The organism is Streptomyces sp. RLA131 (assembly GCF_056270125.1).
Genome location: NZ_JBWDOQ010000002.1, coordinates 6,421,000 through 6,478,670 on the forward strand (window position 1 = coordinate 6,421,000; position 57,671 = coordinate 6,478,670).

Annotated in this window: 48 protein-coding genes (2 of these 48 only partly in view); 30 read left to right on the forward strand and 18 right to left on the reverse strand. The window is 72.1% G+C overall.

All coding sequences use genetic code 11. The features are described 5' to 3' along the window. Window positions 1-1,024 carry the end of a bifunctional salicylyl-CoA 5-hydroxylase/oxidoreductase gene (locus RWE79_RS29995; RefSeq protein ID WP_475943196.1) on the forward strand. It extends 1,253 nt beyond the left edge of the window, so 1,024 of the gene's 2,277 nt are visible here — the last part of the coding sequence; its start codon lies beyond the left edge, outside the window; its stop codon occupies window positions 1,022-1,024. 12 nt (window positions 1,025-1,036) lie between these two features. Here RWE79_RS29995 and RWE79_RS30000 read toward each other — a convergent pair whose 3' ends face one another. Continuing rightward, window positions 1,037-1,858 (reverse strand): PaaX family transcriptional regulator, encoded by an 822-nt coding sequence (locus RWE79_RS30000; RefSeq protein ID WP_475943197.1) that lies wholly within the window; start codon window positions 1,856-1,858, stop codon window positions 1,037-1,039. Window positions 1,859-1,862: 4 nt separating this feature from the next. Next, complete coding sequence (locus RWE79_RS30005; RefSeq protein ID WP_475943198.1) at window positions 1,863-3,479, reverse strand: AMP-binding protein; 1,617 nt, start codon at window positions 3,477-3,479, stop codon at window positions 1,863-1,865. Window positions 3,480-3,620: 141 nt separating this feature from the next. On the opposite strand from RWE79_RS30005, the gene RWE79_RS30010 reads away from it, so the two are divergent. Then, window positions 3,621-4,772: an acyl-CoA dehydrogenase family protein gene (locus tag RWE79_RS30010; RefSeq protein ID WP_475943199.1), complete on the forward strand. Its 1,152-nt coding sequence runs from the start codon at window positions 3,621-3,623 to the stop codon at window positions 4,770-4,772. Then, on the forward strand, window positions 4,769-5,167 hold the full coding sequence (locus tag RWE79_RS30015) for a RidA family protein (protein ID WP_475943200.1): 399 nt from the start codon (window positions 4,769-4,771) through the stop codon (window positions 5,165-5,167). Before RWE79_RS30010 ends, RWE79_RS30015 begins: the two co-directional genes overlap by 4 nt. A gap of 37 nt (window positions 5,168-5,204) precedes the next feature. On the opposite strand, the gene RWE79_RS30020 is transcribed toward RWE79_RS30015, so the two are convergent. Further along, window positions 5,205-6,062: an SDR family NAD(P)-dependent oxidoreductase gene (locus RWE79_RS30020; RefSeq protein ID WP_475943201.1), complete on the reverse strand. Its 858-nt coding sequence runs from the start codon at window positions 6,060-6,062 to the stop codon at window positions 5,205-5,207. Window positions 6,063-6,280: 218 nt separating this feature from the next. On the opposite strand from RWE79_RS30020, the gene RWE79_RS30025 reads away from it, so the two are divergent. Further along, window positions 6,281-7,135, forward strand: a complete 855-nt coding sequence (locus RWE79_RS30025) for a helix-turn-helix transcriptional regulator (protein ID WP_475943202.1) — start codon at window positions 6,281-6,283, stop codon at window positions 7,133-7,135. A 37-nt stretch (window positions 7,136-7,172) separates the two neighbouring features. Here RWE79_RS30025 and RWE79_RS30030 read toward each other — a convergent pair whose 3' ends face one another. From RWE79_RS30030 to RWE79_RS30040, 3 genes are all read right to left on the reverse strand, one after another. Continuing rightward, entirely contained in the window at window positions 7,173-8,702 is a 1,530-nt protein-coding gene (locus RWE79_RS30030) for a helix-turn-helix domain-containing protein (protein ID WP_475943203.1), read from the reverse strand. 156 nt (window positions 8,703-8,858) lie between these two features. After that, window positions 8,859-9,347 carry a methylated-DNA--[protein]-cysteine S-methyltransferase gene (locus tag RWE79_RS30035; RefSeq protein ID WP_475943204.1) on the reverse strand — a complete coding sequence of 163 codons (489 nt, stop codon included), beginning with the start codon at window positions 9,345-9,347 and terminating at the stop codon, window positions 8,859-8,861. A 1-nt stretch (window position 9,348) separates the two neighbouring features. Further along, entirely contained in the window at window positions 9,349-10,842 is a 1,494-nt protein-coding gene (locus RWE79_RS30040; protein ID WP_475943205.1) for a DNA-3-methyladenine glycosylase 2 family protein, read from the reverse strand. Between the two features lie 122 nt (window positions 10,843-10,964). Between RWE79_RS30040 and RWE79_RS30045 the strand changes: the two genes are divergently transcribed. After that, window positions 10,965-11,921 (forward strand): isocitrate lyase/PEP mutase family protein, encoded by a 957-nt coding sequence (locus tag RWE79_RS30045; RefSeq protein ID WP_475943206.1) that lies wholly within the window; start codon window positions 10,965-10,967, stop codon window positions 11,919-11,921. 11 nt (window positions 11,922-11,932) lie between these two features. Then, window positions 11,933-12,304, forward strand: coding sequence for a hypothetical protein (locus RWE79_RS30050; protein WP_475943207.1), 372 nt, complete (start codon window positions 11,933-11,935; stop codon window positions 12,302-12,304). A 55-nt stretch (window positions 12,305-12,359) separates the two neighbouring features. Here RWE79_RS30050 and RWE79_RS30055 read toward each other — a convergent pair whose 3' ends face one another. Beyond that, window positions 12,360-12,974 (reverse strand): DinB family protein, encoded by a 615-nt coding sequence (locus RWE79_RS30055; protein ID WP_475943208.1) that lies wholly within the window; start codon window positions 12,972-12,974, stop codon window positions 12,360-12,362. A 110-nt stretch (window positions 12,975-13,084) separates the two neighbouring features. On the opposite strand from RWE79_RS30055, the gene RWE79_RS30060 reads away from it, so the two are divergent. The 3 genes from RWE79_RS30060 (at window position 13,085) to RWE79_RS30070 (ending at window position 15,439) form a co-directional block, all read left to right on the forward strand. Further along, window positions 13,085-14,122, forward strand: a complete 1,038-nt coding sequence (locus tag RWE79_RS30060) for a helix-turn-helix transcriptional regulator (RefSeq protein WP_475943209.1) — start codon at window positions 13,085-13,087, stop codon at window positions 14,120-14,122. A gap of 295 nt (window positions 14,123-14,417) precedes the next feature. Continuing rightward, complete coding sequence (locus RWE79_RS30065; RefSeq protein WP_475943210.1) at window positions 14,418-14,939, forward strand: SigE family RNA polymerase sigma factor; 522 nt, start codon at window positions 14,418-14,420, stop codon at window positions 14,937-14,939. A gap of 62 nt (window positions 14,940-15,001) precedes the next feature. Continuing rightward, window positions 15,002-15,439 carry a hypothetical protein gene (locus RWE79_RS30070; RefSeq protein ID WP_475943211.1) on the forward strand — a complete coding sequence of 146 codons (438 nt, stop codon included), beginning with the start codon at window positions 15,002-15,004 and terminating at the stop codon, window positions 15,437-15,439. A gap of 298 nt (window positions 15,440-15,737) precedes the next feature. Here the strand turns inward: RWE79_RS30070 and RWE79_RS30075 are convergent, their stop codons facing one another. Then, window positions 15,738-15,932 carry a hypothetical protein gene (locus RWE79_RS30075; RefSeq protein WP_475943212.1) on the reverse strand — a complete coding sequence of 65 codons (195 nt, stop codon included), beginning with the start codon at window positions 15,930-15,932 and terminating at the stop codon, window positions 15,738-15,740. 688 nt (window positions 15,933-16,620) lie between these two features. Here RWE79_RS30075 and acnA point away from each other — a divergent pair. The 11 genes from acnA to RWE79_RS30130 all read left to right on the forward strand — a co-directional run bounded on the left by acnA (window position 16,621) and on the right by RWE79_RS30130 (window position 33,216). Further along, the gene (gene acnA / locus RWE79_RS30080; protein ID WP_475943213.1) at window positions 16,621-19,335 is read left to right on the forward strand and encodes an aconitate hydratase AcnA; all 2,715 of its coding nucleotides are present in this window, start codon (window positions 16,621-16,623) and stop codon (window positions 19,333-19,335) included. 189 nt (window positions 19,336-19,524) lie between these two features. Beyond that, window positions 19,525-20,949: an N-acetylglucosamine/diacetylchitobiose ABC transporter substrate-binding protein gene (gene ngcE / locus RWE79_RS30085; RefSeq protein WP_475943214.1), complete on the forward strand. Its 1,425-nt coding sequence runs from the start codon at window positions 19,525-19,527 to the stop codon at window positions 20,947-20,949. A 15-nt stretch (window positions 20,950-20,964) separates the two neighbouring features. Then, window positions 20,965-21,906, forward strand: a complete 942-nt coding sequence (locus RWE79_RS30090; RefSeq protein ID WP_475943215.1) for a carbohydrate ABC transporter permease — start codon at window positions 20,965-20,967, stop codon at window positions 21,904-21,906. Window positions 21,907-21,916: 10 nt separating this feature from the next. Next, on the forward strand, window positions 21,917-22,828 hold the full coding sequence (locus RWE79_RS30095) for a carbohydrate ABC transporter permease (protein WP_475943216.1): 912 nt from the start codon (window positions 21,917-21,919) through the stop codon (window positions 22,826-22,828). A 227-nt stretch (window positions 22,829-23,055) separates the two neighbouring features. Further along, complete coding sequence (locus RWE79_RS30100; protein ID WP_475943217.1) at window positions 23,056-24,258, forward strand: ROK family transcriptional regulator; 1,203 nt, start codon at window positions 23,056-23,058, stop codon at window positions 24,256-24,258. A 138-nt stretch (window positions 24,259-24,396) separates the two neighbouring features. Next, window positions 24,397-25,485, forward strand: a complete 1,089-nt coding sequence (locus tag RWE79_RS30105; RefSeq protein ID WP_475943218.1) for a sugar ABC transporter substrate-binding protein — start codon at window positions 24,397-24,399, stop codon at window positions 25,483-25,485. 216 nt (window positions 25,486-25,701) lie between these two features. After that, window positions 25,702-26,493, forward strand: a complete 792-nt coding sequence (locus tag RWE79_RS30110; RefSeq protein WP_475943219.1) for an ATP-binding cassette domain-containing protein — start codon at window positions 25,702-25,704, stop codon at window positions 26,491-26,493. Next, a complete protein-coding gene (locus RWE79_RS30115; RefSeq protein ID WP_475943220.1) occupies window positions 26,490-27,809 on the forward strand; it encodes a sugar ABC transporter permease in 1,320 nt (439 codons plus the stop codon). Before RWE79_RS30110 ends, RWE79_RS30115 begins: the two co-directional genes overlap by 4 nt. Before the next feature lie 136 nt (window positions 27,810-27,945). Continuing rightward, window positions 27,946-29,928: a 1-deoxy-D-xylulose-5-phosphate synthase gene (dxs, locus tag RWE79_RS30120; protein ID WP_475943221.1), complete on the forward strand. Its 1,983-nt coding sequence runs from the start codon at window positions 27,946-27,948 to the stop codon at window positions 29,926-29,928. A 240-nt stretch (window positions 29,929-30,168) separates the two neighbouring features. After that, complete coding sequence (locus tag RWE79_RS30125; RefSeq protein WP_475946191.1) at window positions 30,169-31,620, forward strand: amino acid permease; 1,452 nt, start codon at window positions 30,169-30,171, stop codon at window positions 31,618-31,620. A gap of 15 nt (window positions 31,621-31,635) precedes the next feature. Continuing rightward, a complete protein-coding gene (locus RWE79_RS30130) occupies window positions 31,636-33,216 on the forward strand; it encodes an ArnT family glycosyltransferase (protein ID WP_475943222.1) in 1,581 nt (526 codons plus the stop codon). Between the two features lie 26 nt (window positions 33,217-33,242). Here the strand turns inward: RWE79_RS30130 and RWE79_RS30135 are convergent, their stop codons facing one another. Next, the gene (locus tag RWE79_RS30135) at window positions 33,243-33,674 is read right to left on the reverse strand and encodes an NTP pyrophosphohydrolase (protein ID WP_475943223.1); all 432 of its coding nucleotides are present in this window, start codon (window positions 33,672-33,674) and stop codon (window positions 33,243-33,245) included. 86 nt (window positions 33,675-33,760) lie between these two features. Between RWE79_RS30135 and RWE79_RS30140 the strand changes: the two genes are divergently transcribed. From RWE79_RS30140 to RWE79_RS30170, 7 genes are all read left to right on the forward strand, one after another. Continuing rightward, on the forward strand, window positions 33,761-34,525 hold the full coding sequence (locus RWE79_RS30140; protein ID WP_475943224.1) for a DsbA family protein: 765 nt from the start codon (window positions 33,761-33,763) through the stop codon (window positions 34,523-34,525). A 166-nt stretch (window positions 34,526-34,691) separates the two neighbouring features. Continuing rightward, window positions 34,692-35,906 carry a peptidoglycan-binding protein gene (locus tag RWE79_RS30145; RefSeq protein WP_475943225.1) on the forward strand — a complete coding sequence of 405 codons (1,215 nt, stop codon included), beginning with the start codon at window positions 34,692-34,694 and terminating at the stop codon, window positions 35,904-35,906. Beyond that, entirely contained in the window at window positions 35,903-36,919 is a 1,017-nt protein-coding gene (locus RWE79_RS30150; RefSeq protein ID WP_475943226.1) for an SPFH domain-containing protein, read from the forward strand. The genes RWE79_RS30145 and RWE79_RS30150 overlap by 4 nt, the downstream gene beginning before the upstream one ends. Before the next feature lie 110 nt (window positions 36,920-37,029). After that, complete coding sequence (locus RWE79_RS30155) at window positions 37,030-37,782, forward strand: ABC transporter substrate-binding protein (RefSeq protein WP_475943227.1); 753 nt, start codon at window positions 37,030-37,032, stop codon at window positions 37,780-37,782. Beyond that, window positions 37,767-38,417 (forward strand): type 2 periplasmic-binding domain-containing protein, encoded by a 651-nt coding sequence (locus RWE79_RS30160; protein ID WP_475943228.1) that lies wholly within the window; start codon window positions 37,767-37,769, stop codon window positions 38,415-38,417. The genes RWE79_RS30155 and RWE79_RS30160 overlap by 16 nt, the downstream gene beginning before the upstream one ends. Next, complete coding sequence (locus RWE79_RS30165; protein WP_475943229.1) at window positions 38,414-40,702, forward strand: nitrate- and nitrite sensing domain-containing protein; 2,289 nt, start codon at window positions 38,414-38,416, stop codon at window positions 40,700-40,702. The genes RWE79_RS30160 and RWE79_RS30165 overlap by 4 nt, the downstream gene beginning before the upstream one ends. Window positions 40,703-41,037: 335 nt before the next feature. Continuing rightward, window positions 41,038-41,709, forward strand: a complete 672-nt coding sequence (locus RWE79_RS30170; protein WP_475943230.1) for a response regulator — start codon at window positions 41,038-41,040, stop codon at window positions 41,707-41,709. 89 nt (window positions 41,710-41,798) lie between these two features. Here the strand turns inward: RWE79_RS30170 and RWE79_RS30175 are convergent, their stop codons facing one another. From RWE79_RS30175 to RWE79_RS30200, 6 genes are all read right to left on the reverse strand, one after another. Beyond that, window positions 41,799-43,925: a 3-hydroxyacyl-CoA dehydrogenase NAD-binding domain-containing protein gene (locus RWE79_RS30175; protein WP_475943231.1), complete on the reverse strand. Its 2,127-nt coding sequence runs from the start codon at window positions 43,923-43,925 to the stop codon at window positions 41,799-41,801. Beyond that, window positions 43,922-45,142, reverse strand: a complete 1,221-nt coding sequence (locus tag RWE79_RS30180) for a thiolase family protein (protein ID WP_475943232.1) — start codon at window positions 45,140-45,142, stop codon at window positions 43,922-43,924. The genes RWE79_RS30175 and RWE79_RS30180 overlap by 4 nt, the downstream gene beginning before the upstream one ends. 134 nt (window positions 45,143-45,276) lie before the next feature. Beyond that, window positions 45,277-48,093, reverse strand: coding sequence for a glycoside hydrolase family 35 protein (locus RWE79_RS30185; protein WP_475943233.1), 2,817 nt, complete (start codon window positions 48,091-48,093; stop codon window positions 45,277-45,279). Window positions 48,094-48,184: 91 nt separating this feature from the next. Beyond that, the gene (locus RWE79_RS30190) at window positions 48,185-49,429 is read right to left on the reverse strand and encodes an HRDC domain-containing protein (protein ID WP_475943234.1); all 1,245 of its coding nucleotides are present in this window, start codon (window positions 49,427-49,429) and stop codon (window positions 48,185-48,187) included. 124 nt (window positions 49,430-49,553) lie between these two features. Beyond that, a complete protein-coding gene (locus tag RWE79_RS30195; RefSeq protein ID WP_127361452.1) occupies window positions 49,554-50,216 on the reverse strand; it encodes a response regulator transcription factor in 663 nt (220 codons plus the stop codon). Window positions 50,217-50,606: 390 nt separating this feature from the next. Then, the gene (locus RWE79_RS30200) at window positions 50,607-51,260 is read right to left on the reverse strand and encodes a DUF3000 domain-containing protein (RefSeq protein ID WP_475943235.1); all 654 of its coding nucleotides are present in this window, start codon (window positions 51,258-51,260) and stop codon (window positions 50,607-50,609) included. Between the two features lie 89 nt (window positions 51,261-51,349). On the opposite strand from RWE79_RS30200, the gene hemE reads away from it, so the two are divergent. Then, window positions 51,350-52,390, forward strand: a complete 1,041-nt coding sequence (hemE, locus tag RWE79_RS30205; RefSeq protein ID WP_475943236.1) for a uroporphyrinogen decarboxylase — start codon at window positions 51,350-51,352, stop codon at window positions 52,388-52,390. Window positions 52,391-52,407: 17 nt separating this feature from the next. Here hemE and RWE79_RS30210 read toward each other — a convergent pair whose 3' ends face one another. Continuing rightward, window positions 52,408-53,442 (reverse strand): DUF4349 domain-containing protein, encoded by a 1,035-nt coding sequence (locus RWE79_RS30210; RefSeq protein WP_475943237.1) that lies wholly within the window; start codon window positions 53,440-53,442, stop codon window positions 52,408-52,410. A gap of 145 nt (window positions 53,443-53,587) precedes the next feature. On the opposite strand from RWE79_RS30210, the gene hemG reads away from it, so the two are divergent. Together hemG and hemQ are read left to right on the forward strand one after the other, a co-directional pair. After that, window positions 53,588-55,018, forward strand: coding sequence for a protoporphyrinogen oxidase (gene hemG, locus RWE79_RS30215; RefSeq protein ID WP_475943238.1), 1,431 nt, complete (start codon window positions 53,588-53,590; stop codon window positions 55,016-55,018). Further along, window positions 55,015-55,746, forward strand: a complete 732-nt coding sequence (gene hemQ / locus RWE79_RS30220; protein ID WP_475943239.1) for a hydrogen peroxide-dependent heme synthase — start codon at window positions 55,015-55,017, stop codon at window positions 55,744-55,746. Before hemG ends, hemQ begins: the two co-directional genes overlap by 4 nt. A 138-nt stretch (window positions 55,747-55,884) precedes the next feature. Here the strand turns inward: hemQ and RWE79_RS30225 are convergent, their stop codons facing one another. Further along, window positions 55,885-57,063 carry a DUF1996 domain-containing protein gene (locus RWE79_RS30225; RefSeq protein ID WP_475943240.1) on the reverse strand — a complete coding sequence of 393 codons (1,179 nt, stop codon included), beginning with the start codon at window positions 57,061-57,063 and terminating at the stop codon, window positions 55,885-55,887. A gap of 16 nt (window positions 57,064-57,079) precedes the next feature. Next, on the reverse strand, window positions 57,080-57,671 hold the 3' portion of the coding sequence (locus RWE79_RS30230) for a DUF4142 domain-containing protein (protein WP_475943241.1). The gene runs 152 nt beyond the window's last position; 592 of the gene's 744 nt are visible here — the last part of the coding sequence; the start codon falls outside the window, past its right edge — the gene reads right to left on this strand; it ends in the stop codon at window positions 57,080-57,082.

The following is a 57,671-nucleotide window of genomic DNA, read 5'->3' on the forward strand; positions in this document are numbered from 1 at the left end:
CGTCCACCTCGGCGCGCGGGCCCTGGGCGGCGCCGGCCTGGTCATGACCGAGATGGTCTGCGTCAGCCCGCAGGGCCGCATCACCCCCGGCTGCGCCGGCCTGTACACCGACGAGCACGAGGCCGCCTGGCGACGCGTCACCGACTTCGTCCACACACAGCCCGGCGCCGCCATCGGCCTCCAGCTCGGCCACAGCGGCCGCAAGGGCTCCACCCGCCTGATGTGGGACGGCATCGACCAGCCCCTCCCCGACGGCAACTGGACACCGGCGGCGCCCTCCCCGCTCCCGTACCGTCCCGGCGTCAGCCAGGTGCCGCACGCCCTGGACGCGGCCGGACTCGCCACCGTCCGCGAGCAGTTCGCCGCCGCCGCCCGCCGAGGCGCGCGCTGCGGCTTCGACCTGCTGGAACTGCACTGCGCGCACGGCTACCTGCTGTCGAGCTTCCTGTCCCCGCTCACCAACCACCGCACCGACGCCTACGGGGGCTCACCGCGGGGCCGGCTGCGCTTCCCCCTCGAAGTCCTCGACGCGGTACGGGAGGCCTGGCCCGCCGACCGCCCCGTCACCGTCCGGATCTCCGCCACCGACTGGGCCCCCGGCGGCACCACGGCCGACGACGCCGTCGCCATCGCCCGCGCCCTCACCGCCCACGGCGCCGACGCCATCGACGTCTCCACCGGCCAGGTCGTCCCCGACGAACGCCCCGCTTACGGCCGCTCGTACCAGACGCCCTTCGCCGACCGCATCCGCAACGAGCTGGGCGTTCCCGTCATCGCCGTCGGCGCGATCTCCTCGTGGGACGACATCAACTCCCTGATCCTGGCCGGACGGGCCGACCTGTGCGCCCTGGCCCGGCCGCATCTGTACGACCCGCACTGGACGCTCCACGCCGCCGCCGAACAGGGCTACGCGGGACCGGGAGCGCCCTGGCCGCTGCCCTACCGGGCCGGCAGCCGCCCCCCGCCGACGGGACGCACGGACGCGGTCGGACCGAGGCCGGCGCCGGGGCGCGGGGCTCGCTGACGACGCCGTACGCTACGCCCCGGTGCGGCGCACCAGCTCCGCCCCGGCCTCCCGCAGCCGCTCGTGGAGCAGGCGGAAGACCTGCTCCGCCCGCTCGCCGGGCCAGCCGGCCGGCAGGAGGGCGGGCGGCAGCCGGGGGTCGGCGTACGGGAGGCGGCGCCAGGCGTCCAGGGTGCGCAGATAGTCGCGGAACGCCTCGTCGGCCGGGGTGTCCGAGCGGGTGGACCACGACGTCCACAGCGGCTCGTACACCTCCAGGAACTCCTCGTACAGCGCGGCGACGCCGTCCAGGTCCCACCAGCGGCGTACGGCGGCGGCCGTCGGCTCGAAGCCCAGATGCGCGCCGCCGAACAGGTCGACGTACGGATCGAGGCCGAGCCGGCGCAGCGCGTGGCGGGCCTCGTCCTCCAGATGGGCCGGGGCGATCCAGACGCCGGGGGCGGCGGTGCCGAAGCCGAGCCGGCCGAGCCGGGAGCGCAGCAGGTGCCGCTTGTGGCGCTCGCTCTCGGGGACGGAGAAGACCGCGAGCACCCAGTCACCCCCCGGGGAGTGGCGGGGCAGCCCGTAGATGCGCCGGTCACCGTCCTCCAGTACCTGCCGGGCGTCCGGCGAGAGGGCGTAGGCCGCCGCACCGGCGACGCGTTCGGGCACCAGCAGCCCGCGCCGCTTCAGCCGGGAGACCGCGGAGCGGACGGACGGCGGGTCGACGTCCAGGGCGCCCATCAGCCGGACGAGTTCGGCGACCGGGACACAGCCCTCCCACACGGGCCGTCCATAGGCGCCGTAGAAGGTCACGATCAGCGAGCTCGGGGCATGGGATGGCTGCTCGGTCACGCGGTCACTCTAGATCGCGGAGCCGGAAACGCTGCAGCTTGCCCGTCGGGGTGCGCGGAAGGGCGTCGAGGAGGACGATCTCGCGCGGGCACTTGTAGGGGGCGATCTCCTCCTTGACGAAGGCCCGCAGCGCGGCCACCGCCCCCTCGTCCCGCGCGGCGCCCTCGCGCAGGACGACGAAGGCCCGCACCTGCTGGCCGCGTTGGGGGTCCGCGACGCCGATCACGGCCGCCTCGCGCACATCGGGATGGCGCAGCAGGGCCTCCTCGACCTCGGGTCCGGCGATGTTGTAGCCCGCCGAGATGATCATGTCGTCGGCGCGTGCGACATACCGGAAGTAGCCGTCGGGCTCCCGGACATAGATGTCGCCGGTCAGATTCCAGCCGTCCCGTACGTACTCGCGCTGCCGCTCGTCCGCCAGATACCGGCAGCCGGTGGGCCCGCGCACCGCGAGCAGTCCGGGCTCGCCGTCGGGGACCGGCCGCAGCGAGACCGCGTCCACCACCCGGGCCTGGAAGCCGGGCACCGGAAGGCCGGTGGTCCCGGGGCGTATCGCCTCGTCGGCCGCCGATATGAAGATGTGCAGCAGCTCGGTCGCGCCGATGCCGTTGATGATCCCCAGGCCGGTCGCGGCCTGCCAGGCCCGCCAGGTGTCGGCGGGCAGGTTCTCGCCGGCCGACACGCAGCGCCGCAGCGAGGAGACGTCATAGGCGACCGCCCCCAGCCGCAGCAGCCCCAGCATCGCCCGGTAGGCGGTGGGCGCGGTGAACAGCACGCTCACCCGGTGCCGCCCCACCGCCGCCAGCAGCTGCTCGGGACCGGACTGCTCCAGCAGCAGGGCCGAGGCGCCGGCCCGCAGCGGGAAGATCACCAGGCCGCCGAGGCCGAAGGTGAAGCCCAGGGGCGGGCTGCCGGCGAAGATGTCGTCGGCGTGCGGCCTCAGGACCGCGGCCGAGAAGGTGTCGGCGACGGCCAGCACATCGCGGTGGAAGTGCATACAGCCCTTGGGCCGCCCGGTGGTCCCCGAGGTGAAGGCGATCAGGGCGACGTCATCGGCGGAGGTCGGCACGGCCTCGAAGCCGTCCGGCCGGTCGGCGGCCATCCGCAGCAGGTCGTCCGGCGTGTCGCCGCCGTAGGTGGTGATGCGCAGCCCGGGAACCTCGGCCTTGACGAGGTCGTCGACCGATCGTATATCGCACATTGCATACCGTATGGAGGCGATCCCGCATACTGTCGCCAGTTCCTGCGCGCGCTGGGCGGCCAGTACGGTCACCGCGACCGCCCCCGCTTTCAGTACGGCGCACCAGCAGGCCACCAGCCAGGGCGTATTCGGCCCGCGCAGCAGCACCCGATTGCCCGGCACCACCCCGAGGTCGTCCACCAGGACATGCGCCAGCCGGTCGGTGGCGGAGCGCAGCCGCTCGTAGGACCAGACCTCGCCGTCGGGCGTGCGCAGACAGGGCGCCGCCGGCGGGCCGCCGGAGAGCAGCTCCGCCGCGCAGTTGAGCCGGTCGGGGTAGGCCGGTACGGGTGGACCGGTGAGCAGGCCGGGCCACTGGTCGCGCGGCGGGAGGTGGTCGCGCGCGAAGGTGTCCACGTGTGCGGATGGCAGCAGGTCCATGGCGGGTTCGCCCCTCGTCGGCACCTGGTGGCGAGCGGATTTCAGCGTAACGTGTTCGTGACGGCAGTCAACGGCCCGCGATATGGTCACCGAAAGGCCGCCGGGAGGCGGCCGGTTGGCTGCCGACAGGGAGGCGCCGGGGTGAGTTCGTTCGCGCTCGAACCCGAACAGGCGGCATGGTGCGCCCAGGTGCGCACCTGGGCCGCGGAACGGCTCCGGCCGCTCGCCGCCCGGGGCGAACCGGGGCGGGTCAACCGCCGGCTCCTCGCCGGCCTCGGTGAACTCGGCCTGCTGGCACGGCTCTTCGAGGCTCCGGGCACCAGGGCCCTCGACCTGTGCCTGCTGCGCGAGTCCCTGGCCCGCGAGTGCACCGAGGCCGAGACCGCCCTCGCCCTCCAGGGCCTCGGCGCCCATCCGCTGACCGGCTCACCGGAGTTGGCCGCCCGCTGGATCCCGCGCGTGGTGTCCGGCGAGGCCGTCGTCGCCTTCGCGCTCAGCGAGCCGGCGGCCGGCTCCGACGCGGCCGCCCTGCGCCTGGCCGCCGACCCGGACGGCACGCACGGCACGCACGACCCGGACGGCACGCACGGCTGGCGCCTCACCGGCGAGAAGTGCTGGATCTCCAACGCCCCCGACGCCGACCTCTACACCGTCTTCGCCCGTACCGGCCCCGGGCCCGGCGCGCGTGGCGTCACCGCCTTCGCCGTCCCCGCCGACCGCCCCGGACTGACCGGTGAGCGGCTCGACATGCTCTCCCCGCACCCCATCGGCCGGCTGCGCTTCGACGCCGTTCCGGTCACCGCGCGGGACCTGATCGGCGAACCCGGCCACGGCTTCCGGATCGCCATGCGGACGCTGAACCTGTTCCGCCCCAGCGTCGGCGCCTTCGCCGTCGGCATGGCCCAGGCCGCCGTCGACGCCGCCGTCGCCCACGCGATGTCGCGTACCGCCTTCGGCGGACCGCTGGCCGCCCTGCAGGCCGTCTCCCATCCGCTCGCCGAGGCGGCCACCCGCACCGAGGCCGCGCGGCTGCTGGTCTACGCGGCCGCCGCGGCGTACGACCGCGACAGCGAGGCTCCGGACATCGCCAGGCGCTCCGCCATGGCCAAGCTCTACGCCACCGAGACCGCCCAGTTCGCCGTCGACACCGCCGTGCAGATCCACGGCGCCCGCGCCCTGCAGCGGGGCCATCTCCTGGAACACCTCTACCGCGAGGTCCGCGCGCCCCGCATCTACGAGGGTGCCACCGAGGTCCAGCGCACCATCATCGCCAAGGAGCTGTTCGCCCCATGACCCTGACGCGCCTGAACCCGCCCGGACTCTCCCCGCCCACGGGCTTCTCCCACGCCGTGACGGCCACCGGCCGCACCCTGGTCCTGCTCGCCGGGCAGACCGCGCTCGACGCGTCCGGCGCGGTCGTCGGTGACACCCTCACCGCCCAGTTCGAGCACGCCCTCATCAATCTGCTCACCGCCCTGCAGGCCGCCGGCGGCGGTCCCGCCGACCTCGCCCGGGTGACCGTCCACACCACCGATGTCGCCGCCTACCGCGAGCACGCGCCCGAACTCGGCCGTCTGTGGCGGGCGTTGGCCGGACGCGACTACCCCGCGATGGCGGTCGTCGGCGTCGTACGGCTCTGGGACGATCAGGCCCTGGTCGAACTGGACGGGATCGCCGTGCTGCCGTGACGGCGGCCGGCCGGCCTCGCCGTCGCTTCCGGGTGGTTCAGCGGCCGGTTCCCGTCAGCGCGACGGTCGCCAGCCACAGGTCGCGGGCCTTCGTCCCGTCCAGGCCGGCCTTGCCCGGCTTGCGCACGGCGGGGTGGCCCTTGACACCGCCGAGGCCGTCCGGGCCGACGTAGGCGTTTGCGGGCACGTCCTGTGTCGCGGCGTACAGGGTGGGCAGTGCCCCGTGTGCGGGGTCGTTGAGCAGGAAGCTGAAGCGGTTGACGACGTTCGCCGACGAGTGCGCGGCCAGGGACGTCGTGGCGATGCCGGGGTGGGCGAGTACCGACCGGACCGGGCTGCCCGACGCCGTCAGCCGCCGCTGCAGTTCCAGGGAGAACAGCACGACCGCGAGCTTGGAGTCCCGGTAGGCGTTCATCCTGTGGTATCCCCGCGACCGCCAGTCGAAGTCGTGCGGATTCAGCTTGGACTGCCGGTGCAGCTGGCTGGTCACGCCGACGACGCGGTCGGCCAGGTGCGGCAGGAGCAGATTGGTCAGGACGAACGGACCGGTGTAGTTCGTCGCGGTCTGTACGTCGAAACCGTCCGCGGTCCGCGCCGCCGGGATGTCCATGACACCCGCGTTGTTGATGAGGATGTCCAGGTCGCCGGTCCACGACTGTGCGAAGTTCCGTACCGATCCCAGGTCGGCGACGTCCAGGCGCCGGACGTCGAAGTCGCCGGGCATCCCCGCGATCGCCCGGCGGCCCTTCTCCGTGTCGCGCACCCCCAGCACGACTCGGGCGCCGACGCGCCCGAACTCGCGGGCGGTGACCAGACCGATGCCGCTGCCGGCTCCGGTGATGAGCACGGTTTTGCCGGTCATGCCCGGCAGGTCGGCAGCTGTCCACTTGGCCATGGGGCCCCTCTCGTCCCGGTCGTCGAGGAACAACGCGCGCCGAAGCGCCTCGCGTTGTTCCTCGACGACCAGTGGACGGCACCCGGCGGCGCGGATGAAGGACCCGCTCAGCCACTGACTCGCAGTCCGTGGCTGAGACCGCTCGCGGCTGCGACGATGGTGGAGGCGCGGCGGCCTCGGCCGGCGTCCGAACCGCACGCGACCCCTGGGGGAAGTCCATGGAGCAGACGGTGGACCGCGCGTCGCTGGGTGCCTTCCTGCGTGCCCGGCGGGAGGCGCTGCAACCGGAGGACGTGGGACTGCGCCGCGGATCGCGCCGGCGCGCCCGCGGGCTGCGACGGGAGGAGGTGGCCGAACTGTGCGACATGTCCGCCGACTACTTCGCCCGCCTGGAACGTGGCAGCGGGCCGCGGCCCTCGCAGCGGATGGCGGCGGCCATCGCCCGTGGGCTGCGCCTCACCCCCGACGAGCGCGATCACCTGTTTCTGCTGTGCGGGCACCGCACACCGCGCTGGCGGCTGCGCGGCGAGCACGTCAACCCGGGACTGATGCGCATCCTGGACCGGCTGCGGGACACCCCGGCACAGGTCATGGGTCCCCTCGGCGAGACGTTGCTGCAGACACCTCCTGCCGTGGCCCTGCTCGGAGAGCAGACGCACTACACCGGGGAGGCCCGCAGCGCCCCCTACCGCTGGTTCACCGAGCCGGCCGCCCGCGGCCGGTACCTCCCCGACGACCACGGCCTCAACAGCCGTGTGAACGTCGCGCTCCTGCGGGCGGCGTCCACGCGGGAAGGGCCCCGGTCGCAGGCCGCCCGTCTGGTGGCGGGCCTGCGGCACCGGAGCCCGGAGTTCGCGTCCCTGTGGGACCGGCAGGAGGTCGGCCCGCGCTGGAGCGACGCCAAACGCTTCGTCCACCCGCAGGTCGGGCGCATCGACCTGTTCTGCCAGAGCCTGCGGGATCCCGACCAGTCGCAGTCCCTGCTCGTCTTCACCGCGACGCCCGGCACGGACAGCCACGACAAGCTGGCCCTGCTGAACGTCCTCGGCGCGGACAGCTTCCCCGTCGGCTGACGCCCGCGGCGCCCGCGTCTCGCCGCCCGCGCGCCGGTCAGATGTCGCGGAAGGTCTCGATGCGCGCGCCGATCGAGTTGAGCCGGTCGGCCAGATCCTCGTAACCCCGGTTGATGACATAGACGTTGCGCAGCACCGAGGTGCCCTCCGCCGCCAGCATCGCCAGCAGTACGACCACCGCGGGCCGCAGCGCCGGCGGGCACATCATCTCCGCCGACCGCCAGCGCGTCGGGCCCTCGACCAGCACCCGGTGCGGGTCGAGCAGCTTGACGTCGGCGCCGAGCCGGGTCAGTTCGGTGAGGTAGATCGCGCGGTTGTCGTAGACCCAGTCGTGGATGAGGGTGGAGCCCTGCGCCATGGCGGCGATGGCCGCGAAGAAGGGCACGTTGTCGATGTTGAGGCCCGGGAAGGGCATCGGGTGGATCTTGTCGATGGGGGAGCGGAGCTTGGACGGGCGGACGGTCAGATCGGTGAGCCGCGTACGGCCGTTGTCGGCCCGGTACTCCGGTGAGCGCTCGTGGTCCAGGCCCATCTCCTCCAGGACCGCCAGCTCGATCTCCAGGAACTCGATCGGCACCCGCCGGATCGTCAGCTCCGACTCGGTGACGACCGCCGCCGCCATCAGGCTCATCGCCTCGACCGGATCCTCCGACGGCGCGTAGTCCACGTCCCGGTCGATGCGCGGCACGCCGTGGACGGTGAGCGTGGTGGTGCCGATCCCCTCGACCTTCACGCCGAGCTGCTCCAGGTAGAAGCACAGGTCCTGGACCATGTAGTTGGAGCTGGCGTTGCGGATGACCGTGACCCCGTCGTGCCGGGCGGCGGCCAGCAGCGCGTTCTCGGTGACGGTGTCCCCGCGCTCGGTCAGCACGATCGGCCGGGTGGGGGAGGTGTTCCGGTGGACCTGGGCGTGGTAGACGCCGGTGGTGGCGGTGACTTCGAGACCGAAGTGCCGAAGCGCCGTCATATGCGGCTGGACGGTACGCGTACCGAGGTCGCAGCCGCCCGCGTACGGCAGCCGGAACCGGTCGGTCAGGTGCATCAGCGGACCCAGGAACATGATGACGCTGCGGGTGCGGCGGGCCGCCTCGGTGTCCATCGCCTCCAGGTCCAGCCGGGCCGGCGGCACGATCTCCAGGTCGTTGCCGTCGTTGATCCAGCGGGCCCGCACACCGATGCTGGCCAGCACTTCGAGGATCCGGTAGACCTCCTCGATCCTGGCGACCCGGCGCAGCGTCGTGCGCCCCGCGTTGAGCAGCGAGGCGCACAGCAGGGCGACGCAGGCGTTCTTGCTGGTCTTCACATCGATGCTGCCGGACAGCCGCCGGCCGCCGACGACCCGCAGATGCATGGGGCCCGCGTAGCCGAGGGAGACGATCTCGCTGTCGAGGGCCTCGCCGATCCGCGCGATCATCTCAAGGCTGATGTTCTGGTTGCCGCGTTCGATGCGGTTCACCGCGCTCTGGCTGGTGCCCAGTGCCTCGGCGAGTTGTGCCTGTGTCCAGCCCCGGTGCTGGCGGGCGTCACGGATGAGCCTGCCGATACGTGCGAGGTAGTCGTCTCCCATGGGGCGAGGCTATCTCACATATGAGATGCCGGCCCGCCAAGCCCCGCCAAGCCCCGCCGAGCCCCGCCGAGCCCCGCCGAGCCCCGCCGAGCCCCGCCGAGCCCCGCCGAGCCCCGCCGAGCCCCGCCGAGCCAAGGCAGCCAGGCAGCAGGCCCGCTAGGAATCCGGCAGCCCGCGCTCGAAGTCCAGCAGCTGCCGCTTGCGGGCCAGTCCGCCGCCGTAGCCCGTGAGGCTGCCGTCGGCGCCGACCACCCGGTGGCACGGCACGATGATGCCCACCGGGTTGCGCCCGTTGGCCAGCCCCACGGCCCGGGACGCGGCCGGCTGCCCCAGCACTGCGGCGAGCTGCCCGTACGAGACCACCGAGCCGTACGGGATCGCCCGCAGCGCCTCCCAGACGCGTTGCCGGAAGGGGGTGCCGCGCAGCGCCAGCGGGACGTCGAAGGTGGTCAGCCCGCCCGCGAAGTACGCCCCCAGCTGCTCGATGACGGCACCGAAGCCACGGCCCGCCGGGTCGCGCTCGCCGAAGCTCTCCTGCGGCGGGCGGTGGCGCTGCTCGGTCATGTAGAGCCCGGCCAGCGCGCCGTCCTCGGCGACCAGCGTCAGCGGGCCGACCGGGCTGTCGGTCACGGTGTACGTACGCATGTCAGATGTCCTTCGTCGGGAGGCGGTTGACGGGGTGGTCGCCGGTGGCCCACAGGTACTGGACGGCGTACGCGCGCCACGGGCGCCACGCGGCGGAGTGCCGGGTCAGCGCCGCCGGGGTGGCGGGCAGGCCCAGCGCGCGGGCGGCGTGCCGGACGCCGAGGTCGGTCGGCAGGAAGGCGTCGGGGTCGCCGAGCGCCCGCATGGCGACGGCCTCGACGGACCAGGGGCCCAGTCCGGGGAGCGCGGCGAGCTGCTGCCGGGCCCGGTCCCAGTCGGCGCCGACCCCGAGGTCGATACCGCCCGCCGCCAGCTCCGCGACCAGGCCGGTGAGGGTGGCGCGACGGGTGCCCGGCATGGCCAGTGCGGCCGGGTCGAGCGCGGCCAGGGCCTCCGGCGAGGGGAAGAGCCGGCTCAGCCCGCCCCCGCTGCCGGCCTCGGGGTCGTCCACCGGCTCACCGTGCGCCGCCACCAGCCGCCCGGCCAGGGTGCGTGCCGCCGCCGTCGACACCTGCTGCCCCAGCACCACCCGCACCGCGAACTCCGCCCCGTCCACCGTGCGCGGCACCCGCCGGCCCGGGGTCTTGTCCACGTAGGGGGCGAGCAGCGGGTCCTGCCGCAGCAGCTCGTCCACCGCCACCGGGTCGGCGTCCAGGTCCAGCAGCCACCGGCAGCGGCTGATCGCCAGCGACAGGTCCCGCCAGTCGGTGAGGGACAGCCGGCACGCGATGTGGTCCGCCGCGGGCCGCAGGCTCACCACGCCGTGCCCGCGCGGCAGCCGCAGCGTGCGGCGGTAGGCGCCGTCCCGCCACTCCTCCACCCCGGGCACCCCGGTCGCGGCCAGGTGCCCGAAGAGGTTGTCCGGGCAGAGCGGCGCCCGGTACGGCAGCCGCAGCGACAGCGACCCGGTGGCCGCCTGCCCGTCCGGGCGGATCCGGGACCGGGTCCGCAGCTCGCTCGGGGTCAGCGCGAAGACCTCGCGCACGGTGTCGTTGAAGGTCCTGATGCTGGTGAAACCGGCGGCGAAGGCCACGTCGGACATCGGCAGGGTGCTCGTCTCGATCAGCAGCCGCGCCGTCTGGGCCCGCTGCGCCCTCGCCAGGGCCAGCGGTCCGGCCCCCAGCTCCGCCAGCAGCTGCCGTTCGATCTGGCGGGTGCTGTAGCCCAGCCGGGCGGCCAGGCCCGGCACCCCCTCCCGGTCCACCACCCCGTCGGCGATCAGCCGCATGGCGCGCGCCACCAGGTCCGCCCGCTCGTTCCACTGCGGGGAGCCCGGGCTCGCGTCGGGCCGGCAGCGCTTGCAGGCCCGGAATCCGGCCTGCTGGGCGGCGGCCGCGCTCGGGTGGAAGGTCATGTTCTCGGGCTTGGGCGGCACGGCCGGGCAGCCGGGCCGGCAGTAGATCCGGGTCGTCAGCACAGCCGTGAAGAACCACCCGTCGAAGCGGGTGTCCTTGGCCTGTACGGCACGTACGCAGCGCTCGAAGTCTTCGTGCATGTCTTCCAGCATTGGCCCTGCGGGCGGTTGCGGCTAGCGAAAATCCGACATGGAGCTGACCGGCGACGTACGCGTCGGAAAACCGCGAGACCGTACCCGTCGCCACCTGATGGACTGTCGCCATGCCGACGACCCCCGCCACCCCGACGACCCCCGCCACCCCGACGACCCCCGCCACCCCGACGAACCCCCTCGGCCCGACGGCCCGGGCGGACCTCAGGGCCAGGGCCGAGCTCTTCCACTCCCTCCACACCGCGGGCCGCCCGCTGGTCCTGCCCAACGCCTGGGACGCCGCCGGCGCCCGGGTCGTCGAGGAGGCCGGGGCCGCCGCGATCGCCACCACCAGCTCCGGTGTCGCCTGGGCCCTGGGCGCCGCCGACGGCGGCCACGCCGACCGTGACGAGGTCCTGCGCGCCGTCGCCCGGATCACCGCCGCCGTCTCGGTCCCGGTCAGCGCCGACATCGAGGGCGGTTACGCCGACGACCCGGCCGGCGTCGCCGACACCGTCCGGGGCGTACTGGCCGCCGGCGCCGTCGGCGTCAACATCGAGGACTCCACCGGCCCGGCCCTGCGCACCCCCGCCGACGCCGCCGCCCGCATCGCGGCCGCCCGCGCCGCCGCCGACGCCGAGGGCGTGCCGCTGTTCGTCCACGCCCGGGTGGACACCTTCCTGCGGGGCCTCGGCGGTTTCGACGACACCGTGGCCCGCGCCACCGCCTACCTCGCCGCGGGGGCCTCCGGGATCTTCGTCCCCGGCGTCACCGACCCGGCGCTGATCGCCCGGCTCGCCGAGGCCGTGGACGCCCCGCTCGGCGTCCTCGCCGGCCCCGGCGCCCCGCCGGTCGCCGAACTGGCCGCCGCCGGCGCCGCCCGCGTCAGCGTCGGCGGCGCCCTCGCCGAGTCCGCCTACGCCCTGGTCCGGCGCGGCGCGCGCGAGTTGCTGGAGCAGGGGACGTACGACTCCTTCGGCGAGGCCATCGACTACGCCGAGTTCAACGACCTGATGCGCGGGGGCTCGGGCCCCGCCCGCCGGGGCGACCGGGCCGCAGCCGTGGGCGGGGACTCCCCGGCTGGGTAGAATCGGGTCTCATGCCGAACCCTGATGATCTGCTTGTCGACGTGGCCGCCCTGGTGGAGTCCGAGCAAAGCAATCAGATGTCCCTCACCGTGGTCGCCGACGGCACCGTCATCACCGGGCGCCTGGCGCCCGAGTCCGTGTGGCGGCAGCGGGTGGCCGAGGTCCTCAAGGACTCGGACCGGCTGGGCCGGTTCGCGGCCGTCTTCGCCGGCGACGGCGCGGCGTCCGGGCGCCCCACGCATCTGCACTTCCACGTCGCGAGAATCCTCCAGGGCAGTGTGGGGATCCCCGAGACCGGCGGGATGTACCGGGTCGCCATCGCGGACGTGAGCGCCTGGACCGTCGGGGACTTCAGCTACTCCGACAGCTACTCCGGCCGCTGAACCACGTCCGGCCGGTCCGGCGGGTCCGGCCGGTCCGGCGGGGCCCCGGCACCGCTCAGGTCGACTTCCGGCCGTCGAGCGTCTCGCGCAGGATGTCGGCGTGCCCGGCGTGCTGGGCGGTCTCGGCGATGACGTGCGTCAGCACCCGGCGCACGCTGCGCACCGCTCCCGGCTCGTTCCAGGGCGCCTCCGGCAGCGGGTGCGTCGCCGACAGGTCGGGTACGGAGGCGATGACCTCCTCGCTGCGGGCGGCGACCCGCTCGTAACGCGCGACGATCCCGGCCAGGGTCTCGCCGGGCAGCATCCGGAAGCCGTTGCGGTGGTCGATCGCCCACTGCGGGAACTCGCGTGCGGTGCCCGCCGCGAGGTCGTCCCAGGTGACACCGTCGGGCAGGTCGTGCCGCATGGCCGACGGGCCCTCGACGACGAAGCGCAGCCAGCTCTCCTCGATCGACGCGACATGCTTGATCAGCCCGCCCAGGCACAGGGCGCTGACCGTCGGATGCTCGCCGACCTGCTCGTCGCCGAGCCCGCGCACCGTGTCGGTCAGGGCGGATCGCGCGGTCGCGAGCGCGGCGAGCAGGTCGGCCCGCTCGGCGTCGGGAGTGGAGCGGGGAGCGGCCGTGCCCGCCTTCGTGCTCGCGGTCGTGGTCGTGGACGTGGACGTCATGGTGATCGGGCCCTTCCGGTTGTTCCCGTTGTCCGGCGTTGTCCGGCACGCAACGAAGGTCGCAGGGGAAGCGGTCAGGATGTGGCCGCTTCCGCGGGCAGCATGGAGTCATGCCGAAGACCTCAGCGCGCCTGCTCGCACTGCTCTCGTTGCTCCAGGCGCGCCGGGACTGGCCGGGGGCGCTGCTGGCCGAGCGGCTGGACATCAGCCCGCGCACCGTGCGCCGCGATGTCGACCGCCTGCGCGAGCTGGGCTATCCCGTAGTGGCCTTCAAGGGGCCCGACGGCGGGTACCGGCTCGACGCCGGCACGGAGCTGCCCCCGTTGCTGTTCGACGACGAGCAGGCCGTCGCTCTGGCCGTCGCACTCCGGATCGCCACCACCATCGGCGCCGGTATCGAGGAGGCCGCGGCCCGCGCGCTGACCACCGTCCGGCAGGTCATGCCCGCCCGGCTGCGGCACCGAATCGACACCCTGCGGGTCACCGCCGTCGAGCGGCCCGCGATCCGGCCGGAACCGCAGGTCGGCAGCGGCGTGCTCATGGCGCTCAGCGACGCCGTCCACGCCCGCGAGGTGCTGCGCTTCGACTACGCCCCCGCGTTCGCACCGGGAGCCACCGGCGACGACCGCGCCGCGCCCCCTCCGCGCCGGGTGCAGCCGCACCACCTCGTCACCTGGGGCGGGCGCTGGTACCTCGTCGCCTGGGACCTCGACCGTGAGGACTGGCGTACGTTCCGCGCGGACCGGATCACCCCGCGTATCCCTGCCGGGCCCCGTTTCACCCCGCGCGAACTGCCCGGCGGCGAGGTGGACGCCTTCGTGGCCGGCAGGTTCCGGGGCTCCGACGGCTCGGGCGACTGGCCCCGCCGCGGCGAGGTGATCCTCGATCTGCCCGCCGCCGTCGTGGCCGGCCACACCCGCGACGCAGTCGTCGAGGAACTCGGCCCCAACCGCTGCCGGCTGGTCCTGGGCTCGTGGTCGTGGCCCGCCCTGGCCGCCGCCATCGCGGGGTTCGACGCCGGTATCGAGGTCGTCGGGCCGGCCGAACTCAGGGACGCCTTCGGGCGGCTGGCCCGTCGCTGTGCCGCCGCCGTCGGGCACACGAGGGCGCAGGAGCGCGGACAAGGGCAGCTGTCCAGTCTCATCTGACCGTGGGCATTCTTTGCGATTCAGGTGGGGCTGAGAAGCCCGTCCGAGGTGCCGGTTTGGTGCCGGTGCCGGTGCCGGTGCGGGTGTAAGTGACGGCATGTCAGGTGGGTGTGTCGGGGCTGGTGGTGGTGTGTTCGGGGGTCAGGTCGCTGACGTGGGGTGGTGTGTGCGGGGGATGCCGTCCTTCCGGTTGGCACCGGACGGCATCGACGCCTGTGACCCAGGTCTCAGCGCGGCGGTGCAGCAGATGGGGCGGTGTTCACGTCGAGGAGGGGTGACAGGAAGGGAGGAGCGTATGGAGACGGATTTTCAGGCTTTCGTTGCCGCGAGGTCGACCGCGCTGTTCCGGGGTGCCTTCGTCCTGACGGGCAGCCGTGAGGCGGCGGAGGATCTGGTCCAGGAGACCTTGGAGCGGGCCTGCCGCAAGTGGCGCACGATCTCCGCCAAGGACGCCCCGGAGGCCTATGTGCGGCGGATCATGGTGAACCTGGCCAATGACCGCTGGCGCAGGTTCCGCCGTCTGGTCACGATCTCCGATCCGGAAAGCGGTGACAAAGCCGCCCCGGGGGACGATTTCGGGCAGGTCGACAGCAGGGACCAGTTGGTGCGCGCGCTGCAGCAACTGCCCATGCGGATGCGGACGGTCGTGGTGCTGCGGTACTTCCACGACCTCTCCGACATCGAGATAGCGGCCGACCTGGACATATCGCCGAGCACGGTGCGCTCCCAGCTCGCTCGCGGGATCGAGAAGCTCAGAGGCCAGATGCCCGTACTCTCCGCCCCTTCACCACGGCAGCACACGGAAGGAATCCGATGACCTCGTACGGCGACGCACGGGCTTCCGGCTGCACACCCTTCGAAGAGGAACTGATGAACGCCATGAACCGATTCGCGAACTCCGCCGAGGCCCCCGACTTCGACGCGCCCCGGATCCTGCGCCGCACCCGGCGCAGGCGCACCATCGGCATCGCCGCAGTGGCCGCCGCCCTCATCGCGGCGGGCGGGGGAACCGCCCTGGCCACCTCGGGCGCCGGCGGCAGCAGCAACTCGACCCCGGCGGCTACCAGCGCGGCCACCACCAGCGACGCCACCACCCTGCTGTTCGACGACCACGGCGTGACCATCCCGATCGACTTCGCGAACCTGGACCTGGTGCTCGCCAAGCAGGCGCTCCTGAAGACGCAGACGAAGCTCGGCACCGTCACCAAGAAGGCCGACAAGGGCTGCAAGCCCGGTGCGGTGGTGGGTGTGGACCCGCACACCCCGAAGATCGTCAAGTCCGGCGACACGGTCAACCTGACCCTGTGCGCCGGCTGACCAGGCCCTGAGCTGATACGACGCCCGCCCCTGCGTCAATCAGGGGCGGGCGCCCGTCACAGCATCACACCGGACCAGACCCCCGCACCGGAAATGGCTGGAGAGGGCCGGCCGGTGGGCACACGCTCTCAGGCGCGATCAGGTCCGGACATCACCCCGCTGCCCAGACGGTTCTTGCCGGCGAGTCCTCCGGCTCCTTCGTCAGTCACTGTCACCCGTGTGATCACGGACCGGTATCTGCTGGGGACGCGGCTGCGTCTGAGGCGGGCCGAGCTCCCGGACGTCGGTGGTCGTGAACTCAAGCCGCGGACGCGTCAGCATCCCCGTCCCCCTCCCGCTCGATCCGGCCCGGCGTCACCCAGGACGTCGGCGACAGCACCGCCGCTTGCGGATCCACCACGAGGTGCTGACACCACAGCAGGTGATAGGGCACCGGCAGCACCGGCACCGGATCTCCCACGGCCCGGGAACCGTTCAGGAGAACCTGCTCCACCCGCGAACACCCCATGCGGAGCCGCAGCCGTCTCCTCACGCGTTACCCGCGCGTGCCGGAACCCGGCCGGCCGGCGGGGATTCGCCGCGAACACCGCTTCCAGGGCGCCCACGCGCTCGTAGCCCCAGCCGGCCGACTCGCACGGTCGACCGGTCGGCCACCTGTCCAGCCCGTGAAGTCGCGCCGGCCGCGACAGGCAGGAAAGGACCGACGGGCGACCCATCTCGAACCGCTCCGGTCACATCACACTCGGCGGACCCTGCCCACGGGCACCATCCGGCCCGATCACCGTCACCCAGAAGTCCGCCGCCTCCATCCCGGTCTGCGCAGCCAAGTACCGACGCGGTACAGCTAAGCCACGAAAGGCCGGACGGCGGCGCCCGCGCAAGACTGAGACACGACAGCGTTTGCCCGGAGAAGAGTGAGACGTGGGCCCATTTGCCCGGTGAAGACCGAGACTGCCCAGCCTTCACGGAGACAGGACGGCAGCCCGGAGCATGACCGGGCGGCGGTGATGTACTAGAGTTATCTCGACATCGAGATATCTGCCGAGGCGTACCGCTGCCGCTCGCATCCCAGGTCCGGGTAAGGCTTACCTAACTTAGTCTGACCTCAGCGGATCGGCAAGGCCGCCGAAGCGGCAGCATTGCGGTGGTACGCGCGAATTCATGCAATGAAGGAGACTGTCGTGTCGGCGAACAGCTTCGACGCCCGCAGCACGCTGCAGGTGGGCGACGAGTCGTACGAGATCTTCCGGCTGGACAAGGTCGAGGGCTCCGAGCGCCTCCCTTACAGCCTGAAGGTGCTGCTGGAGAACCTGCTGCGCACCGAGGACGGCGCGAACATCACCGCCGACCACATCCGGGCGATCGGCGGCTGGGACTCGCAGGCGCAGCCGAGCCAGGAGATCCAGTTCACGCCGGCCCGCGTGATCATGCAGGACTTCACGGGTGTGCCCTGCGTCGTGGACCTCGCCACCATGCGCGAGGCCGTCAAGGAGCTGGGCGGCGACGCGTCGCGCATCAACCCGCTGGCCCCGGCCGAGCTGGTCATCGACCACTCGGTGATCGCCGACAAGTTCGGCACCGCGGACGCCTTCGCGCAGAACGTGGAGCTGGAGTACGGCCGCAACCGGGAGCGTTACCAGTTCCTGCGCTGGGGCCAGACCGCCTTCGACGAGTTCAAGGTCGTCCCGCCCGGCACCGGCATCGTCCACCAGGTCAACATCGAGCACCTGGCCCGCACCGTCATGGTCCGCAACGGCCAGGCGTACCCCGACACCCTCGTCGGCACCGACTCGCACACCACGATGGTCAACGGCCTGGGCGTGCTGGGCTGGGGCGTCGGCGGCATCGAGGCGGAGTCCGCGCTGCTGGGCCAGCCGGTGTCGATGCTGATCCCGCGCGTGGTCGGCTTCAAGCTGACCGGTGAGCTGCCGACCGGCACCACCGCCACCGACCTGGTCCTCACGATCACCGAGATGCTGCGCAAGCACGGCGTCGTCGGCAAGTTCGTCGAGTTCTACGGTGAGGGCGTCTCGGCGACCTCGCTGGCCAACCGCGCCACCATCGGCAACATGTCGCCGGAGTTCGGCTCGACCGCCGCGATCTTCCCGATCGACGCCGAGACGATCAAGTACCTGAAGCTCACCGGCCGTCCCGAGCAGCAGCTCGCGCTCGTCGAGGCGTACGCCAAGGAGCAGGGTCTGTGGCTGGACCCGGCCGCCGAGCCGGACTTCTCCGAGAAGCTGGAGCTCGACCTGTCCACGGTCGTCCCCTCCATCGCCGGCCCCAAGCGCCCGCAGGACCGTATCGTCCTGGCCAACGCCGCCGAGCAGTTCGCGGCCGACGTGCGCAACTACGTCGAGGACGACGACGAGGCCGGCAAGGAGTCCTTCCCCGCCTCCGATGCCCCCGCCGCCACCGACGGGGTGCCGACCCGCCCGACGCTGGTCACCGCCCCCGACGGGTCGACGTACGAGATCGACCACGGCGCCGTCACCGTCGCCGCGATCACCTCCTGCACCAACACCTCGAACCCGTACGTCATGGTGGCGGCCGCCCTGGTCGCCAAGAAGGCGGTCGAGAAGGGCCTGACCCGCAAGCCGTGGGTCAAGACCACCCTGGCCCCGGGCTCCAAGGTCGTCACCGACTACTTCGACAAGGCGGGCCTGACCCCGTACCTCGACAAGGTCGGCTTCAACCTGGTCGGTTACGGCTGCACCACCTGCATCGGCAACTCCGGCCCGCTGCCGGAGGAGGTCTCCAAGGCGGTCAACGAGCACGACCTGGCGGTCGCCGCGGTGCTGTCCGGCAACCGCAACTTCGAGGGCCGGATCAACCCCGACGTCAAGATGAACTACCTGGCGTCGCCGCCGCTGGTCGTCGCGTACGCCCTCGCGGGCTCGATGAAGGTGGACATCACCAAGGACGCCCTGGGCACCGACCAGGACGGCAAGCCGGTCTACCTCCAGGACCTCTGGCCGACCGAGGCCGAGGTCAACGACGTCGTGGCCAACGCCATCGGCGAGGACATGTTCAACAAGTCCTACCAGGACGTCTTCGCGGGTGACGCGCAGTGGCAGTCGCTGCCGATCCCGACCGGCGACACCTTCGAGTGGGACCCGCAGTCCACCTACGTGCGCAAGCCCCCCTACTTCGAGGGCATGCAGGCCGAGCCGTCCCCCGTCACCGACATCTCCGGTGCCCGGGTGCTGGCCAAGCTGGGCGACTCGGTCACCACCGACCACATCTCCCCGGCCGGCGCCATCAAGGCCGACACCCCGGCCGGCCAGTACCTCACCGAGCACGGCGTCGAGCGCCGTGACTTCAACAGCTACGGCTCCCGCCGCGGCAACCACGAGGTCATGATCCGCGGCACCTTCGCCAACATCCGGCTGCGCAACCAGGTCGCGCCCGGCACCGAGGGCGGCTTCACCCGCGACTTCACGCAGGAGGGGGCGCCGGTCTCCTTCATCTACGACGCCTCGCAGAACTACCAGGCCGCCGGCATCCCGCTGGTGATCCTGGCCGGCAAGGAGTACGGCTCCGGCTCGTCCCGCGACTGGGCGGCCAAGGGCACCTCGCTGCTCGGCGTCAAGGCCGTCATCGCCGAGTCCTACGAGCGCATCCACCGCTCGAACCTGATCGGCATGGGCGTGCTGCCCCTGCAGTTCCCCGAGGGCGCTTCGGCGCAGAGCCTCGGGCTGACGGGCGAGGAGACCTTCTCCTTCACCGGCGTCACCGTCCTGAACGACGGCACCACCCCCGGCACCGTCAAGGTCACCACCGACACCGGCGTGGACTTCGACGCGGTCGTCCGCATCGACACCCCCGGTGAGGCGGACTACTACCGCAACGGCGGCATCCTGCAGTACGTGCTGCGTTCGCTGATCCGCAAGTAGAAATCCGGCCGGACGCCGAACGGCGACGGGCCCGTGCCCCCCTTTTCGGGGGAACGGGCCCGTTCCTGTTTCCGCCGGGTCTCAACTAGGGAAAGCTGTCCGCCAAACGCGTGCATGACCTTGCTCAGCTCACAGGAACTGGACTATACCTTTCAGGTCCAGGCGAGGACCGAGCATGGGATCCCACGAATGAACCCTGATGTGAACCGCCGCGATCTGATCAAACGAGCGATGGCCGTCGGCCTGCTCGCCGCCCCCTCCGCGGCGCTGCTGAGCGCCTGCGCCACCTCCGGTGGAAGCGGCAGCGACGCTTCCACCGCGCCCGCGGGCGCGACCTCCGCCAAGAATCCTCTCGGGGTGAAGAAGGGCACCGCCCTCGAAGCGTTCATCTTCAAGGGCGGCTTCGGCGACGACTACGTCAAGAACGCCGAGAAGGACTACGCCGCCACCTATGGCGTCACCGTCAAGCACACCGGAACCCAGGCGCTCGGCCCCAAGCTGCAACCCCGCTTCGCCGGCGGCACCCCGCCCGACGTGATGGACAACTCCGGTGCCGACAACCTGGACACCGCGTCCCTGGCCGCCCAGGGACAGCTCGCCGACCTCACCCCGCTGCTCGACGCGGCGACCGTCGACGACCCGGCCAAGAAGGTCCGCGACATCCTGGTCGCCGGCACCGTCGAGCAGGGCCAGTACGGCACCAGCGCGGTCTACGCCCTCAACTACGCCTTCACCGTCTACGGCACCTGGTACTCCCAGAAGCTGCTCAAGGACAAGGGCTGGGAGTACCCGCAGACCTTCGACGACATGGTCAAGCTGGCCGGCACGATCAAGAGGGCGGGCATCGCCCCCTTCACGTACCCCGGCAAGTACCCGTACTACGTCCACTTCGATCTCTACGCCCAGATCGCCAAGGTCGGCGGCAAGGAGGCGATCGTCGCCATCGACAACCTGGAGGACGGCGCCTGGCAGGCCGACGCGGTCCTCCAGGTCGCCGAGTACTACGAGGAGCTGGCCGCCAAGGGGTACTTCCTCACCGGCTCCGAGGGTATGACCCACATCCAGGCACAGACCGCCTGGACCAAGGGCAAGGCCGCTTTCATCCCCAACGGCTCCTGGGTGGAGAACGAGGCCGCCCCGACCATGCCGAAGGACTTCGAGCTGGGCGTGGGCGGCACGATCGGCGCCGCGAGCTCCGACAAACTGCCCTTCGGCACCGTCCGGGCGGCGGCCGGTGAGCCCTTCATCGTGGCCAAGAAGGGCAAGAACCCCGAGGGCGGCATGGAGTTGCTGCGCATCATGCTCAGCAAGAAGCACGCCCAGGCCTTCACCAAGTCGCTCAAGTCGCTCACCTGTTACGCCGGAGCCGAGGAGGGGCTGAGTCTGACCCCGGGTCTGACGTCGGCGAGCGCCGCGCTGAAGGCGGCCGGTTCGAACGTGGTCAATCCCCGGCTGCAGGACTGGTATCCCACGCTCAGCAACGACACGATCGGAGGGGCGACCGGCCAGCTGCTCACCGGCCGGATCAAGGCGTCCGAGTGGGTCAAGCGGGCGCAGAGGGCCGCTGACGACACCAAGAAGGACTCGTCGATCAAGAAGTTCAAGCACTCCTGACGGGACGACAGCGCCATGCGGCACGGTAAGTACCGGTTCATCATCGGGTTTCTGGCGGCTCCCCTGGCGCTGTACGCCGTCTTCGTGATCTCGCCGTTCTTCCAGGCGTTCCAGATCTCGATGACGGACTGGAGCGGGCTGACCCCCGACATGAACTTCGTCGGCCTGGACAACTACGACAAACTGCTGCACAACGCCCTGTTCTGGCAAGCGCTGTGGCACAACGTCATCATTCTCCTGGTCGTGCCGGTCGTGACGCTGGGGCTCGGCCTGTTCTTCGCCTTCATGCTCAACGTGGGCGGCAGCCGCCGCAGACCGGGCAAGCGGGGCACGGGGGCCGTCAGCGGTGTCCGGGGCTCGGGCGTGTACAAGATCGTGTACTTCTTCCCGCAGGTGCTGTCGATCACGATCGTCGCCGTGCTGTGGCAGCAGATCTACAACCCCGACCCGGACGACGGGCTGCTCAACTCACTGCTCGGGGCGGTCGGTCTGGGCTCGCTCCAGCAGTCCTGGCTGGGCGACCCGGGCCTGGCCCTGATCTGCGTCATGGCCGTGATGGTCTGGTGCAGCGTGGGCTTCTACGTGGTGCTGTTCTCGGCCGGCATGTCCTCCATCCCGGGCGACATCTACGAGGCGGCGCTGCTGGACGGCGCGAGCCGGGGCGCGACCTTCTTCCGGATCACGCTGCCGCTGCTGTGGGACACCGTCCAGACCGGCTGGGTGTACATGGGCATCATCTGCATGGACGCCTTCGCCTTCGTCCAGATCATGTCGGTGCAGAACGGCGGTCCCGACAACGCCACCCAGGTGGTTCCGCTGCTGCTGTGGAAGACGGCGTTCCGGGAGAGCAGCCAGTACGGCCTCGCGGCGGCCATGGGGATCGCGATGCTGGTTGTGACCATGGTGTTCGCCGTCCTCACGCTGCGGTTCTCGCGGCGCGAGCGGGTCGAGTTCTAGGGAGCCTGCGATGACGACGGACACCGTACGGGTGGAGAACGCGGAGCCCCGGCAGCAGCGGGTGGCGGGCGCCAGGCGCAGGTGGCGCATCAGCGAGGGCGGGGTGCTCAACGTCTTCTCGCACGCCTTCCTGGTCCTGTGGGCGCTGATGGTGGGGGTGCCGCTGCTGTGGGCGGTGTGGAGCTCGTTCAAGACCGACGGGCAGATCCTGGGCTCACCGTGGTCGCTGCCGACCCATCCGCACTTCGAGAACTGGAGCCGGGCCTGGACCAAGGCCAACATCGGGCGGTACTTCCTCAACACCTTCGTGCTGGTCGGGTTCTCCACCACCGGCACCATGATCCTGGGGTCGATGGCGGCCTATGTGCTGGCCCGCTTCGAGTTCCCGGGCAACCGGTTCGTCTACTTCCTGTTCGTCGGCGGCATGGCCTTCCCGGTGATCATGGTCCTGGTGCCGCTGTTCTTCGTCCTGAAGAACATGCAGCTGCTGAACACCGTCCCGGGGCTGGTCCTGGTCTACATCGCCTACTCGCTCCCCTTCACGGTCTTCTTCCTGACCGCCTTCTTCCGGACCCTTCCGACCTCGGTCGCGGAGGCGGCGCTGATCGACGGGGCCTCGCACTCCCGGGCCTTCTTCCAGGTGATGCTGCCGATGGCCAGGCCGGGCCTGATCAGCGTCGGCATCTTCAACATCCTGGGCCAGTGGAACCAGTACCTGCTGCCGCTGGTGCTGAACCAGGGCGAGACCAGGCAGTGGGTGCTCACCCAGGGTCTGGCCGACCTCGCCGTCCAGCAGGGCTACAAGGGCGACTGGTCGGGCCTGTTCGCCGGGCTGACGATCGCGATGCTGCCGGTGCTGGTGGTGTACGCGGTGTTCCAGAGGCAGGTGCAGGCAGGGCTGACGGCAGGTGCGTTGAAGTAACGACCTGGTGCACCAGGTCGTAACCGGAAAGTCACTGTATGTGCACCCGTGGGGCGGCTGCGTGGCATCACGCGGCCGCCCTGTCCTTTTCGGCCGTTTCCGGTAACGGTGTGGTTCTGCCCCTTGACGGGACGCAAGCCCAAACGCTCAGCTTAGAGTTCACATGTTGTAGACGACGGGGTCTCACCGGTGCGACTCCGCCGCTGTATCGGCAGGAGTGGTTGTTCGTGGAGACTCCGGGATCGCAGTCATCGCTGCACCGGGCCAATCTGGAACGGGTGGTCCGTGCCGTACGGCTGTCGGGTTCGCTCACCCAGGCAGAGATCGCCCGGAGCACCGGACTGTCGGCCGCCACGGTCTCCAACATCGTGCGTGAGCTGCGGGACAACGGCACCGTCGAGGTCACCCCGACCTCCTCCGGGGGCCGCCGGGCCCGCAGCGTCACGCTGTCGGGAGACGCCGGAATCGTGGTGGGAGTCGATTTCGGCCACTCGCATCTGCGGGTCGCGATCGGCAATCTCGCCCACCAGGTGCTGGCCGAACAGTCCGAGCCGATCGACGTGGACGCCTCCGCCTCGGAGGGCTTCGACCGGGCGGAGCAACTGGTCGGGCGGCTGATCGAGTCCACCGGCGTCTGCGCCGACAAGGTGCTCGGCGTCGGTCTGGGCGTGCCCGGCCCGATCGACGTGGAGACCGGGGCGCTGGGCTCGACGGCGATCCTGCCGGGCTGGAGCGGGATCAACCCGCGCCAGGAACTGGCCGAACGGCTGCGGATGCCGGTCCAGGTCGACAACGACGCCAACCTCGGCGCACTGGGGGAGCTGGTCTGGGGCGGCGGCCGGGGGGTCAAGGACCTGGCGTACATCAAGGTCGCCAGCGGTGTCGGCGCCGGGCTGGTGATAGACGGCCGGATCTACCGCGGCCCCGGCGGCACGGCCGGGGAGATCGGGCACATCACCCTGGACGAGGCCGGCCCCGTCTGCCGCTGCGGCAACCGCGGCTGCCTGGAGACCTTCACCGCCGCCCGCTACGTCCTGGAACTGCTGCGCGGCAGCCACGGCGGCGATCTCACGATGGCCCGCATGGTGCAGCTGGCCCGGGAGGGCGACCCCGGCTGCCGCCGGGTGGTCGCCGACGTCGGCCGGCACATCGGCATGGGCGTCGCGAGCCTGTGCAATCTGCTCAACCCCAGCCGCGTCGTGCTCGGCGGTGACTTCGCCGAGGCCGGTGAGCTGGTGCTCTCCCCGATCAGGGAGTCCGTGGCCCGCTACGCCATCCCCAGCGCGGCCCGCCGGCTCTCCATCGTTCCCGGGGCCCTGGGGGCCCGTGCGGAGGTGCTCGGCGCGCTGGCGCTGGCCCTCAGCGAGGTGGGCGATTCGCACCTTTTGGATGGTACTGTCCCGGCAGTTGCGCCGGCCTTCACAGGGTGACTCCGCGTTCATCTAGATAACGAATCGCACCGTTGCCATCTCGTTAAGGATTTACTTCTTGACGACAACACTGCGGCCGAGTTGACTCACGTTCACCTCGGCCGCAGCGTTGCGGCCCTGTCAGGGAGGCAACCCCACATGAACGCAATGATGCGTCGAGTCGTGATCGGCACCGCCGCTGTCTCGATGGCCCTTTCCGTAGCCGCTTGCGGCAAGGCCGGCAGCAGCGACTCGGACACCAGCAGCAAGGACAAGAGCATCGGCCTGCTGCTCCCCGACAGCGTCACCGCGCGGTACGAGAAGTTCGACAAGCCGCTGTTCGAGGCGAAGGTCAAGGACCTCTGCACCGACTGCACCGTCCAGTACGCCAACGCGGCGGGCGACGCGGCCAAGCAGGCCCAGCAGGTCAGCAGCATGATCACCAAGGGTGTCAAGGTCCTCGTGATCAGCGCCCAGGACTCCGCCGCCATCAAGTCCTCCATCAAGTCCGCGGTCGACAAGGGCATCAAGGTCGTCGCGTACGACCGCCTCGCCCAGGGTCCGGTCTCCGCCTACGTCTCCTTCGACAACGTCAAGGTCGGCGAGCTCCAGGGTCAGGCTCTGCTCGACTCGCTGGGCTCCAAGGCCACCACGAAGTCCAAGGTCGTCATGATCAACGGTGACGACGCCGACCCGAACGCCGCGCAGTTCAAGAAGGGCGCCCACAACGTCCTCGACGGCAAGGTCGACATCGCCTACGAGCAGTCCGGCCTGTGGAAGGACACCGTCGCCACCCAGAAGATGACGGCGGCCATCACCCAGCTCGGCGCCAAGAAGATCGCGGGCGTCTACTCCGCCAACGACGGCATGGCCGGTGGCATCGCCACCGCCCTCAAGGGCGCCGGCATCAGCGGCATCCCGCTGACCGGCCAGGACGCGGAACTCGCGGGTATCCAGCGGATCGTCGCCGGCACCCAGTCCAGCACCGTCTACAAGGCCTTCAAGCCCGAGGCCGACGCCGCCGCCGAGCTCGCGGTCGACCTGCTCAACGGCAAGAGCATCAAGTCGCAGGCCACCACCACCCTGACCAGCGGCTCCGGTGACAAGGTCCCCTCGCAGCTGCTGACCCCGGTGTCGGTCACCAAGGCCAACATCAAGGACACGGTGATCGCCGACAAGCTCTACACCGTCGCCCAGATCTGCACCGCCGACTACGCCAAGGCCTGCAAGGCCGCCGGCCTGGAGTAACCACTCCCAGCGGCCCGCAACACCTGTCCGGGGCCCGCCCCACCTCACACCCCGCTGCGGGGCGGGCACCGGACGGCACCACCCCAGCCGCAGCCGTTGCCAACGGGCACCGGCTGCGCGCATGTTCATCTTGTAAACCTGTGCTTCGCGCACAACCCTCCGCGCCTGTCCTCAAGAAGCAAGCGCGGCATCCCCGCCGGTCAGGCGGCGAAGGAGATGGTTCACGTGTCCGCTACGCCCGTGCTGGCGTTGCGCGGGGTCTCCAAGCGATTCGGTGCGGTGCAGGCCCTCACCGATGTCGAACTGGAGGTCCACGCCGGAGAAGTAGTCGCCCTGGTCGGCGACAACGGCGCAGGAAAGTCCACTCTGGTCAAGACGATCGCCGGAGTCCACCCCATCGATGAGGGCGTCATCGAATGGGAGGGCAACCCGGTCAGCATCAACAGGCCCCACGACGCCCAGGGCCTCGGCGTCGCGACCGTGTACCAGGACCTCGCCCTGTGCGACAACCTCGATGTGGTCGGCAACCTCTACCTCGGACGTGAGCTGCTGCACCGCGGCGTCATCGACGAGGTCACGATGGAGAAGAACTCCCGCGAGCTGCTCAGCACGCTCTCCATCCGCATCCCGAGCGTACGTATCCCGATCGCCAGCCTCTCCGGTGGCCAGCGCCAGGTCGTCGCCATCGCCCGCGCGCTGATCGGTGACCCCAAGGTCGTCATCCTCGACGAGCCCACCGCCGCCCTCGGCGTCGAGCAGACCGCGCAGGTCCTCGACCTGGTCGAGCGGCTGCGCGAGCGTGACCTCGGCGTCATCCTCATCAGCCACAACATGGCCGACGTCAAGGCGGTGGCCGACACCGTCGCCGTCCTGCGCCTGGGCAAGAACAACGGCTCCTTCCCGGTGAAGGACACCAGCCACGAAGAGATCATCGCCGCGATCACCGGTGCCACGGACAACGCCGTGACCCGTCGTGCGGGGCGTCGCAGCACGGAGGCGGCAAAGTGAGCGACACGTCCAAGACCGTGAAGCCGGACCCGGGGCTGGAGAGCCAGCCGACCGTGGCCCCGGCCGACGATCCCACGGGCGCGCCCGTGTCCGTCGTCGACCCGCGGCTGCTGGTCCGCGAGGAGGGCCTCAAGGGGTACCTCACCGAGTTCAAGCGCAAGGTGAAGGGCGGCGAGCTGGGCTCGCTGCCGGTCTTCGTCGGCCTGATCGTCATCTGGACGATCTTCCAGCTCCAGAACGACCGGTTCCTCAGCGCCGCGAACCTGTCCAACATCAGCTACTTCCTGTCGGCCACCGGCATGCTCGCCATCGGCCTGGTGTTCGTGCTGCTGCTCGGGGAGATCGACCTGTCGGTCGGCTCGGTCAGCGGACTGGCCTCCACGCTCTTCGCCGTCTTCGTGGTCGACCACGGGGTGAACCCCTGGGTGGCCCTGCTGCTGACCGTCGTGACCGGCGCCCTCATCGGCGCGCTGCACGGCTGGTTCTTCGCCAGGATCGGCGTACCGGCCTTCGTCGTGACCCTGGCCGGCTTCCTCGGCTGGAACGGCCTGATGCTGTGGCTGCTCGGCGCGAGCGGCACCATCAACGTCCCGGACAACGGCCCGGTGCACCTGCTCGGCCAGAGCTCCTTCTTCATGGACCAGGCGGTCATCGGCGCCTACGTGCTGGCCGGACTCGGTGTCGTGTCCATGCTCGCGGGTTCGCTCATCGACCAGCGCCGGCGCCGCGAGGCCGGGGTGCCCTTCCGGCCCACCAGCGAGATCGCGCTGCGGGTCGGCGCGCTGGCCGTCGCGGCGTTCGTCTCCGCGTACGTGCTCAACCAGGCCTCCGGTGTGTCCAACGCCCTGGTGATCTTCCTCGCGGCGCTGGTGATCGTCGACTTCGTACTGCGGCGCACCACGTACGGCCGGAAGGTCTTCGCGGTCGGCGGCGGCATCGAGGCCGCCCGCCGGGCCGGTATCAACGTGCCGATGGTCCGGATCACCGTGTTCGCCATCTCCGGCGGTTTCGCCGCGGTCGGCGGTATGTTCTTCGCCGGCCAGACCCAGAGCGCCACCCTCAACGCCGGTGGCGGCAACACCCTGATGCTGGCCATCGCGGCCGCAGTCATCGGTGGCACCAGCCTCTTCGGCGGCCGGGGCAGTGTCTGGTCCGCCCTGCTGGGCATGCTGGTCATCCAGTCCATCCAGACCGGTCTGGACCTGCTCAACATGAACACCTCCATCCAGTACATGATCACCGGCGCGGTGCTGCTCGGCGCCGTGGTCATCGACTCGGTGTCGCGCAAGAGCCAGAAGGCTGCCGGCCGGGCGTAGTGCTCCGGCCCCGGTGGCTTACCCGTGCCCGGTGCAGGGAAGATCGTTCCCAGCACCGGGCACAGGTGTGTGCGGGGCCGGAAACGCGAACACATAGACTCGACGGACCGCAAGCGACAGCAACAAGGAGGCACGGGTGGCGCTGCTGACCCGTATCAAGGGACCGCGCGACCTCGACCGGCTGAGCCACGAGCAGCTGGTGGAGCTGGCGGAGGAGATCCGTACCTTCCTCGTCGACGAGGTCTCCAAGACCGGCGGACACCTGGGGCCCAACCTCGGTGTGGTCGAGCTGACCCTCGCCATGCACCGGGTCTTCGACTCGCCCCGGGACAAGGTGCTCTTCGACACCGGCCACCAGTCCTATGTGCACAAACTGCTCACCGGCCGCCAGGACTTCAGCCGCCTCAAGAGCAAGGGCGGGCTGTCCGGCTACCCCTCCCGCGCCGAGTCCGAGCACGACGTCATCGAGAACAGCCACGCCTCCACCGTGCTCGGCTGGGCCGACGGCCTGGCCAAGGCCAACCAACTGCTGGGCCGCCGCGACCACGTCGTGGCCGTCACCGGCGACGGGGCGCTGACCGGCGGCATGGCCTGGGAGGCGCTGAACAACATCGCCGCCGCCAGGGACCGGCCGCTGGTCATCGTCGTCAACGACAACGAGCGCTCCTACGCCCCCACCATCGGCGGCCTCGCCGACCACCTGGCGACGCTGCGCACCACCGACGGCTACGAGCAGTTCCTCTCCCGCACCAAGGACCTGCTGGAGCGCACCCCGCTCATCGGCAAGCCGCTGTACGAAACGCTGCACGGCGCCAAGAAGGGCCTGAAGGACTTCATCGCCCCGCAGGGCATGTTCGAGGACCTCGGCCTGAAGTACGTCGGCCCCATCGACGGCCACGACATCGAGGCCCTGGAGTCCGCCCTCCAGCGGGCCAAGCGCTTCGGCGGCCCGGTGATAGTGCACGTCCTGACCGAGAAGGGCCGCGGCTACAGCCCGGCCGAGCAGGACGAGGCCGACCGCTTCCACGGCATCGGCCCGATCCACCCCGACACCGGCCTGCCCGTCTCGGCCGGCGGCGCCGACTGGACCTCGGTCTTCGGCGAGGAGATGGTCAGACTCGGCCGGGAGCGCAAGGACATCGTGGCCATCACCGCGGCGATGCTGCAGCCGGTCGGCCTGGAGAAGTTCGCCGGGGCGTTCCCCGACCGGGTCTACGACGTGGGCATCGCCGAGCAGCACGCGGCGGTCTCGGCGGCCGGTCTGGCCACCGGCGGACTGCACCCGGTCGTGGCGGTGTACGCGACGTTCCTCAACCGCGCCTTCGACCAGGTGCTGATGGATGTCGCCCTGCACAAGTGCGGAGTTACCTTCGTCCTGGACCGGGCCGGCGTCACCGGCACCGACGGCGCCTCGCACAACGGCATGTGGGACCTGTCGATCCTCCAGGTCGTCCCCGGCCTGCGCATCGCCGCCCCGCGCGACGCCGACCAGGTCAGGGCCCAGCTGCGCGAGGCCGTCCAGGTCGACGACGCCCCCACCGTCGTCCGGTACTCCAAGGGCGCGGTCGGTCCGGCCGTCAAGGCCGTCGGCACGGTCGGCGGCATGGACGTACTGCGCGAGCCGGGCACGGCGGAGGGTGTGGACGGCGTGGACGGCGCGGAGGGCGCGGAGGGCGCGGAGGGCGCGGAGGGCAAACCCGACGTCCTGCTCGTCTCGGTCGGCGCCCTGGCCCCGATGTGCCTGGAGATCGCCACGCTGCTCGACGCCCAGGGCATCACCACCACCGTGGTCGACCCGCGCTGGGTCAAGCCGGTCGACGAGGCGCTGCCGGGCCTGGCCGCCCGCCACCGGGTCGTCGTCACCGTCGAGGACAACGGCCGCGTCGGCGGCGTCGGCTCCGCGATCTCGCAGGCCCTGCGCGACGCGGGCGTCGACATCCCGCTGCGCGACTTCGGCATCCCCCAGCGGTTCCTGGACCACGCCTCCCGCAAGGAGGTCATGGCCGAGATCGGGCTCACCGCCCCGGACATCGCCCGCCAGGTGACCGGCTTGGTGTCCAAGCTCGACAACCGCTACGGCGACGAGGCGGACCAGCCGGCCCGGATCGCCGGGGAGTGACCCCCGGCACGCAGCCGCGGTGACGCACCGCCGTGACGCACCGCCGTGACGACGCACCGCCGTGACGCGCCGCGAAGGGCCGGGCCGATCACCCGTCAAGGTGATCCGCCCGGCCCTTACGCACGTGTGGGCGCGCCGTGTCCGGGCACCCGCCCCGTCGGGTGCTGAGATGCGGGGGCGAACTGCGGAGGTGCACCGGTGGCCGGCAGGAACAGTTTCTTCAGGACCAAGTCGGTCGAGATGTCCATCGCGGACACCGAGGAGCCCGAGCACGCGCTCAGGAAGTCCCTGTCCGCGCTCGATCTGACGGTCTTCGGCGTCGGCGTCATCATCGGCACCGGCATCTTCGTCCTCACCGGGCAGGTGGCCAGGAACAACGCCGGACCGGCCACCGCCCTGGCCTTCGTGGTCTCCGGCATCGTGTGCGGGCTCGCCGCGCTGTGCTACGCGGAGTTCGCCTCCACCGTGCCGGTGGCCGGATCGGCGTACACCTTCTCCTTCGCGACCCTGGGCGAACTGCCCGCCTGGATCATCGGCTGGGACCTGATCCTCGAACTCGCCCTCGGCTGCGCGGTGGTGTCGGTCGGCTGGTCCGGCTACATCCGGTCCCTGATGGACAACGCCGGCTGGCATCTGCCGGTCTCGCTGGCCGGCAGCAACGACACCGGGACCCACTTCGACCTGCTGGCCTTCCTGCTGGTCCTGCTGCTGACCGGGATCCTGGTCGCCGGGGCCAAGCTGTCGGCCCGGGTCACCGCGGTGGTCGTCGCCATCAAGGTCGCGGTGGTGCTCATCGTCATCGTCGTGGGCAGTTTCTTCATCACCTCGTCCAACTACTCGCCCTTCGTCCCGCCCGCCGTGGAGTCCACGGGCGCCAACGCGACCCTGAAGGCGCCACTGATCGAGCTGATGTTCGGCTACACGCCCAGCAACTTCGGCGTGATGGGCATCTTCACGGCGGCGGCCGTGGTCTTCTTCGCGTTCATCGGATTCGACATCGTCGCGACCGCCGCCGAGGAGACCCGCAACCCCCAGCGGGACGTCCCCCGCGGCATCCTCGGCTCACTCGTCATCTGCACGGTGCTGTACGTGGCGGTGTCCGTGGTCGTCACCGGCATGGAGAAGTACAGCCGGCTGTCCGTGGACGCCCCGCTCGCCGACGCCTTCAAGGACACCGGACACCCCTTCTGGGCGGGCCTGATCAGCTTCGGCGCGGCCATCGGCCTCACCTCCGTCTGTATGATCCTGCTGCTCGGCCAGTCCCGGGTGTTCTTCGCCATGAGCCGCGACGGGCTGCTGCCCCGCTTCTTCTCCCGGGTACACCCGCACTTCCGCACCCCCTACCGCTCGACGATGCTGCTCGGCGGCCTCGTCGCGGTGGTCGCGGGCTTCACCAGCATCTCCGAACTGGCCGAACTGGTGAACATCGGGACACTCTTCGCCTTCGTGGTCGTCGCCATCGGCGTCGTCCTGCTGCGGCGCAGCCGCCCCGACCTGCCACGGTCCTTCCGCACCCCCCTCGTGCCGTGGGTGCCCGCGCTGTCGGTGCTGGCGACCCTGTGGCTGATGCTCAATCTGCCCGCCCAGACCTGGCTGCGGTTCGCGGTGTGGATGGTGCTGGGCTTCGTCGTCTACTTCGCGTACGGCCACCGGCACAGCCGGATGCGGAAGGCGGGCACCCACCGGGCCTGAGGTAGGTTGAGGCGCGTGCCGAGCCGCCTGCCGATCCCCGCGTCCCGGGCGTTCTGGCTGAGGCTCGGGCCGGCGCTCGTGCTGTGCGCCGCCGTGGTCCACCTGCCCTCCTTCGTACGGCCGGTATGGAACCCGGACGAGGGCTTCCTGGCCACCCAGGCCCGCATGCTGGCCGCCGGCGGCTCGCTGTACGGCAGCGTCGTCGACCGCAAACCGCCGCTGCTGCCCTGGCTGTACGAGGGCGCGTTCGCGCTCTTCGGCGACGGCTCGCTGTGGCCCCTGCGGGTCGCGGCGGTCCTGGCACACGTCGTCACCGCCGCACTGCTCGCCTCCCTCGCCCGCCGCCGCTGGGGCGACGCCTGGGGTGCCGCCGCCGGCCTGGGCTATCTGCTGCTCAGCGTCGGACTCGCCCCGGAGGACGCCCAGGCCGCCAACTTCGAGGTCTTCACCCTGCCGTGGACCGTGGCCGCCGTGTGGTATGCGGACCGCTCACAGTGGGGCCGGGCCGGGCTCGCGGTGGCCGGGGCCGCGCTCACCAAACAGACCGGGGCCGCCGTGCTGCTGCCGGTGGCCTGGATGCTGTGGCGGGCCTGGCGCGACCGGGAGGCCGTCAGCGCGGTGCTCGTCCGGCCCCGGGCACCCCTGCCCGACACCCGGGGAGCGGCCGGCTCCCGGGGAGCACCCGGCACGGTCGCCGTCCGGGCCGCGCCGCCGCGGGCCGTGGTGGCGGTCCCGGACGGCGCCAACGGCGCGGGGGCCTGGCTTCGGCTGGCGGCGGGGGTGCTGCTGCCGGTCGCCGCGGTGGCCCTGTCGGTCGGCGCGCACCGGTTCGTGTTCTGGACGGTGACCGGTTCGGGAACCTACCTGTCGGCCCAGGGCGCCTGGCTCACCGTGCTGGGGCGCGGCCTCGGCAACGCGGGCATCCTGGCGGCCGCCGGCGCGGGGCTGGTGCTGCCGGCCGCCTGGCTGACGCTCCGGCGCCGCCGGTTCGCCGGGACGGAACTGTGGGTCTGGCTGGGCGCGTCCGCCGTCGCCGTCGTCACCGGTTTCCAGTTCTACGGCCACTACTACCTCCAGCTCATGCCCCCGCTGGTCCTGCTGGGGGTCGCCGCCCTGCGCCGCCTCCCGCGGCTGCGCAGGGCCGCCACGGCCTGGACGGCGGTCGCCGCCGGCGCCTTCCTGGCCTGGGGCTTCACCGTGCCCAGCACCGAACTCGACCACGCCCGCGCGCTGGCCGCCGCCGTACGCGCCCACACCACGGCCGACGACACCCTCCTGGTCTGGGGCATGCACCCCGAGCACTACTGGCTCGCCCGCCGCACCCCCGCCACCCGCTTCCTCACCGCCGGGTTCCTCACCAACTTCAGCGGCGGCCACGGCGCCGCCCGGGTCGGCCAGGACTACGCCGTCCCCGGAGCCTGGCGTTCCTTCCGCCGCGACCTCGCCCGCCGCCCCGCCGACCTCATCGTCGACGACTCCCGGGGCGCCCCCTACGGCCCCGACCGCGTCCCCGCCCTCCGTGACCTGCTGGCCCGCCACTACCGCGCGGTCGCCACGGTCGACGGCGCCGTGCTCTACGCCCGCGTCGGGGCCTGAGCGCCTGTGTCCGCCGCCCGTCCGGGTCAGGCCCCGGCCGGGGGCCGGACCGCACGGGGTCCCGCGCACAGCGCTCCGTGCGCGCCGACCCGGGCCCGCAGTTCGCGGTCGGCCGTGATCACCAGGCAGCGCCGGTCGCCGGCCGAGGCCGCGAGCTCGGTGATCAGATCGTCGCCGCTGCCCGGAGCGGCCCGCACCCCGACCCCGGGCACGGAGCCGACACCGCGGGCGGCCCCCTCCACCACCAGCACGACGTCGAGCGGCGGCCGGGTCGCCCAGTCCGGCACCCCCGGCCCCGCGTCCAGCCCGCGCCCGGCGAGCGGCACCAGCGCGTCCCGCAACCGCTCGGTCGCCCCGCGCCGGTCACGCCACCAGCCGTCCGGCACGCTGCCGACGGTGTTGGCGGCGTCCACGACGATCAGGGGCGGTGCCAGGGGGATCAGGGGGTGCGTGTCCACGGACGCCACCCTGCCACGGCCGGCGTGCCGTCGCGATGGTACAAAGGCGCCGTACAGACGCACGGTCTTGATCGAGGTGACGGCCCATGACGAAGTCCGACGCGCCGAAGGCGCCCAAGCGGCGAGGGAGCCGGTGGCGCCCCTATGCGGGAACGGTCGTGGCTCTCGTGGTGGTGTTCGGTGGGTCGGCCGTGATCGGGGCCCATGTACGCGGCACCAAGGAGACCGAGGTGAAGGTCCCGACGGGCGCGGTGGGGACCGGTGAGCTGGGCCTGCCGGTGAAGCCGACGGTCCCGGTGACCCTGGCGGTGTACGAGGATCTGCGCAGCCCGGAGTCCAGGGCCTTCGCGCAGCACTACGACGCGGAGTTCACCAAGCTGCTGGCGACCGGTCAGGTTCAGATCGAATACCACCTGGTGACGGCGTCGGACACCGCCGCCGGCGGCCGGGGCGCCCTCGCGGCGGCGAACGCGGCGGCCTGCGCGCAGGACCAGGGCCGGTTCTCGGAGTACGTGGACCAGGTGTGGGCGGCGCAGCCGGCGGACGTGTCGGACGACGCGCTGGCCGGCGAGAAGCTGCTGAAGGACCTGGCGCGGAAGGCCGGGAAGATCGACGAGGCGAAGTTCGTCCCGTGCGTGCAGGGCGGGGACCACGACGGCTGGGTGCGGGCGTCGCAGAAGGCGTTCGCGGCCGCCGGGTTCACCAGGGCCCCGGTGCTCCAGGTCAACGGCGCGACGGCGACCGACCCGACCCCGGCGAAGCTGCGCACACTGGTCAAGCAGGCGGTGGCCGCGGCGGAGACCGACGCGCAGGCCGGGACCGGCACGGAGGCGGCGACCGACACGCAGTGACGGCGCGTCATCCGGCGTGTCGTATACGGCACGTCGTATATGGTGCGTCATATACGGCATATCGCACATCATATGCCGTATATCGTATGCCTCGTGCGGCGCATCCCTTTACCCGAAGAATCCCTCGCTCCGTCAACTTTGCGGAGAAATCGGGTATTGAAGGGCTATGACGTCTTATGTGTCAGCGCCGGTGTTCGACGAGGTCGAGCCGCCGCCCGGCTGTGACTGCGAGGGCTGTGCCCGTCGGCGGCTCGCCGCCTCGGCGGTCCGGCCGGCTCGCGGTGGCCGGCCGGCGCCGCTCGCCGTGCGGGCGGCGGTGGTCGCGGCGGCCGCGCTGGTGGCTCCGGCGCAGGCCGAGGCCGTCACCCCGGTGCGGCCCGCCGCCGTGCCCGCTGCCACCTCCCTGCGTCTGACGCGAGGTCAGATCCTGGACCGGGCGCGGATCTGGGTCGACGCGGCGGTTCCGTACAGCATGGACACCTACTGGCGGGACGGATACCGCCAGGACTGCTCGGGGTTCGTGTCGATGGCCTGGGGTCTGGGCGACAGCGCCTGGACGGGGAGCCTGACGGACTACGCGGAGCGGATCAGCCCGGAGGAGCTGATGCCGGGCGACATCCTGCTCTTCCAGAACCCCGAGGATCCGCAGGAGGGTTCGCACGTCACCCTCTTCGGGGGCTGGGCGGACGCCGAGCACGAGGAGTACATCGCCTACGAACAGGCCAGACCGCACGCGCGGATCATGACCACGCCCTTCGCCTACTGGTCGCACTCCGCGGACTACGTCCCGTACCGCTACCGCTATCTCCGGCCGCCGGCCACGGACGACGACTACCCCGGCGCCGACTCCTTCGGCGCGGGCTCCCGCAACGCGTACGTCACCCGCCTCGGCCGGATGCTGGCCGCGCGTGGCGGGAGACCGTACTACCGGCAGGGCCCGGGGCCGCGCTGGTCGGACGCGGACCGGCGGGCCATCGCCGCCTTCCAGAAGGCGCAGGGCTGGTCGGGCGCGGACGCCGACGGCATCCCGGGACCGGCCACCTGGCGTTATCTCGTACGCGGGCAGGGCACCGACATCGCGGAGCCCGTGCCCGTGCCCGCGTCTGCTTCTGCGTCGGCGGTGCTCGACACCGCCCGGGCCCCGGCCTACCCGGGGGCCGCCGCCTTCCGGCCGGGCCGGACCGGCGACGACATCGCCCGTCTGCGGCGGCGGTTGGCGGTCAGGGGCTTCGGCGGGCGGTACGACGGCTCGGGCCCCGGCCACCTCTGGGACGAGGCCGACCGGCGGGCCGTCGAGGCGTTCCAGCGCGCCCAGGGCTGGTCCGGCGACGAGGCGGACGGCCACCCCGGACCCGAGACCTGGAGGCGAGTCTTCTCGTGACCACCCACGCGGCCGTGGCCCTCGGCGCCCAGAGTGCACCCGGCGCACCCGGTGCCCCCGGCGTCTCCACCGCCGATCCGGCCGAACACCCCGGCCGGTCGATGCCGGGCTGGACGGCCGTCCTGGCCATCGTGGCCGCCGCCGGGGTTGCCGGCCGGCTGCTGTGGCGCGCAGCCGCCCTCCCGGTCCGGCTGGCCGGTCATGCCGTGCTGCCGGCGCCGCCGGGCCACGCCGCGCCGGGCCACGCCGCGGCCGGCGGCGCCGGGGTGTGGGGCGCGGTGGCGCTGCTGGCCGCCCTGGCCGCCTTCGCCGCCGGCGGGCTGGCCCGCGGCCGCCCCGGCTCGGTGTGGGTGCTGACCCGGCACGGCGCCTACCGGGGCACCGTCCGCCGCACCGGCCTGCTCTGGATCAGCCCGCTGCTGGCCCGGCGCCGGATGGATGTGAGCCTGCGGCACTGGCGCAGCAGCCCGATCGAGTGCACCGACGCCTCCGGCGCCCCGCTGCACGCCACCGTGCTGCTGGTCTGGCGGGTCCGGGACACCGCCAGGGCCTCCTTCGCCGTCGCCGACCCGGTGCGGTATCTGCGCGGGCAGGTCGAGGCGGCCGTGGCCCGTACGCTCTGCCGGCTGCCCGCCGACGACTTCCGGGGCCCCGGCCCCACGCTGCGGAACGCCGAACGCCTCGGTGACGAGCTGACGGCGCTGCTGGCCGCCGAGATGCGTCCGGTCGGGGTCGAGGTCTTCGCGGTCCGCCCGGTCCGGCTGGGTTACGCACCGGCGGTCGCCGCCGCCATGCACCGTTCCCAGCTGGCCGCGCTGGACGCCAGGCACCGCCGGGCGGTCCTCGACGACGTCCTGGCGGCCGTCACCGAGACCGTCCGCGGCCTCACCGACCGGGGTCTGGTCCAGCTCGACGACTACGAACGGAAGGCGCTGGTCAAGGACTTGACCGTGGCCTTCTACACTTCCCGTGGCCCGCTCGCCGAGCCGCCCCGACGCCCCGGAGTCGGCTGACGGATCATCAGTATCGTGCGGGCGCGGGCCATTCCGGCGGAAACCGGTAGGATGTGGCCCCGCCCGCACCGCTGCGTCCGCCCTGCGGCGGGACAAGGCGGAGGTGCTCCATGCGGTCGCGCAAGTACAGGCTCGTGGCCGTCGCGCTCTGCGCGGTCCTGGCCCTCGGTGCCTGTGCGGGTGACGGCGGGAGCCCGGCCGACGCCGACCGCGCCGCCTGCGGGGACACCACATGCGACGGCCGGATCCCCGGACCGACCACCATCACCGCCTGGTTCCACGAGTCCGGCGCCGAACGCGACACCCTCAGCAAGCAGGTCGGGGCCTTCAACGCCTCCCAGCGCGACGTCCGGGTCAGGCTGATCCCGCTCCCCGAGGGGGAGTACGCCGGGCAGGTCCGGTCGGCGGCCGCCACCGGCAACCTGCCCGACGTCCTGGACCTCGACGGCCCGGACCTCTACAACCACGCCTGGTCCGGCAGGCTCAAGCCGCTCGGCTCGTGCGTGCCGGCCGCCGTCAGGGCCGATCTGCTCGACAGCATCCGCGAGCACGGCACCTATGCCTGGCGCCTCTTCGGCGTCGGCACCTGTGACTCCGGCCCGGGCCTGTACGTACGCCGCTCCGCGCCGCGCAAGATCGGCGCCCGTGTCCCCACCGGCCCCGGCGACACCTGGACCGCCGAGGGGTTCACCGGCATCCTCGGCCGGCTCCGCTCGGCCGGCTACCGGCGCCCCCTCGATCTGCGTCTGCGGAACTCCCCGGCCGCGGCGGAGTGGAACACCTACGGATTCGCCCCGCCGTCCGGTCGGCCGGCGGCGACCTCATCGACCGCGACGACTACCGCACCGTGGACGGGATCATGAACGGCCGGGCCGCCGTCGAGGCCCTGACCACGACGCAGAACCGGGTCGGGGCGTCCCTGGTCGCCCCGCCCAGGGACACCGGGGCCTTCACCGCCGGCCACAGCCCCGTCACCCGTGCCGGGCACTGGCTCTACGACGCCTGCGACAAGGCCTTCCCCGGTGACATCACCATCGTGCCGCTCCCCGACTTCGGCCCGGGCACCGCGACCGGCACGGGCTCCTGGCAGTGGGGCGTCGTCACCTTCGACGCCACCGACGGCGACGCCGCCTGGCGCTTCCTGGCCTTTCTGCCGCGGCCCTCCCGGAGCGACCTGACGACCCGGGCCGACGGCGCCGTCCCGGCGACCAGGAGCGCTGTCGCCCTCTCCCCGCGCTACGCCCCCGGGGGACCGGAACACCTCTTCATCCAGCAGCTGGAGGGCGGCGCCGCCCGGCCCCGCCCGCAGACCCCGGCCTGCCCCGCGATCAGTGGGGCGTTCTCCGTCGCCTTCGCCCGGACCGTGCTGGACGGCCGGCCGGTCAGGCCCACGCCGGACGCGGCGGTGCGACGCGGTGTCGTCGAGGACCTGGCCGGCCACCAGTACTGTCCGACGGCCCCGCCCACCGGCACGGCCACGCCCGCGGCCGCGCCATGACGGCCGGCGCGGGCAGGCCCCCGCTCATATCCCGGCTGAGGGTCGGCAGGAAACTGCTGCTGCTGGTCATGCTGCCGCTGGGCGGACTGCTGCTGTTCACCGTGCTGTCCTTCCTCGACCAGCTCAGGACCGCCGACAGCCTGCGGGACTTCCGCACCGCGAGCCGGGTGTCCTTCGCCACGGCCGGGCTCGCCGACGCGCTGGCGGGTGAACGCACCGCCACCGTGCTGCTGCGGCTACGGCCCGGCGCCGACCGGCGGCGCGGCATGAACGCCGAACGCGCCGCCACCGACCGGGCGATGGAACGCGCCGGGCGCAGCGCCGCCGCGGGCACCGGGACCGGCCAGGACGTACGGGGGGATCTGGCCACCGCCCGCACCGGGTTGTGGGCGCTGCGGGTGCAGGTCTCGGCGGGGTCGCTGACCACGCGGCAGATCACCGACCAGTACAGCTCGCTGATCGGCGACCTCCTGGCGACCGTGGGCCGGCTCGACTCGGGCCGCCCGGCCGAGGCCGCGGGCCGGGCCGCCGACGCCTATCTGGCGATCCTGGCGGCGATCGAGGCCGCCGAGCACGAACGGGCCGACCTGGCCGTGGTGTTCGCGGCGCCCGCGGGCCGGCGGCCGGCCACCGCCAGTCCGTGGGAGAACCTGGAGGCCGCCGAGCTGGCCGCCTTCAAGCAGAACGCGGCCCAGCCGCTGGGTGCCGAACTGGAGGTCGTGCTCCACCGGCCGGCGGGCCGGCAGGTGAGCGGGCTCCGCGACGACCTCGCCGCCGATCCGGAACGGGCCGCCGGGCGTACGACGCCGACCCGGTGGCTCGACATGTCCGGGGACCGCGTCGACGGGCTGCGCGGTCTGGAACGCCGGGCCGCCGCGCAGCTGGAGGCCGCCGCGGGCCGGGACCTGGCCGCCAACCGGGCCCGGCGCGGACGTGATCTCGGGCTGTCCGCGGCGGTCCTGGTCGTGGTGATCGGCAGCGCGGTGGCCCTGGCCCGGTCCATCAGCCGGCCGCTGGCCGAGGTCTCCCGCAGCGCCCGTACGCTCTCCGGCGGCGACCTCACCGCCGAGGTGCGGTACACCGGGCACGACGAGATAGGCGATGTCGCCGAGGCCTTCCGCGAGCTGAGGGTCACCGCGGGACGGCTGGCCGGCGAGATCCGGGACATGAACACCGCGATCACCGGCAGCCGGCTCGGCCACCGCGCGGACGTCGCCGCCTTCGAGGGCAGCTGGGCCCAGCTGCTGGAGGGCATGAACGGCACCATGGCGGCCTTCGCCGGACTGCACGGGCAGCGCCGCCGGGCCGAACGCGGACTGGAGGACATCTTCAACCTCTCCCGCGACCTGCTCTCCATCAGCGGGCTCGACGGCTGCTTCACCCGCGTCAACCCCGCGTTCGAACGCACCCTGGGCTACAGCTGCCAGGAGCTGCTGGCCAGGCCGTACACCGACTTCGTCCACCCCGACGACCTGGAGCGCACCACCGAGGCGCTGGTCCGGCTCGCCGGGGGCGAGGAGATCGTCCGCTTCGAGAACCGCTGCCTGCGCCGGGACGGCACCGTCTGCCGGCTGGAGTGGAGCGCCCGCCCGGTCCTGGACGAGGGCCTCATCTACAGCGCCGCCCGCGACGTCACCGCCCGTCGCCGCACCGAACGCGAACTCGCCCGCTCCCGGGCCCGGGTGGTGGCCGCCGCCGACGAGGCCCGGCGGCGCATCGAACGCGACCTGCACGACGGGGTGCAGCAGCGGCTGGTCTGCCTCGGACTCGAACTGGACACCGCGCGAGGCATGGTGACGGACAATCAGTTGGAACTGCGGGCGCAGCTCGCGCACACCGCCAAGGGCCTGTCGGGCGCCCTGGAGGACCTCCTGGAGATCTCCCGGGGCATCCACCCCGGAATCCTGTCCCGGGGCGGCCTGGGCCCCGCCCTGCGCACCCTGGCCCGGCGTTCCGCGGTGCCGGTCGAGTTCGAGCAGGGCCCGTCGGCGGTACGGCTGCCGGACGGTGTCGAGGTGGCCGCGTACTACGTGGTCTCCGAGGCGCTGACCAACGCGGCCAAGCACGCGCGGGCCGGCCTGGTCCGGATCCGGCTGGAGACCGGTGGGGCGGAGCTCCGGCTGGTCGTCCACGACGACGGGGTGGGCGGCGCGGAACCCGGCCGGGGCTCCGGGCTGATCGGCCTCACCGACCGGGTCGAGGCGCTGGGCGGGACCATCCGGATCGACAGCCCGGCGGGCGGCGGCACCACCTTGGCGGTCACCCTGCCGGCCGCCACCCGGTGACCCTCCCCGCCGCCTTCCCCGCCGCCTTCCCCGCCGCCTTCCCCGACGCCCTCCCGGCCGCCGGAGACGGCTGACCGCCCGGGCAGCCCTCCCGGTCTCCGAGGGGGGAGCTCGGATTCCGTCAGGTGGGGCCGCCCCGGGCGGTCGGGCCGGACGGCGACGGGGTGGCGTCGAGCGTCCGATCAGGGTGGGCCGGACCGTCGCGCGGTCGCCCTGTGGTGTGAACCGGGACCAGAATGCTTGCGCGCCGCCTGGTTGTCGTCCCCGCCAGCCGCCGATTCCGCTTCCTGCCAGCCGGAAGACGCCAGGTCCGGCGGTCAGTATGCTGACCCGAAATGAACGAGAAGCAGCAGGCCGGCCGGGGGCGGGTCGTTCTGGCCGACGACGACATCCTGCTCCGCGAGGGCATAGCGAGCCTGTGCCGGCGCGCAGGCTTCGACGTGGCGGGGCAGGCCGGCGACGGCGAACGGCTGCTCGCGCTGGTCCGCGAGCAACAGCCCGATCTGGTCATCGTGGACATCCGGATGCCGCCCACCCACACCGGCGAGGGGCTCGACGCGGCCCGCACGATCCGTGACCGCTACCCGGCCCTGGGCATCCTCGTACTGTCGGCCTACGTGGAGGTCGAGGACGCCCTGGAACTCCTGGCCGGCGGCAGCCGGATCGGCTATCTGCTCAAGAGCCGGGTGACCGATGTCGCGGAGTTCATCGAGAGCCTGGACCGCATCCTGCGGGGCGGCTCGGTCGTCGACCCCACCCTGGTGGGCGAGTTGGTCACCGCCCACCGCCGGGGCGACCCGCTGGCGGTGCTGTCCGCCCGGGAGCGCGAGGTGCTGGCGCTGATGGCGGAGGGCCGCTCCAACGCCGGGATAGGGCGCCGTCTGTGGGTCACCGAGGGCACCGTCGAGAAGCATGTACGCAGCATCATGGGCAAACTGCGGCTGCGCGAGGACGAGGACGACCACCGCCGGGTGCTGGCGGTCGTGACGTTCCTGGAGTCCCGCTGAGCGCTACGAGCCGCGGACGCAGCCGCCGGCCGCACCCACCCTCACGGGCGGTGCGGCCGGCGACTGCGTACAGCGGTGAACCGCGATGACTACGCGGGGACGCTCGCCAGGCCCGGGGCCAGGAACGGCTTGCCGTTGACCCGCTGGGAGACGCCCTCACGGTCCAGGTACGGGGTGATGCCGCCCAGGTGGAAGGGCCAGCCGGCACCGGTGATCAGGCACAGGTCGATGTCCTGGGCCTCGGCGACCACGCCCTCCTGGAGCATCAGGCCGATCTCCTGCGCCACCGCGTCCAGGACGCGGGCGCGCACCTGCTCCTCGGACAGCACGCTGTCGCCCTGCACCAGCAGCGCCGCGACCTCCGGGTCCAGCTCCGGCTTGCCGGAGTCGTAGAGGTAGAAGCCCCGCTTGCCGGCCTCGACGACGGCGGCCAGGTTCTTCGAGACCGTGAAGCGCTCCGGGAAGGCCCGGTTGAGGGTCTCCGAGACGTGCAGGCCGATCGCCGGGCCGACCAGCTCCAGCAGCACCAGCGGCGACATCGGCAGGCCGAGCGGCTCGACGGCCTTCTCGGCGATGTCGACCGGGGTGCCCTCGTCGATGACGTTCTGGATCTCGCCCATGAAGCGGGTCAGGATGCGGTTGACGACGAACGCCGGGGCGTCCTTCACCAGCACCGCGGTCTTCTTCAGCTTCTTGGCCACACCGAAGGCGGTGGCCAGCGACGCGTCGTCGGTCCGCTCGCCGCGGACGATCTCCAGCAGCGGCAGGACCGCGACCGGGTTGAAGAAGTGGAAGCCGACGACCCGCTCCGGGTGCTCCAGCTTCGAGGCCATCTCCGAGACCGACAGCGACGAGGTGTTGGTCGCCAGGATCGTGGTCGGCGAGACGACCGCCTCGACCTCGGCGAACACCTGCTGCTTGACGCCGATCTCCTCGAAGACCGCCTCGATGACGAAGTCCGCGTCACCGAAGGCCGCGGCCTTGTCGAGCGAGCCGGACACCAGGGCCTTGAGGCGGTTCGCCTTGTCGGCGTTGACGCGGCCCTTGAGCAGCAGCTTGTCGATCTCGCCGTGGACATAGCCCACGCCCTTGTCGACGCGCTCCTGGTCGATGTCGGTGAGCACCACCGGCACTTCGAGGCGGCGCGCGAACAGCAGCGCCAGCTGCGAGGCCATCAGACCGGCGCCGACGACGCCCACCTTGCCGACCGGGCGGGCCAGCGACTTGTCCGGGGCCCCGGCCGGGCGCTTGCCGCGCTTCTGGACCAGGTTGAAGGCGTAGATGCCGCTGCGCAGCTCGCCGCCCATGATCAGGTCGGCCAGCGCCTTGTCCTCGGCGTCGTAACCGGCCTGCAGGTCACCGTTCTTGGCGGCCTCGATGATCTCCAGCGCCCGGTACGCGGCCGGGGCCGCCCCGTGCACCTTGGAGTCGGCGACCGAGCGCCCGCGCGCCACGGCCTGGTCCCAGGCCTCACCGCGGTCGATCTCGGGACGTACGATCTGGATCTCGCCCTTGAGGACGGCCGCGGTCCACAGCAGGGACTGCTCCAGGAAGTCCGCGCCCTCGAAGAGCGCGTCGGCGATGCCGAGTTCGTAGACCTGGCCGCCCTTGAGCTGGCGGTTCTGGTTGAGCGAGTTCTCGATGATCACCGAGACGGCGCGGTCGGCGCCGATCAGGTTCGGCAGCAGTGCGCAGCCGCCCCAGCCGGGGACCAGGCCGAGGAAGACCTCGGGCAGGGAGAAGGCCGGGATCGCCGAGGACACCGTGCGGTAGGCGCAGTGCAGGCCGACCTCGACGCCGCCGCCCATGGCCGCGCCGTTGTAGTACGCGAAGGTCGGGACCGCGAGGCCGCCGAGGCGCTTGAAGACCTCGTGGCCGCCCCTGCCGATGGCGAGGGCGTCCTCGTGCCTCTTCAGCAGCTCGACGCCCTTGAGGTCGGCGCCGACCGCGAAGATGAACGGCTTGCCGGTGATGCCGACGCCGGTGATGGTGCCCTCGGCGGCCTCCGCCTCGACCTGGTCGATCGCCGTGTCCAGGTTGGCCAGCGACTGCGGGCCGAAGGTCGTCGGCTTGGTGTGGTCCAGGCCGTTGTCCAGCGTGATGAGCGCGAAGCGCCCGGCACCGGGGAGGTCGATGTGGCGTACGTGCGCCTGCGTCACGACCTCGTCGGGGAACAGCTCGGCCGCTCCCTTGAGAAGCTCGGCGGTCGAAGTCACTTGCTGCCTCCGTCGAAGTGCGGGTTCTCCCAGATGACCGTTCCGCCCATGCCGAAGCCGACGCACATGCTGGTCAGGCCGTAGCGGACGTGCGGCTGCTCCTCGAACTGACGGGCCAGCTGGGTCATCAGCCGGACGCCGGACGAGGCGAGCGGGTGGCCGAACGCGATGGCGCCGCCGTACTGGTTGACGCGCTCGTCGTCGTCGGCGATGCCGTAGTGGTCGAGGAAGGCGAGCACCTGGACGGCGAACGCCTCGTTGAGCTCGAACAGGCCGATGTCACCGATCGTCAGACCGGCCTTGGCCAGCGCCTTCTCGGTCGCCGGGACCGGGCCGATGCCCATCACCTCGGGCTCGACGCCGACGAAGGCGTACGACACCAGGCGCATCTTGACCGGCAGGCCCAGCTCACGGGCCACGTCCTCGGCGGCCAGCAGGGAGGCGGTGGCACCGTCGTTGAGACCGGCCGCGTTGCCCGCGGTCACCCGGCCGTGCGGGCGGAACGGGGTCTTCAGGCCCGCCAGGCTCTCCAGCGTGGTGCCCGGACGCATCGGCTCGTCGGCCGTCGCCAGGCCCCAGCCGGTCTCGCCGGCGGCGGGGTCGGTGCGCCGCACCGAGACCGGCACCAGGTCCGGCTGGATCCGGCCGTTGGCGTAGGCCTTGGCGGCCTTCTCCTGGCTGCGGACCGCGTACTCGTCGGCGCGCTGCTTGGTGATCTCCGGGAAGCGGTCGTGCAGGTTCTCCGCGGTCATCCCCATGAACAGGGCGGACTCGTCGACCAGCTTCTCCGACACGAAGCGCGGGTTGGGGTCCACGCCCTCGCCCATCGGGTGACGGCCCATGTGCTCCACGCCGCCGGCCACGACCACGTCGTAGGCGCCCAGCGCGATACCGCCGGCCGTCGTCGTCACGGCGGTCATGGCGCCGGCGCACATCCGGTCGATGGAGTAGCCCGGCACGGTGACCGGCAGCCCGGCCAGGATGCCGGCGGTACGGCCCAGCGTCAGGCCCTGGTCACCGATCTGCGTGGTGGCCGCGATCGCCACCTCGTCGATCCGGTCGGCCGGCAGCTCCGGGTTGCGCCGCAGCAGCTCCCGGATGGCCTTGATGACCAGATCGTCGGCGCGGGTCTCGTGGTAGATGCCCTTCGGGCCCGCCTTGCCGAACGGGGTGCGGACGCCGTCGACGAAGACGACATCCCTAGCGGTACGAGGCACGTTGGCTCTCCTCCATATGCGGCGGCACTACGGCGCGCCTGCCGGTCTGGGCGGCGTCGCCGGATCCATGCTACTCGTGGGTAACGAGTGTGCCCAGTCCGGTGCGGGTGTGGGGCGTCACACCGTATCGGTGCCTACCCCCAACCGGGAGGCACCGTGTGGTTGCCGGTCGCGCGCAGCGTGATGCGTCCCGGGCCGCCGGTGCGGGCGTCCGGGTTGACGACGGCGACGGCGACCGTGTTGTCACCCCTGGCCCGCCAGAGCCCCGGGGGCACCGGGAAGGACTGCTGGGGGCCGAGGTCGCTGACGTAAATGCCCACCATCCAGCCGTTGACGTACAGCAGCGCCCGGTAGTGGCGGGAGCGTTCGCGGGAGACCACCAGGCTCAGCGGCACGTCCTGGCCGGCCGGGAGGGCCAGGCGCACCGGGGCGCGGTACCAGGAGACGCCGGGGGTGCGGTCGGGGTGCGGCAGGGTGACCGGGGCCCAGTCGGAGGCGTCGTACCCGGGGAGGTGGAAGCCGTGCCGCTCGCCGTACAGGCCACCCGAGTTGAGCGGACCGCGCACGGGGTCGGGCAGGCCGCCCCGGACACGCCAGCTCAGGGCGCCGCCCGGCCCCCGCAGGGCCGCCGAGGTGAGGCCGCGCGGCGTCTTGTGGCTGTCGTCCGCCCGGAAGTCCTGCTCGTGGCCCATGTTGACGGTCAGGACCGACAACACGTTGACGTTGCCGCCGGCGCCCCCGCGCCGGACGGCTCCCGCCGGGAAACGGAACGTCCGGGACGCGTCCCGGGTGCCGCCCAGGAAGCGGCCGTTGAGCCAGACCAGCCACTCGCCCGCCCGGCCGGTGCGGGCGGCCAGCCGGACGCCGGTGGCGGCGCCGCTGAAGTGCCCCCGGTACCAGACCGAGCCCGCGTGGTAGCCGTTGCGGTCGGCGGGCAGCGCGGACCCGGCGGCGGTGCGCCAGCCCGAGTCGTCGAACGAGGGTCGGGCCTCGGGCGCCTCGCGGCTGAACCGCCAGCCGGTGAGCGGCGGCAGGGTCACCGGGGCCGGCCCCGGCAGCCACCCGCCGGTGACCGGCCGGCCGTTCCAGGTCACCGAGGACGCCCGGCCGCCGTCGAGGACCTCGATCCGCGTCGTACGGTCCGTGTCGCCGGTCAGCCGCAGCGTGTCGCCGTCGTAGGCGGCCGTACGCACCAGCTCGGGCCCGCGCACCAGCACCGGGCCACGAGCGGTGTCCTGCCGCCAGAAGGTGTCCGCGGTGGCGTCGTCGGCGAGCAGGAGCAGCAGCGGGGTGCCGCCGGGCGGCTCGACCCGGACCCGGGCGAGCCCCCGGTGGGTGTAGTCGAGCCGCAGGTTCCCGTCGTCCCAGCGCTGCCGTACGTCGCCCGCCAGCACGGTGACCTCAGGCCGGGCCGCGTAGTGCAGCACCGTCCGTCCGGCCTGTCCCGGGCGGCCGTACAGCAGGGCGACGTCCGTGGTGTCCGTGTGCCGCCGACGGCCGCTGCCGGCGCTGCCGGCGCTGTCGCCGCTGTCGCCGCTGTCTCCGAGGACGCCGTGCGTCATGATCTCCGAGGTCGAGTACTCCAGCCGCTGGTGGTCCATGGTGTAGTCGGCGACCAGCAGCCGGGAGTCGCGGCCCGCGAGGGTCACCGGCACGTCGCGGTGGCCGCCCAGGGTGATCCGGGCGCTGTCGGCCGACCTGTCGTTGATGTCGCGGTGCCGGACGACCGTGAACACCGTCCCGGTGCGCGGATCGCGCCGGGAGCGCTCCAGCAGCGGGCCGGTGGTGCGCTCGCCCGCCGGTTCCGTCGCGGTCAGCGGCGCCACCGCCCGCACCAGGTAGCCGAGCCGCTTGTCGACCAGGTACTTGTCGGTGAGCTGCCGGTCCTCGCTGATCGGTGCCCCGTAGTCGTAGGAGCTGTAGACCGAGCCGGGGGTGGCGAGATAGCCCCACGAGGTGCCCCCGTAGGCCATGTAGAAGTTCTGCATGGTGGCGCCCGAGGCGATGTTGTTCTCGTACGCCGCCTTCTCGAAGTCCCCGTCCGTCAGCCGCCGGCACCGGTCGTAGCCCGGCCCGCCCCACGGGTCGAACGCGCCGCCCTGGAACTCCGGCAGGAACAGCGGCTCGCCCGGGTTGTGCGAGAACGCCATGTCGGGCAGCGGGCTCCACACGTCCGGGTGCGAGCAGTCGAACTCCTGCGGATAGCGGTCGTATCCGTCGATGTCGAGCTCGCGGGCGAAGATCCCCTTGTGGTTGCCGACCAGGGGCACATCGATCCCGTCGGCCTTCGCCTTCGCCACCAGGTGCCGGATGTAGGCGTGGCCGTCGGGTGTGTCGGTGTAGAGCTCGTTCTCCACCTGGTAGGCGATGACCGTGCCGCCGCCGTCCGTCAGCTGGTGCCGCGCGATCACCGCGTCGATCCGCGAGAGCCACGCGTCGGCCGCCGCCAGGTAGTCCGGCGCGGTGCTGCGGGCCCTGCCCTTCTGGGTGCTCAGCCAGCCGGGGAAGCCGCCGCCGTCGCTCTCGGCGTTGATGTACGGGCCGGGGCGGGCGATCACATAGATCCCCACCTCCGCCGCGATGTCCAGCAGCCGGTCGACGTCCCGGATCCCGGTGAAGTCGTGGACGCCCGGCGCGGGGGAGTGGAAGCCCCAGTCGAAGTAGACCGAGGTGGCGTTGAAGCCGCCCGCCTTCATCTTCTCCAGCACGTCCCGCCAGGCCGCCGGGCTCGGCAGCCGCCAGTACGAGAACTCACCGGACCAGAGGTAGAGCCGCCTGCCGTCGATGATGTACGAGTGGTCGTCGTAAGCGATCGAGTGCGCGGCAGCGGCCTTCGCCTCCGGGCCGGGCCCGGCCGCCGACGACACCGCAGCCAGGGACACCGCAGTCAGGGACACCGCCGCCAGCAGGGCCGCGGCCGCCGTTCCGGGAACCCGTCGTCGCATGGCCATGACCGCCTGCCCCTCTCACCGGGAATGCCCGGTGAGCGTAGGCATGGGTCTTTTGTCGCATCAACCCGACACGCAGGGCCGGGCAACCGGGTCAGCCGGCAGGCGCCTGCGCTGTGAGGGCGGTGGCCAGCAGCGGCGTGACCAGCTCCACCTGCCAGGGGCGGGCGCCCAGGCCCGACAGGACCGGGGCGACGGAGCCGGGTGTGACATCGGCCGGCGGGTCCCAGCAGACGCGGCGGACGGTGTCCGGGGTGATCAGGTTCTCCTGGGGAAGGTTCAGCTGCTCGGCCAGCGCCGAGACCGCGGCGCGCGCCGCGGAGAGCCGGGCGGCGGCGGCCGGGTCCTTGTCGGCCCAGGCCCGGGGCGGCGGCGGACCGGCGTAGGCGGGGCCGGGCTGGGGGAGTTCGCGCTCGGGGAGGGCGCGGGCCTGGTCGATCGCGGACTGCCACTGTTCGAGCTGACGGCGGCCCATGCGGTGGCCGAAGCCGGGCAGCGCGGCGAGGGCGTGCGAGTTCGCCGGCATGTCCAGCGCGGCGGCCACGATCGCGGCGTCGGTGAGCACCCGGCCCGGCGAGACGTCCCGTTCGCGGGCGACCCGGTCCCGTAGGTTCCACAGCTCGCGCACCACGCCGATCTGGCGGCGCCGTCGCACCTTGTGCATGCCGGACGTACGCCGCCACGGGTCGACGCGCGGTGCGGGCGGCGGCGCGGCGGCGATGGCGGCGAACTCCTGGAGTGCCCAGTCCAGCTTGCCCTGGGTGCGCAGTTCCTCCTCCAGGGCGTCACGCAGGTCCACCAGCAGCTCCACGTCGAGCGTGGCGTAGCGCAGCCACGGCTCGGGCAGCGGACGGGTGGACCAGTCGACGGCCGAGTGGCCCTTCTCCAGGGTGTAGCCGAGGACGCTCTCGACCATCGCGCCCAGGCCCACCCGGGCGAATCCGGCCAGCCGGCCGGCCAGCTCGGTGTCGAAGAGCCGGGCCGGCCGCATGCCGGTCTCCTCCAGGCAGGGCAGGTCCTGGGTGGCGGCGTGCAGCACCCATTCCGTCCCGTCCAGGGCTGCCCCCAGCGAGGACAGGTCGGGGCACCCCACGGGGTCGATCAGCGCGGTCCCTGCTCCGGCGCGGCGCAGCTGGACCAGGTAGGCCCGCTGTCCGTAGCGGTAACCGGATGCGCGCTCGGCGTCGACGGCGACAGGTCCGGAGCCCGTGGCGAAAGCCGCGACGATGTCGGCGAGCGCCTCCGGGCTGGCGGTCACCGGCGGGATTCCCTCGCGCGGGTCCAGCAGCGGGACCGGCGCCGGGCCTGCTTCTGTTGCGGTCTCTCTGGCGTCGGTCACGGGTAAAGGGTATCTGTGTACGGCAAGCGCCCGCCGACGGAACGTTCCGTCGGCGGGCGGCTCGGGGGTTTGTCACGTTCGGTGAACGGCGGACACGGGTTCGGTGGACGATCGGTTAACGGGGTCAGTGGATGATTCCGGTGCGCAGGGCGACGGCGACCATGCCGGCCCGGTCGCCCGTGCCGAGCTTGCGGGCGATGCGCGCCAGGTGGCTCTTCACGGTGAGTGCGGACAGGCCCATGGACACGCCGATCGCCTTGTTCGACTGGCCCTCCGCGACCAGCCGCAGCACCTCGACCTCGCGGCCCGACAGCTCGCGGTAGCCGCCGCCGTGTCCGGGGGCGCCGGGCGGGCGGCGCTGGATGCGCTGTCCGGCGGCACCGATCGGGGCGGCGCCGGGACGGCCGGGGAGCCCGAGGTTGTTGCGGGTGCCGGTGACGACGTAGCCCTTCACGCCGCCCGCCAGGGCGTTGCGTACGGCTCCGATGTCGTCGGCGGCGGAGAGGGCGAGGCCGTTCGGCCAGCCTGCTGCCCGGGTCTCGGCCAGCAGGGTGAGACCGGAGCCGTCGGGGAGGTGTACATCGGCCACACAGATGTCGCGCGGAGTGCCGACCCGGGGCCGAGCCTCCGCGATGGACGACGCCTCGATCACGTCACGTACGCCCAGGGCCCACAGGTGGCGGGTCACGGTCGAGCGGACGCGGGGATCGGCGACGACCACCATGGCGGTCGGCTTGTTCGGGCGGTAGGCGACCAGGCTTGTGGGGTGTTCGAGAAGAACCGACACCGGGCCTCCTGGGGAGTGGCTGGAAGGGTCACAGGTTCCTTCGGCAGCTCGCCCGCCCGGCTTTAGAGAAAGATCACGATTTGTTTAGTAACAATTCCGGCAATTCGGACAACTTGTCGATCGTTGTCGATCGAAGGTGTGACAGTCCCGGTCATCGCGCGTGAGGCGGTGGTGGGCGCGGTAAGCGACGCGGGATCCTGCGTACGAGATCCTGCATACGAGATTTTGTATACGAGATCCTGTGTACGGGATGTGTGTACGGGATGTGTGTACGGGATTGTGTATGCAGGATCCCGTATCCCATATTCTATATCCCGTATCCGGTAGTCGGGATCCCGCACGCACCCCGCATCCAGGCATCCCGGAGCCCGGACGCCCTGTATCCAGGGTTCAGCGCTGCGGGCCGCGCCGCTTCGGCAGCGGTACGACGGCCGTCGGGGCGGCACCGCCCGCGCCGGGACGCGGACCGGGACCCTCACCGGCCGGCGGCAGCCCGGCGCTCGTGCACAACAGGTCGCACCAGCCCGCCAGATGCGCGGCGACGTCCGGCACACCGGCGCTGCCCTCACGCGGTGTCCAGGAGGCCCGGATCTCCATCTGCGTGGAGTCCTCGCGCCCGGCGAGCCCCCCGAAGTAGTGCGAGGAACTGCGCGACACCGTGCCACTGGGCTCGCAGTACTCAGCTCCGTGCGCCTCCAGGGCGCCGGTCAGCCACGACCAGCTCACCTCGGGCAGCAGCGGGTCCGTGGCCATCTCGGCGTCCAGTTCGGCACGCACCAGCGTGACGAGACGGAAGGTGCCCTGCCAGGCCTCGGGCCCGGCCGGATCGTAGAGCAGCACCAGCCGCCCGTCGGCCAGGTCCTCGCCGTCCACCACCACCGTCGCCTCCAGGGCGTAGGCGTGCGGCGCGAGGCGCTTGGGCGGCGGGGTCGGGTCGATCTCGACCTCGTGCCGTACGCGAGCGCGCAGCAGCGCGTCAACCGCGTGCTGGAAGGGGAGAGGGGCGCTGTCCCCGTCCGAGAGGTGCCCATGAGCCGCTGCCATGCGGGGAAGACTAGGCGGAACAGGGCCCTCACAGGTGGACGACACCCGGGTGGGCGGGTCGCCCGGTTGGCGCATGCGAAGATTTGCCCGTGAGTGCGCACCAGCAGACCTCTGCTTCCCCCTTCATCCGCGCCTGCCGGCGCGAGTCCGTGCCGCACACCCCTGTGTGGTTCATGCGCCAGGCCGGGCGCTCGCTGCCCGAGTACCTCAAGGTGCGCGAGGGCATCCCCATGCTCGAATCGTGCATGCGGCCCGATCTCGTCACCGAGATCACGCTGCAGCCGGTGCGCCGCCACAAGGTCGACGCGGCCGTCTACTACAGCGACATCGTGGTGCCGCTCAAGGCCATCGGGCTCGACCTCGACATCAAGCCCGGCGTCGGACCGGTCGTCGCCGATCCGATCCGGACCCGGGCCGACCTCGACCGGCTGCGCCCCCTGGAACCGGACGACGTCGCGTACGTCACCGAGGCCGTCGGCATGCTCACCGCCGAGCTGGGCGCGACCCCGCTGATCGGTTTCGCGGGGGCCCCGTTCACCCTCGCGAGCTATCTGATCGAGGGCGGCCCCTCCCGGTCGTACGAGCGCACCAAGGCCATGATGTACGGCGAGCCCGAGCTGTGGGCCGACCTCGTCGACCGGCTCGCCGGCATCACAGCCGCCTTTTTGAAGGTCCAGATCGAGGCGGGCGCGAGCGCCGTCCAGCTCTTCGACTCCTGGGCGGGGGCGCTGGCCCCGCAGGAGTACCGGAACTTCGCGATGCCCGCCTCGGTCAAGGTCTTCGAAGCCGTGGCCGGCTATGGCGTCCCGCGCATCCACTTCGGGGTCGGCACCGGCGAACTGCTCGGTCTCATGGGCGAGGCCGGCGCGGACGTCGTCGGCGTCGACTGGCGCGTCCCCCTGGACGAGGCCGCCCGCCGGGTCCCCGGCAAGACCCTCCAGGGCAACCTGGACCCGGCGGTGCTCTTCGCCCCCACGGGCACCGTCGAGGCCAAGGCCCGCGAGGTCCTCGCCGCCGCGCGGGCCGTGCCCGGGCATGTCTTCAACCTCGGGCACGGCGTGCTCCCCTCGACGGACCCGGACGCGCTCACCCGGCTCGTGGACTTCGTCCACACCGAGACCCAGGTCTGAGCCTCACTGTCTGAGCCTCACTCCTCCCGGTCCGTCGACCCGGTCGCCGTCGACCGGTCCGTCGAGCCCACCGCCGCCGGCACTGTCACCGGCGGCGGGGGAGTGACGCCCGCCCGGTTCCCGGCCCCCTCCCGCGCCCGTTCCCGGGCCGGGAAGCGGCGCCGTACGGTGCGCCAGACCAGCCACAGCACCACCGCGAGCGCCGCGAACGGCAGCACCGCCGCCAGCACGATCAGGATCACCCGGAAGGTGGCGCAGAACGCGTTCCAGCCGGCGCCCAGTGCGTCGCCCACCGACGCCCACACCCCGTCGTCGTCCTTCTTCGGCGCCGCCTCCGGCTCGGTCAGCACCAGCGTGACCGTCGCCATGCTCGTACGGTCCTTCAGCGACTTCTGCTGCGCCTGCAGGGCCTCCAGGTCCGCCTCGCGGGTGCTGAGTTCACTCTCGATCGTGACCACGTCACCCACCTTGGTGGCCTTGCCCATCAGCGCCCGCAGCCGGGTCACGCTGGTCTGCTGGGACTTGATGCGGCTCTCCACGTCCACGACCTGGCTCGTGACGTCCTGCGCGTTCACCTTCCGGTCCGTCAGTTTCCCCAGGTCCGCCAGGTCGCCGAGCACCTGCTCGTACTCCTGCGGCGGCACCTTCAGCTGGATGCGGGAGTGCTCCCGCCCCTCGTCGTCCAGTGAGGTGCTCTCGTCGCCGACGTAACCGCCCGCCCCGTCGACCAGGGTGCGGGCCTTGGCGAGCGCGTCCTGGACGTTCTTGGCCTCGACGGTGAGGGTCGCGGTGCGGACGATGTACGACCGCGCCAGGTCCGCCGTTCTGCTGCCGCCCGTGGTGCCCGAGCCGCCGGACGTCTTGTTGTCGGTGCCCTCGGAGCCGCTGCCGGCCGCCGCGTCCTGCTTGGACCGGCTCCCGGCGCCGGAGTCACTCGAGGCGCCGTCGCCGCTCCCGCTCCCGCACCCCGCGACCGCGAGTGAGGCGGCGAGCAGCACGGTGGCCAGTGCCGCCAGTGGCCTGCGGCCGGTTCTGCTGAAATACCTGTTCATGGCATGTCCCCCCAGGGGCCGTTGGCCTGTTCTCACGCCTTGCGGCGATTCGACGTGGCGGCCCCCCGGCGGGTTTCCGGTCCGCGGTTCCGAAGCGATTACGGTCCGGACTCGTTTCGGGCCCGCAGTCTGAGACAGTGGAGGCATGAGCGAAAAGCACCACCCTCGCGGGCATGTGATCGTCATCGGCGGCGGGATCTCGGGACTCGCGGCGGCCCACTTCCTGCTGGAGGGCGGTGTGCGGCAGGTGACGGTGCTGGAGGCGTCGTCGCGGCTCGGCGGCAAGCTGTACGCGGACGAGATCGCCGGTGTGCCCGTCGACCTGGGCGCCGAGTCGATGCTGGCGCGGCGGCCCGAGGCGGTCGCGTTGGCGCGGGCGGTCGGACTGGGCGAGGAGATCGTGGCGCCGGCCACCGCGAGCGCGTCGCTGTGGTCGCGGGGACGGCTGCGCCGGATGCCCAGGGGCGGCGTGATGGGCGTGCCGGGGGACCTGGCACAGGTGGCCGCGTCGGGTGTGCTGTCGGCGGCGGGGCTGGCGCGGGCGCCGCTGGACCATGTGCTGCCCCGCACCCGGGTCGGCGAGGACGTCGCGGTCGGGGAGTTCGTGGCGGCCCGGCTGGGCCGCGAGGTCGTCGACCGGCTGGTGTGGCCGCTGCTGGGCGGGGTGTACGCGGGCGACGCTTACCAGATCTCGATGCGGGCCGCCGTGCCGCAGCTGTACGAGGCGGCACGGTCGGGGCGGTCGCTGATCGAGGGCGTACGTGACATCCAGCGCAGGGCGGCGGCCCGCAAGCAGGACGGGCCGGTGTTCGCCGGCATCCGGGGCGGCGTCGGCCGGCTCCCGGTCGCGGTCGCCGAGGCCTGCCGCAGGGCGGGGGCACGCATCGACACGGACGCGCCGGTGCGGGAGCTGCGGCGTACCGGGCAGGACGGCTGGCAGGTCGTCGTCGCGACGGCCGACGAGACCCGGGTACTGGACGCCGAGGCCGTGGTGCTGGCCGTCCCGGCGCCGGTCGCGGCACGGCTGCTGGCCGGCGAGTCCCCGGCGGCGGCCGGCGAGCTGGCGACCGTGGAGTACGCGAGTCTGGCGCTGGTCACGATGGCCTACCGCAGCCGCGACCTGGCCGCAGTCCCGCCGGGCAGCGGTTTCCTGGTGCCGCCCGTCGAGGGGCGGACGATCAAGGCCTCGACGTTCTCCAGCTGCAAGTGGCAGTGGAACGCCGACGCCGACCCCGACACCTTCGTGCTGCGCACCTCCATCGGACGCTACGGCGACGAGGCCGATCTCGCCTGGGACGACACCGATCTCGTACGGCTCTCCCGCGAGGACCTCGGCGAGGCCGTCGGGCTCACCGCCGCCCCCGTCGCGGCCCGCGTCACCCGCTGGGAGGGCGGACTGCCGCAGTACCCGGTCGGCCACCTCACCCGGGTCGCCCGGGTCCGCGAGCACGTCGGCAAGCTGCCGGGCCTGGCGGTGTGCGGCGCGGTGTACGACGGCGTCGGCATCCCGGCGTGCGTCGCCAGTGCCCGGGCGGCCGCCGACATCGTGCTGGGGACTGCGAGAATAGCGGCATGAGCGACTCGACTGCCCCCGCTGCGCCCGCCAAGGCCCCGAACGCCGGCAAGAAGGCCAAGGACCTCAACGAGGTCATCCGCTACACCCTCTGGTCGGTCTTCCGGCTCCGTGACGTCCTGCCCGACGACCGGACCGGCTACGCCGAGGAGGTCGAGGAGCTGTTCGAGCAGCTCGCCGCGAAGGACGTCACCGTGCGCGGCACGTACGACCTCTCGGGGATCCGCGCCGACGCCGACCTGATGATCTGGTGGCACGCCGAGACCTCCGACGAGCTCCAGGACGCCTACAACCGCTTCCGCCGCACCCGGCTCGGCCGCGCGCTGGAGCCGGTGTGGTCCAACATGGCGCTCCACCGTCCCGCCGAGTTCAACAAGAGCCACATCCCGGCCTTCCTCGCCGACGAGACTCCCCGCGACTACGTCTCGGTCTACCCCTTCGTCCGCTCCTACGACTGGTACCTCCTGCCTGACGAGGACCGCCGCCGCATGCTCGCCGATCACGGCAAGATGGCCCGCGGGTATCCCGATGTGCGGGCCAACACGGTGGCGTCGTTCTCGTTGGGCGACTACGAGTGGCTGCTGGCGTTCGAGGCGGACGAGCTGTACCGGATCGTGGATCTGATGCGTCATCTGCGGGCCTCGGAGGCGCGGTTGTACGTGCGCGAGGAGGTGCCGTTCTACACCGGGCGGCGCAAGGAGATCGCGGACCTGGTGGCCGGACTGGCCTGAGGCCCGGAGTCCGTACGGGCCGGGTACTGGCCGGGTACCGGGGCGAAGTACCGGGGCGAAGTACCGGAAAGGGCCGTGGCCCGCACCTGAGGTGCGGGCCACGGCCCTTTCCGGGTGGGACGGGACTGCTGCCGTCCGTCAGTTGCACTTCTTACCGCTGTTGATGCACTGCACGGCCTTGTTCATGAGCTGGTCGGACATGACGTTGATGAAGTCGTCATGGTCCGTGATGGCCTTGTGCTGCTGTGCCTCGAAGCCGTCGACCGCGTAGTTCGCTCCGGCCGGGACGGTGTAGACCAGGCGCATCGTGAGCTTCGGGATGGCCACGAAGGGGCTGGGGCACACACCGCTGGCGGCGTCGGGGTTGACCACGTGCGTACGGTGGTTGGCGCTGTCGGCGTTCTTGCCGTCCCAGCAGCTCTGGAAGGCGAAGGTCCGGACGACCTTGCTGCCGCTGGGGCACAGCGGGTACTTGTCGGTCAGCTGGATCTTGTCCTCGAAGCCGGTGCAGCTCCAGTGGGCGTTGGCGTTGGCCGTGCCGTTGGTGACCGCCTTGGCGTCACCGGTGATGATCCGCAGGAAGCGCGGCATCGCGGTGACCTTGCTGGCCGGGTTGCCCTGGTAGACGATGCTGGCGCTGTCGGGCACGATGATCGCGCCCACGTTGCCCTCCTTGCCGCCGCCGAGGTCGGAGTCGGCGTCCGCGCCGGCCTTGGTGAGGTCACGTACGACGGGCCAGTAGTACGCGGACTGGTCGCCGTTGGAGCAGCTGGTGCCCTGCGCGGCGAGGGAGTCGTTGGTGGAGGCGCCGCTGACGTCCTTGTTGCCGACGTAGTCGTGGACGTGCTCCGCGCCGTCGACGACACCGGGGGCGACGATGACGTTGTCGGAGTTGTGCTGGCCCTGCGCGTTGACGCCGCACTTGGAGGTGAAGGTGCCCACGGAGGCGCCGTTCCCGTTGACGGGCGTTCCCTGGACGTTCGCGGCGACCGTGGTGATGTCGACGAAGTCGGCGTCGACGGGACCGGCGACCCGGGTGACAGCGCCGTTCTGGCCCGTGCCGGCGCTCTGGCTGGCACCGGCACTGGCCTGCGCGCCGCCGTTGTTCCGGTTCTTGCGGCCGTTGCGCCGGCCGGCCTCGGTCTTCACCTGGGACGTGGAGGTGGCCGCCGGCTTGGAGTCGGAGCGCCAGTGGGCCGAGGCCGTACCGCTGACCAGGGCGAAGGTCCCGCCCGAGCCGACGAGCGCGAGCACCGCGATGAGTATGAGGTGCTTGCGGCTCAGTCGACGGCGGCGGCTCAGCTGTTGTCGGGGCATTGAAGGCTCATTTCGTTCACTGCGACTCGGGGGAGGAAGCCGCTGGGGGAAGGGAGAACGTCGGGGACGGGGTCACGACGACGGTGGGCGCGCCGGCGCTGGGCGTGGGGGCCACCTGCGCGGCGGTGTTGGTCGGGCTGGCGGTGGTGTCGCTCGCGATCTGGCCGAAGTTGACCAGTCCGGTCTCCTCCAGCACCGTGATGTGATCGAGAACGGTCGTGTTCGCCTGATCGGCCAGCTGTCTCACCATCGTGTTCTGCGTCGTGGCCCTGACCTGCGCGACCACCGAGAACACCTGTCCGTGGGCGAGCCGCACGATGTTGGCGAACTTCTGGTCGAAGTCCGCCCCCGAGGCAGCGGACAGCGTCGCTAGGAAGCCCTGCTGCTGCGGCGTCGGCTCGTTGGGAAGGGCGACCCCGAGTTGCGGCGCCATCTTGCGGGTCGTCGTGTCCAGGTCGGTGTGTCCGTCGATCAGATGCTTGCCCGCGCGCTTGACCGCAGCCGTGGTCCCCTTCTGCTGGGCCATCTGCCCGGCCGGGAACTCCCACAGGCCGGCGAGCCGGACCTTCGTGACGAAGGTGCGGTCCAGCGCGGTCATGGGGCCGTAC

Coding starts and splice junctions, on each gene's coding strand:
- RWE79_RS30005 (WP_475943198.1), bottom strand. CDS start 3,479: ATGGACCTGCTGCCATCCGCACACGTGGACACCTTCGCGCGCGACCAC.
- RWE79_RS30015 (WP_475943200.1), top strand. CDS start 4,769: ATGACCCTGACGCGCCTGAACCCGCCCGGACTCTCCCCGCCCACGGGC.
- RWE79_RS30020 (WP_475943201.1), bottom strand. CDS start 6,062: ATGGCCAAGTGGACAGCTGCCGACCTGCCGGGCATGACCGGCAAAACC.
- RWE79_RS30025 (WP_475943202.1), top strand. CDS start 6,281: ATGGAGCAGACGGTGGACCGCGCGTCGCTGGGTGCCTTCCTGCGTGCC.
- RWE79_RS30030 (WP_475943203.1), bottom strand. CDS start 8,702: ATGGGAGACGACTACCTCGCACGTATCGGCAGGCTCATCCGTGACGCC.
- RWE79_RS30035 (WP_475943204.1), bottom strand. CDS start 9,347: ATGCGTACGTACACCGTGACCGACAGCCCGGTCGGCCCGCTGACGCTG.
- RWE79_RS30040 (WP_475943205.1), bottom strand. CDS start 10,842: ATGCACGAAGACTTCGAGCGCTGCGTACGTGCCGTACAGGCCAAGGAC.
- RWE79_RS30045 (WP_475943206.1), top strand. CDS start 10,965: ATGCCGACGACCCCCGCCACCCCGACGACCCCCGCCACCCCGACGACC.
- RWE79_RS30050 (WP_475943207.1), top strand. CDS start 11,933: ATGCCGAACCCTGATGATCTGCTTGTCGACGTGGCCGCCCTGGTGGAG.
- RWE79_RS30055 (WP_475943208.1), bottom strand. CDS start 12,974: ATGACGTCCACGTCCACGACCACGACCGCGAGCACGAAGGCGGGCACG.
- RWE79_RS30060 (WP_475943209.1), top strand. CDS start 13,085: ATGCCGAAGACCTCAGCGCGCCTGCTCGCACTGCTCTCGTTGCTCCAG.
- RWE79_RS30065 (WP_475943210.1), top strand. CDS start 14,418: ATGGAGACGGATTTTCAGGCTTTCGTTGCCGCGAGGTCGACCGCGCTG.
- RWE79_RS30070 (WP_475943211.1), top strand. CDS start 15,002: ATGAACCGATTCGCGAACTCCGCCGAGGCCCCCGACTTCGACGCGCCC.
- ngcE (WP_475943214.1), top strand. CDS start 19,525: ATGAACCCTGATGTGAACCGCCGCGATCTGATCAAACGAGCGATGGCC.
- RWE79_RS30090 (WP_475943215.1), top strand. CDS start 20,965: ATGCGGCACGGTAAGTACCGGTTCATCATCGGGTTTCTGGCGGCTCCC.
- RWE79_RS30095 (WP_475943216.1), top strand. CDS start 21,917: ATGACGACGGACACCGTACGGGTGGAGAACGCGGAGCCCCGGCAGCAG.
- RWE79_RS30105 (WP_475943218.1), top strand. CDS start 24,397: ATGAACGCAATGATGCGTCGAGTCGTGATCGGCACCGCCGCTGTCTCG.
- RWE79_RS30110 (WP_475943219.1), top strand. CDS start 25,702: ATGGTTCACGTGTCCGCTACGCCCGTGCTGGCGTTGCGCGGGGTCTCC.
- RWE79_RS30125 (WP_475946191.1), top strand. CDS start 30,169: ATGTCCATCGCGGACACCGAGGAGCCCGAGCACGCGCTCAGGAAGTCC.
- RWE79_RS30140 (WP_475943224.1), top strand. CDS start 33,761: ATGACGAAGTCCGACGCGCCGAAGGCGCCCAAGCGGCGAGGGAGCCGG.
- RWE79_RS30145 (WP_475943225.1), top strand. CDS start 34,692: ATGACGTCTTATGTGTCAGCGCCGGTGTTCGACGAGGTCGAGCCGCCG.
- RWE79_RS30155 (WP_475943227.1), top strand. CDS start 37,030: ATGCGGTCGCGCAAGTACAGGCTCGTGGCCGTCGCGCTCTGCGCGGTC.
- RWE79_RS30165 (WP_475943229.1), top strand. CDS start 38,414: ATGACGGCCGGCGCGGGCAGGCCCCCGCTCATATCCCGGCTGAGGGTC.
- RWE79_RS30170 (WP_475943230.1), top strand. CDS start 41,038: ATGAACGAGAAGCAGCAGGCCGGCCGGGGGCGGGTCGTTCTGGCCGAC.
- RWE79_RS30185 (WP_475943233.1), bottom strand. CDS start 48,093: ATGGCCATGCGACGACGGGTTCCCGGAACGGCGGCCGCGGCCCTGCTG.
- RWE79_RS30200 (WP_475943235.1), bottom strand. CDS start 51,260: ATGGCAGCGGCTCATGGGCACCTCTCGGACGGGGACAGCGCCCCTCTC.
- RWE79_RS30210 (WP_475943237.1), bottom strand. CDS start 53,442: ATGAACAGGTATTTCAGCAGAACCGGCCGCAGGCCACTGGCGGCACTG.
- hemG (WP_475943238.1), top strand. CDS start 53,588: ATGAGCGAAAAGCACCACCCTCGCGGGCATGTGATCGTCATCGGCGGC.
- hemQ (WP_475943239.1), top strand. CDS start 55,015: ATGAGCGACTCGACTGCCCCCGCTGCGCCCGCCAAGGCCCCGAACGCC.
- RWE79_RS30225 (WP_475943240.1), bottom strand. CDS start 57,063: ATGCCCCGACAACAGCTGAGCCGCCGCCGTCGACTGAGCCGCAAGCAC.